General features: G+C 61.1%; 37 protein-coding genes and 2 riboswitches (2 of these 39 only partly in view). Of the genes, 23 read left to right on the top strand and 14 right to left on the bottom strand.

What is annotated here, in order from left to right; genetic code table 11:
* Positions 1 to 2,463, top strand: partial view of a dermonecrotic toxin domain-containing protein gene (locus AC1DVE_RS12130; protein WP_223460935.1) — the 3' portion only. 1,425 nt of this gene lie to the left of the window's left edge; only the last 2,463 of its 3,888 coding nucleotides appear in the window; its start codon lies off the left edge, out of view; it ends in the stop codon at positions 2,461 to 2,463.
* A gap of 51 nt (positions 2,464 to 2,514) precedes the next feature.
* On the opposite strand, the gene AC1DVE_RS12125 is transcribed toward AC1DVE_RS12130, so the two are convergent.
* The gene (locus AC1DVE_RS12125) at positions 2,515 to 3,009 is read right to left on the bottom strand and encodes a DUF934 domain-containing protein (RefSeq protein WP_150723618.1); all 495 of its coding nucleotides are present in this window, start codon (positions 3,007 to 3,009) and stop codon (positions 2,515 to 2,517) included.
* A complete protein-coding gene (locus AC1DVE_RS12120) occupies positions 2,993 to 4,651 on the bottom strand; it encodes a nitrite/sulfite reductase (protein ID WP_008050678.1) in 1,659 nt (552 codons plus the stop codon). The genes AC1DVE_RS12125 and AC1DVE_RS12120 overlap by 17 nt, the downstream gene beginning before the upstream one ends.
* A 524-nt stretch (positions 4,652 to 5,175) precedes the next feature.
* On the opposite strand from AC1DVE_RS12120, the gene AC1DVE_RS12115 reads away from it, so the two are divergent.
* A complete protein-coding gene (locus tag AC1DVE_RS12115; protein WP_223460937.1) occupies positions 5,176 to 6,261 on the top strand; it encodes an ABC transporter substrate-binding protein in 1,086 nt (361 codons plus the stop codon).
* 6 nt (positions 6,262 to 6,267) lie between these two features.
* Here the strand turns inward: AC1DVE_RS12115 and AC1DVE_RS12110 are convergent, their stop codons facing one another.
* On the bottom strand, positions 6,268 to 6,486 hold the full coding sequence (locus tag AC1DVE_RS12110) for a DUF2970 domain-containing protein (RefSeq protein ID WP_223460938.1): 219 nt from the start codon (positions 6,484 to 6,486) through the stop codon (positions 6,268 to 6,270).
* A gap of 263 nt (positions 6,487 to 6,749) precedes the next feature.
* Between AC1DVE_RS12110 and AC1DVE_RS12105 the strand changes: the two genes are divergently transcribed.
* Complete coding sequence (locus AC1DVE_RS12105) at positions 6,750 to 13,316, top strand: NEL-type E3 ubiquitin ligase domain-containing protein (protein ID WP_223534099.1); 6,567 nt, start codon at positions 6,750 to 6,752, stop codon at positions 13,314 to 13,316.
* A 145-nt stretch (positions 13,317 to 13,461) separates the two neighbouring features.
* Here the strand turns inward: AC1DVE_RS12105 and metH are convergent, their stop codons facing one another.
* Positions 13,462 to 17,172: a methionine synthase gene (metH, locus tag AC1DVE_RS12100; protein WP_223460942.1), complete on the bottom strand. Its 3,711-nt coding sequence runs from the start codon at positions 17,170 to 17,172 to the stop codon at positions 13,462 to 13,464.
* A 156-nt stretch (positions 17,173 to 17,328) separates the two neighbouring features.
* On the opposite strand from metH, the gene AC1DVE_RS12095 reads away from it, so the two are divergent.
* Entirely contained in the window at positions 17,329 to 19,626 is a 2,298-nt protein-coding gene (locus AC1DVE_RS12095) for a fatty acid cis/trans isomerase (protein ID WP_223532078.1), read from the top strand.
* A gap of 113 nt (positions 19,627 to 19,739) precedes the next feature.
* The gene (gene nfuA / locus AC1DVE_RS12090; protein WP_007912592.1) at positions 19,740 to 20,324 is read left to right on the top strand and encodes a Fe-S biogenesis protein NfuA; all 585 of its coding nucleotides are present in this window, start codon (positions 19,740 to 19,742) and stop codon (positions 20,322 to 20,324) included.
* 170 nt (positions 20,325 to 20,494) lie between these two features.
* On the opposite strand, the gene cobM is transcribed toward nfuA, so the two are convergent.
* From cobM to AC1DVE_RS12070, 4 genes are all read right to left on the bottom strand, one after another.
* Complete coding sequence (gene cobM, locus AC1DVE_RS12085) at positions 20,495 to 21,241, bottom strand: precorrin-4 C(11)-methyltransferase (protein ID WP_223460946.1); 747 nt, start codon at positions 21,239 to 21,241, stop codon at positions 20,495 to 20,497.
* Positions 21,242 to 21,325: 84 nt separating this feature from the next.
* Positions 21,326 to 21,739, bottom strand: coding sequence for a cobalamin biosynthesis protein (locus AC1DVE_RS12080; RefSeq protein ID WP_223460948.1), 414 nt, complete (start codon positions 21,737 to 21,739; stop codon positions 21,326 to 21,328).
* A complete protein-coding gene (locus AC1DVE_RS12075; RefSeq protein ID WP_223460949.1) occupies positions 21,736 to 22,443 on the bottom strand; it encodes a CbtA family protein in 708 nt (235 codons plus the stop codon). The genes AC1DVE_RS12080 and AC1DVE_RS12075 overlap by 4 nt, the downstream gene beginning before the upstream one ends.
* A gap of 11 nt (positions 22,444 to 22,454) precedes the next feature.
* Positions 22,455 to 22,646, bottom strand: coding sequence for a CbtB domain-containing protein (locus AC1DVE_RS12070; protein ID WP_218430808.1), 192 nt, complete (start codon positions 22,644 to 22,646; stop codon positions 22,455 to 22,457).
* Positions 22,647 to 22,767: 121 nt separating this feature from the next.
* Positions 22,768 to 22,993, bottom strand: a riboswitch (cobalamin riboswitch).
* Positions 22,994 to 23,230: 237 nt separating this feature from the next.
* Positions 23,231 to 23,443, top strand: a riboswitch (cobalamin riboswitch).
* Between the two features lie 103 nt (positions 23,444 to 23,546).
* On the opposite strand from AC1DVE_RS12070, the gene cobW reads away from it, so the two are divergent.
* From cobW to AC1DVE_RS12050, 4 genes are all read left to right on the top strand, one after another.
* Positions 23,547 to 24,617, top strand: coding sequence for a cobalamin biosynthesis protein CobW (gene cobW / locus AC1DVE_RS12065; RefSeq protein ID WP_317848677.1), 1,071 nt, complete (start codon positions 23,547 to 23,549; stop codon positions 24,615 to 24,617).
* 3 nt (positions 24,618 to 24,620) lie between these two features.
* On the top strand, positions 24,621 to 28,463 hold the full coding sequence (cobN, locus tag AC1DVE_RS12060) for a cobaltochelatase subunit CobN (RefSeq protein WP_223460951.1): 3,843 nt from the start codon (positions 24,621 to 24,623) through the stop codon (positions 28,461 to 28,463).
* 118 nt (positions 28,464 to 28,581) lie between these two features.
* Positions 28,582 to 29,589: a magnesium chelatase ATPase subunit I gene (locus AC1DVE_RS12055; protein ID WP_477783948.1), complete on the top strand. Its 1,008-nt coding sequence runs from the start codon at positions 28,582 to 28,584 to the stop codon at positions 29,587 to 29,589.
* A gap of 119 nt (positions 29,590 to 29,708) precedes the next feature.
* On the top strand, positions 29,709 to 30,254 hold the full coding sequence (locus AC1DVE_RS12050) for a vWA domain-containing protein (RefSeq protein ID WP_317848676.1): 546 nt from the start codon (positions 29,709 to 29,711) through the stop codon (positions 30,252 to 30,254).
* A 137-nt stretch (positions 30,255 to 30,391) separates the two neighbouring features.
* Here AC1DVE_RS12050 and AC1DVE_RS12045 read toward each other — a convergent pair whose 3' ends face one another.
* On the bottom strand, positions 30,392 to 31,615 hold the full coding sequence (locus AC1DVE_RS12045; protein ID WP_223460955.1) for an NADH:flavin oxidoreductase/NADH oxidase family protein: 1,224 nt from the start codon (positions 31,613 to 31,615) through the stop codon (positions 30,392 to 30,394).
* A gap of 76 nt (positions 31,616 to 31,691) precedes the next feature.
* On the opposite strand from AC1DVE_RS12045, the gene AC1DVE_RS12040 reads away from it, so the two are divergent.
* From AC1DVE_RS12040 to AC1DVE_RS12000, 9 genes are all read left to right on the top strand, one after another.
* Positions 31,692 to 32,096 carry a MerR family transcriptional regulator gene (locus AC1DVE_RS12040; protein WP_223532074.1) on the top strand — a complete coding sequence of 135 codons (405 nt, stop codon included), beginning with the start codon at positions 31,692 to 31,694 and terminating at the stop codon, positions 32,094 to 32,096.
* A 425-nt stretch (positions 32,097 to 32,521) separates the two neighbouring features.
* Positions 32,522 to 33,370: a transporter substrate-binding domain-containing protein gene (locus AC1DVE_RS12035; RefSeq protein ID WP_150753471.1), complete on the top strand. Its 849-nt coding sequence runs from the start codon at positions 32,522 to 32,524 to the stop codon at positions 33,368 to 33,370.
* A gap of 51 nt (positions 33,371 to 33,421) precedes the next feature.
* Entirely contained in the window at positions 33,422 to 34,084 is a 663-nt protein-coding gene (locus AC1DVE_RS12030) for an amino acid ABC transporter permease (RefSeq protein WP_032829783.1), read from the top strand.
* Between the two features lie 9 nt (positions 34,085 to 34,093).
* Positions 34,094 to 34,756 carry an amino acid ABC transporter permease gene (locus AC1DVE_RS12025; RefSeq protein ID WP_223460958.1) on the top strand — a complete coding sequence of 221 codons (663 nt, stop codon included), beginning with the start codon at positions 34,094 to 34,096 and terminating at the stop codon, positions 34,754 to 34,756.
* On the top strand, positions 34,753 to 35,547 hold the full coding sequence (locus AC1DVE_RS12020; protein WP_223460960.1) for an amino acid ABC transporter ATP-binding protein: 795 nt from the start codon (positions 34,753 to 34,755) through the stop codon (positions 35,545 to 35,547). Before AC1DVE_RS12025 ends, AC1DVE_RS12020 begins: the two co-directional genes overlap by 4 nt.
* A 28-nt stretch (positions 35,548 to 35,575) precedes the next feature.
* Complete coding sequence (locus tag AC1DVE_RS12015) at positions 35,576 to 35,965, top strand: RidA family protein (protein WP_046038467.1); 390 nt, start codon at positions 35,576 to 35,578, stop codon at positions 35,963 to 35,965.
* Positions 35,966 to 36,109: 144 nt separating this feature from the next.
* Positions 36,110 to 36,874 (top strand): IclR family transcriptional regulator, encoded by a 765-nt coding sequence (locus AC1DVE_RS12010; protein WP_223461251.1) that lies wholly within the window; start codon positions 36,110 to 36,112, stop codon positions 36,872 to 36,874.
* A 39-nt stretch (positions 36,875 to 36,913) separates the two neighbouring features.
* Positions 36,914 to 38,131 carry an amino acid deaminase gene (locus AC1DVE_RS12005; RefSeq protein ID WP_223460962.1) on the top strand — a complete coding sequence of 406 codons (1,218 nt, stop codon included), beginning with the start codon at positions 36,914 to 36,916 and terminating at the stop codon, positions 38,129 to 38,131.
* Positions 38,132 to 38,272: 141 nt separating this feature from the next.
* Positions 38,273 to 39,208, top strand: a complete 936-nt coding sequence (locus AC1DVE_RS12000; protein ID WP_223460964.1) for a sugar kinase — start codon at positions 38,273 to 38,275, stop codon at positions 39,206 to 39,208.
* A 74-nt stretch (positions 39,209 to 39,282) separates the two neighbouring features.
* On the opposite strand, the gene AC1DVE_RS11995 is transcribed toward AC1DVE_RS12000, so the two are convergent.
* Positions 39,283 to 39,558, bottom strand: coding sequence for a peptidylprolyl isomerase (locus AC1DVE_RS11995; protein WP_007898282.1), 276 nt, complete (start codon positions 39,556 to 39,558; stop codon positions 39,283 to 39,285).
* 66 nt (positions 39,559 to 39,624) lie between these two features.
* A complete protein-coding gene (locus AC1DVE_RS11990; protein ID WP_223460966.1) occupies positions 39,625 to 42,162 on the bottom strand; it encodes a PAS domain-containing hybrid sensor histidine kinase/response regulator in 2,538 nt (845 codons plus the stop codon).
* Positions 42,163 to 42,585: 423 nt separating this feature from the next.
* Between AC1DVE_RS11990 and AC1DVE_RS11985 the strand changes: the two genes are divergently transcribed.
* Together AC1DVE_RS11985 and AC1DVE_RS11980 are read left to right on the top strand one after the other, a co-directional pair.
* Positions 42,586 to 43,638: a WD40/YVTN/BNR-like repeat-containing protein gene (locus tag AC1DVE_RS11985; RefSeq protein ID WP_223460968.1), complete on the top strand. Its 1,053-nt coding sequence runs from the start codon at positions 42,586 to 42,588 to the stop codon at positions 43,636 to 43,638.
* 28 nt (positions 43,639 to 43,666) lie between these two features.
* On the top strand, positions 43,667 to 46,051 hold the full coding sequence (locus AC1DVE_RS11980; protein ID WP_223460969.1) for an efflux RND transporter permease subunit: 2,385 nt from the start codon (positions 43,667 to 43,669) through the stop codon (positions 46,049 to 46,051).
* 90 nt (positions 46,052 to 46,141) lie between these two features.
* On the opposite strand, the gene AC1DVE_RS11975 is transcribed toward AC1DVE_RS11980, so the two are convergent.
* From AC1DVE_RS11975 to AC1DVE_RS11965, 3 genes are all read right to left on the bottom strand, one after another.
* The gene (locus AC1DVE_RS11975) at positions 46,142 to 50,896 is read right to left on the bottom strand and encodes a dermonecrotic toxin domain-containing protein (protein ID WP_223460971.1); all 4,755 of its coding nucleotides are present in this window, start codon (positions 50,894 to 50,896) and stop codon (positions 46,142 to 46,144) included.
* A 277-nt stretch (positions 50,897 to 51,173) separates the two neighbouring features.
* Positions 51,174 to 51,893 carry a FadR/GntR family transcriptional regulator gene (locus AC1DVE_RS11970; RefSeq protein WP_191628001.1) on the bottom strand — a complete coding sequence of 240 codons (720 nt, stop codon included), beginning with the start codon at positions 51,891 to 51,893 and terminating at the stop codon, positions 51,174 to 51,176.
* A 252-nt stretch (positions 51,894 to 52,145) separates the two neighbouring features.
* Entirely contained in the window at positions 52,146 to 53,882 is a 1,737-nt protein-coding gene (locus tag AC1DVE_RS11965) for an IlvD/Edd family dehydratase (RefSeq protein WP_223460973.1), read from the bottom strand.
* A gap of 194 nt (positions 53,883 to 54,076) precedes the next feature.
* On the opposite strand from AC1DVE_RS11965, the gene AC1DVE_RS11960 reads away from it, so the two are divergent.
* The 3 genes from AC1DVE_RS11960 to AC1DVE_RS11950 all read left to right on the top strand — a co-directional run.
* Positions 54,077 to 55,399, top strand: coding sequence for an MFS transporter (locus tag AC1DVE_RS11960; protein ID WP_223460974.1), 1,323 nt, complete (start codon positions 54,077 to 54,079; stop codon positions 55,397 to 55,399).
* Between the two features lie 160 nt (positions 55,400 to 55,559).
* Entirely contained in the window at positions 55,560 to 56,552 is a 993-nt protein-coding gene (gene araD1 / locus AC1DVE_RS11955; protein ID WP_223460976.1) for an AraD1 family protein, read from the top strand.
* A gap of 10 nt (positions 56,553 to 56,562) precedes the next feature.
* Positions 56,563 to 57,671, top strand: the 5' portion of a protein-coding gene (locus AC1DVE_RS11950) for an aldehyde dehydrogenase (NADP(+)) (RefSeq protein ID WP_223460978.1). It continues 472 nt past the right edge of the window; 1,109 of the gene's 1,581 nt are visible here — the first part of the coding sequence; the start codon lies at positions 56,563 to 56,565; its stop codon lies beyond the right edge, outside the window.

Genomic DNA, 57,671 nt, shown 5'->3' with positions numbered 1-57,671 from the left:
GCGCTCCCGTTGGCCGGGGCGGTGGCGGTACTCAAGGGCGAAGAAAAAATCGCCGGAACGCTGCACGAGCCGGGGGAGCCCGGGAACGAGCCGCATCCCGGAGCGCCGGCCGAGCCCACACCCGGATCGGTTTCGGCACCGGTGTCGACACGTGTGGAGTTGATGCGTGGCGTTTGCGCACCGCTTGCTGCCTTCAGTGATGAGATATTGGCGCAGATCGCCCGGATCAGTACGGTCGACGACGATATGCTGCGTCTGATGCAGATCGGCCGCGCGCCGACGCCGTCGCTTGCCGACACCATCACTCGCTTCAAGCTCGATCAGGAACTCGAGGCCGTCGCCGATCCGCAAGCACGGGCCGGACTGTTCAATGCCCGCTATCAGGCGCTCCAACACTCGGACCAGGATTGGATTCGCCTGTTTCAGCGCGAATACCAGGGTTTGCCGAAAGGTGCCGTAGAGCAGATCCTCGACCGTTCGGGGGTCGACATCGATCGGCCCGTCGATGCTGACGAGGCGCTGCAACTGTTCAAGCGCCTGGACAACAAGGCACGCGAGTATCAGCAACATGTACGACTCAACCGGGCCTATGAGGGGCTGTACTTGCGTTCGGTCAGCCATCCCGATTCCGATGTGCTGGCGTTGCATTCCCTGGAGCGCCTGCCCGGTTGGCCGAAAGGCTTGCGCATCGAAGTGCTCGACGGGTCAATCAGTGGCCGGGGCCTGGACCGTTGCGGCCCGCTCGATTCGGTGGATTGCCGGCGCTTGATCAAGGTCGGTGATCGCTATCGGTATGCCACGGTGGCGGCTACCGACGGCGAGGGTTCGGATCTGTTTGCCGCGCTGGTCGATCTATTGTCAGGGGAGGAACGCGCGGCGATGTCGCTAAACTCGCCCGACACGGCCAGCCAGTTGCGCCTGCGTATTGGCGGGCACGCCTTGTCCCGCTCCGAACTGATACTCGGCCTGGATCGAATGGATTCGCGGTTGCCCTTCGACGCCAGGGGATTGCGCGGCGGCGGCTTTCCGAACACGCCACAGGCCGCAGCGCTGACTCACGGAGTCATGCGTCTGCAGGTCAAGGATCTGTATCCGGATTTCACCGAGGCCCAGGCGGATGAGTTGCTTATTAACGCGGGTGCCGGGGCGCAAGCGCTGGTGGATCGCCTGATTCTCGAGATGCAGCAATTGCATGCCGATCTGCGCCACTGGGTCGACCAGGCCGTGCTGGATGTCGATGACATGGACGTGGATTTTCTCGCTGTGGGCGATGATGATGCCGCGGGCATGAGTCCTCAGCAGGTGGCGGCGTACAATGTCGAACTGCTGCAAACCGTGATCGATTACGAGCGTGAAACGCGAATTGAACTGGGCGACGAGCTGATGAGCATCTGGCAAAAATGCCCGCCCCAGAGCAATAGAGTCATGTCTGGCGAGGTGTTCTGCGGTTACAGGCTGGACCTGGGGTACGAGGACTTCCATCGCTTGCCGACAATGAGCATTCGCTTCAATGAAGTCGTCGAGCTATCGATGCAGGGGCTGCACCTTATCGAGCGCGAGAGCCTTAACGATTTTCTCGAAAGCTTTCCCAATCTGCACTCCCTGAACCTGGAGCGTGTCGACCTGCGTCGGCTCAATGCAGACGATGTGCTGGAGGGGGTATTGCCTGCACCGGTTCGGCAAATGACTCGACTCACAACGCTCAACCTGAGTTCAACCTTTCTTCAGCTTCAGGAGAACACGGCTTCGCAATTTCGTGATCTGGTGAGCTTGCAAGCGCTGGATCTGAGTGACAACCCTTTGACTGTCCCGCCCGTGGTATTGGGGTTGGATGAGTTGCGTGTATTGAACCTGAGAAACACCGGGATCAGCCATTGCCCGATTGGCATAGCCGATCAGCCGTACCTCACCTCGCTCGATTTACGTGGCAACCGGATCAGCCGTGTTCCCTACGCGATACTGAGTCAGGCGGTCTCCCGGGACCGGGTGAAACTGTGGGGTAATCCGCTGACGGATGAAGAGACGTTATTGCGCCTGGTCGATCATCGAGAGCGCACCGGTATCAATCTGTGGCTGAGTGAGCCGGGTGCCGATTACGGCAGTGCGACGCCCTGGCTGGAGGAGGGCGAAGAAAGCGTGCGCGAGGCGCGGCAACAGATCTGGCAACGATTGGCCGTCAAGCCATCGGGCAGTACGTTGCTCCGGGTCATGGACGGATTGCGCCTGACGGCGGATTTTAAGGTTGGCTATCGGTCGCTACAGGCACGCGTTTGGCGCTTGCTCCACGAGGCGGATACGTCAGAAGAGTTGTGGGGTTGGTTGCGTCAGTGCGTCGAAACGCGGATGGCCGATGCGCAGAATCCGTTCCGGTTGTTCGTGGTGCTGGAGGATCGAGTCCGGTTGTACCGCGATTGGGTCGCCATGGGGCGGCCGATGCCGCTGGCCGATTATCCGGTGTTTTAGCGGGCAGGGTAAAACGCCTTGAACCCCGGGCCGGGGTTCAAGGCGTGACGGTCAGCGGCGACGGAACAACGGTAGCGGTTCGTCGGTAGCTGCCTGATAGGACACCGAGAAGTCCTTGAGGCCTTCAAGGGCTTCGTGCGGGTCTTTGTCGGCGCGAATGGCGAACGCGTCGAAACCACAGCGATGCATGTAGAACAACTGGTCACGCAGCACGTCGCCAATGGCCCGCAATTCGCCCTTGAAACCGTAACGGTCACGCAGCAGGCGGGCGTTGGAGTAGTTGCGGCCATCGGTGAATGCCGGGAAGTTCAGGGCGATGACCTGGAACTGCGCCACGTCTTCACCGATTTCCTCGGCTTCTTCATCGGCGTCCAGCCAGATGCCCAGGCCGCCATCACGGGCCAGGAGCATGCGGCTGTGTTCGCGCCACAGCTGCAACGGCACGATGAGGTCGTCGCAGTTGCTGATCTCGTCGATGTTGAAATCCTTGGGCAGCAGGTGCCAGGTCTCGTCGACGACCTCGTTGTTCTTAATGATTCGCTGCATAGACACGCTCCTTGAAGAGGTCGATGCCAATACGCTGATAGGTGTCGATGAAGCGCTCGTCTTCGGTACGTTGTTCGATGTACACGTCGATCAGCTTTTCGATCACGTCAGGCATGGCTTCCTGGGCAAAGGACGGGCCGAGGATCTTGCCCAGGCTGGCGTCACGGCTGGCGCTGCCGCCGAGGGAAACCTGATAGAACTCTTCGCCTTTCTTGTCCACCCCGAGGATGCCGATGTGGCCGACGTGGTGGTGACCACAGGCGTTCATGCAACCGGAGATGTTCAGGTCCAGTTCGCCGATGTCGAACAGGTAGTCCAGGTCGTCGAAACGGCGCTGGATCGATTCGGCGATCGGGATCGACTTGGCGTTGGCCAGGGAGCAGAAGTCGCCGCCCGGGCAGCAGATGATGTCGGTCAGCAGGCCGATATTCGGCGTGGCGAAGCCTTGCTCGCGCAGCTCGCCCCACATGGCGAACAGTTTGTCCTGCTCGACGTCGGCCAGGATGATGTTCTGCTCGTGGGAGGTGCGCAGTTGACCGAAGCTGTAACGGTCGGCCAGATCGGCCACGGCGTCGAGCTGTTTGTCAGTGATGTCGCCCGGTGCAACGCCGGTAGGCTTCAGGGACAAGGTCACGGCCACATAGCCCGGCTTCTTGTGGGCCAGGGTATTGCGTACGCGCCAACGGGCGAAGCCCGGATGCTGCTGGTCGAGCTCGGCCAGGGCGGCGGCCTGGTTTTCCAGGGCCTTGTAGTCCGGGTCGACGAAATGCTTGGCGACGCGCTGCACTTCGGCTTCGGTCAGCGTGGTCTGGCCACCGCGAAGGTGCTCCATTTCCGCATCGACTTTCTGCGCGAAGACTTCAGGCGTCAGCGCTTTGACCAGGATCTTGATCCGCGCCTTGTACTTGTTGTCGCGACGGCCATAGCGGTTGTAGACCCGCAGGATGGCGTCGAGGTAGCTCAACAGGTCTTGCCACGGCAGGAATTCATTGATGAATGCACCGACCACCGGCGTACGGCCCAGGCCACCGCCGACCAGGACACGGAAGCCCAGTTCGCCAGCGGCGTTGTGCACCGGCTCAAGGCCGATGTCATGGACTTCGATGGCGGCGCGGTCGGAAGTCGAACCGTTGACGGCGATCTTGAATTTGCGCGGCAGGTAGGCGAATTCCGGGTGGAACGTGGTCCACTGGCGGACGATCTCGCACCATGGGCGCGGGTCGATCAGCTCGTCGGCGGCGACACCGGCAAACTGGTCGGTGGTGACGTTGCGCAGGCAGTTGCCGCTGGTCTGGATCGCGTGCATCTGCACGGTGGCCAGCTCAGCGAGAATGTCCGGAATGTCTTCCACGGCCGGCCAGTTGAACTGCACGTTCTGCCGGGTACTGATGTGGGCGTAGCCCTTGTCGTAGTCGCGGGCAATTTTGGCCATCATTCGCATCTGGCGCGAAGTCAGTTGGCCGTAAGGCACGGCGACTCGCAACATCGGCGCGAAACGCTGGATATAAAGACCATTTTGCAGGCGCAGGGGGCGGAATTCTTCTTCGCTCAGCTCGCCTGCCAGATAGCGTCGGGTCTGATCACGGAACTGCTTGACGCGGTCCTCGATGATCCGCTGATCGTATTCGTCGTATACGTACATATAAGTCCTGTTCTCAGGCTTGGGCCGGTCGGAAACAGCGGCGTTTTTTTGGCTTGCTGGCGTCCGATAAAACCTCGGCAATTCTGCGCGCACGGCCGCGCACTCCCTACGGAGCCGGGGCAAGATACCAGTTTGCGTTTATGCGTAAAAGTGATGTTTGAGCATATGTAAAGAACCAAATCGCCTAATGAGAATCGTTGTTGCAAAGACCCTGTTTGTGATGCGGGCAATCGTCGTCTTTACTCTGCTCGAGTCTTTATGCAATCACCGATAAAACCGACAAGAGGCGATGCAATGAGCAACCCAACCAAAGCACGGAAAAGCGATAGCACCGTTGATGCATGGGCAATTTTGTTCCTGATCATTCTGGTCGTGGGGACGGCGGTTTTCTGGGTCAGTCATCAGTAAGCGACCCCGTCCGGGCCCGGTTCCGACGATTGTCTGACAAAAACCGGAAAAGTCGCCGTTTTACGGACGTTCGCTGGCTATAATGCACCGCGAATTTCCGGGGGCTCGGACGACCAATGTTGAAGTTTCTGTGTGGCGTATTACTGGCGCTTGGCATGGTCGTGGGACCCTGTGCCCAGGCGGCGTCAGTGCTGTTCCTGAACCCGGGAACCCCCACGGAAGCTTTTTGGGTGAGTTACTCGCAGTTCATGCAGGCCGCGGCGACCGACCTGGGGATGGACTTGCGCATCCAGTATTCCGACCGCGTCTCCGAAAACACCCTCCGCCAGGCTCGCGAAGCCCTTCAGGGCTACCATCGTCCCGACTACCTGGTCTTCGTCAACGAGCAATACATCGCCCCCGAAATCCTGCGGCTGGCCAAAGACAGTGGTGTGAAGCTGTTCATGGTCAACAATGCCCTGACCCCGGATCAGACGAAACTGATCGGTGCCCAACCTGACAAGTACCCCGATTTGCTCGGCAGCCTGGTGCCCAATGACGAGGAGGGCGGCTACCTGATGCTCAAGGAACTGATCCGACAGCACGGCCCGGTGGCCCCCGGCCAGACCATCGATTTGCTGGCTTTTTCCGGTTTGAAGATCACCCCGTCCGCGCAGTTTCGCGAGAAGGGCTTGCGGCGCGCCTTGGCCGAGCATCCGGAAGTGCGTTTGCGGCAGTTGGTGTACGGCGGCTGGACCCGGCAGCGTGCCTATGAGCAGGCCCGGTTGTTGTTCAAGCGCTACCCGCAGACGTCGCTGGTCTGGGCCGCGAATGACGAAATGGCGTTCGGTGTGATGCAGGCGTATGTCGAAGCGGGAGGTGTGCCAGGCAAAGGCGCGTTGTTCGGCGCGATCAACACTTCACCCGCCGCGTTGCAGGCACTGCTGGACCATCGCCTGAGTGTCTTGCTGGGCGGGCACTTCAGTCTGGGTGGTTGGGCGCTGGTGCAATTGCATGATTACGATGAAGGCGTGGACTTCAGTCAGTACGGCGGCCGTGACCAACAGATTCGGTCGTTGCAACTGATCGATCGGACACAGGCCAAACGACTGCTGGCGATGGGCACGGCGCAGGACTTCGGCGTGGACTTTCACAAACTCTCGGCCAAGGGACGTCCCGCGTCCTGGCGTTACCCGTTCACCCTGCAAACCCTGATGCACTGAGTCGCATCAAACCCCGGCCAGAAGCAGCACCAGCTTGACGATGCCGAACAGCATCAATGCAAACACCGCCGTGAACACAATCCCCAGAATCACGAAATGACTCGGCTTGCCGTGAGTGAAATCACGGGCCCGGTTCTTCCCGCTCTGCACCCCGAACGCCGCTGCCATGATGCTGTGCAGCATTTGCCAGAAGGTCGGTGGTTTGTTGTTGGCCGGATCGTCCATAAATCCCTCGCCTGAAGGTTAGTCCTCACAGCATAGCCAATCTGCCGATTCGTGCCGTGGCTGACTGAAACGCGTTGTCTCGCCTTTTTGAACTTGCGGTAACTATGTACCGCAGGTGTCCAGGCCTGGGGTGGTGTTCTGTCGCTCCATTTACCAGGAGAGACAGTATGAGTATTTCATCTCGCACTTCGCCCCCGACGTCGAAGGTGCAGTCGCCTATCGAAGGTTCAGAGTCGAAGCCGTTGCTGCCAGGGAAAAGCAGCATGCACAGTGAATCGCTTGAACGCATGACCCCCGACTGGTTGATCAACGCGACCTCCACAAGGCGCGCCGCAATCAAAGATAGCGCAACACGCCTGCCTGACTGGTACGTGCATGCATCCGGCGCGCAACAGCAGGCACTGAGGGCAAGTTTCAACGCCAGTTTTATTTCGCAGACCCGGCTGGACCAGACAATGTCCGCGCTGCACGACGCCGAAACATTCTCCGGGCCGATATTGGCCAAGGCTCTCAAGGACAGGTTCTCGATCGACGTCGACGTCAACAAGACCTGGGTGTGCTTGCGGCGCCCCCTGGAGGCTGGCGTGTTCGATATCGAAATCTCGTCTTTCGAGGTGTTGAAGCTTTCCTTGCTCCAGGCGGGATTGCACAACTTCGAGGCCTCGGAGTGTGAAGAAGGGGCCTTTCACCGTGGTTCAGGGTTCGTCGTCGAAACGCCGACCCCCGGTACGTTCAAGGATGTTGCGCTGGGCATGACGGTCAGGCAGTTCTTGTCGCTGTGCCGATCGCTGGACATCGGAGCGCAGTATCAAACCTTCGTGAGCGGTTTTTTCCAGCCAGCCGATACGCGGGCGGAAGCCAACCTGCGCGAGCAATTCATCGACAGCCAGAAAACCGCAATGAGGGCCGCAGCCGACCTGGCGTTGTTGAAAAAGGACATCGAACCGCAAGATTACACGATGATCCTTTCGATCATTGGCGGGGAAGTCCATCCCCGGATGGGCGACAGACAGGTCTGGTTTCGCGATCTCATCCTGATGAAGCGTCGGATGACCGGCTGCGTGGTGTTCAGCATCAGCGAGCAGTATCGCTACACCAGCGATTTCATCGTCTACATCCCCCATGATCCCGAACATCCGCTCAAGCGCTACACCTCGGCGCAGCTGCGTGACGAATTCAAGCGCCAGTTCACGGCCGGCAATTCACGGTCTGCAAGCGATGGCAGGCCGACCGCACACCAGCGCTTTTTCAGTCAGTTCGTGGCTTACGCCGACCGCCCTTACTACTTCAGCCAGTTCACCCGCAAGGCCGCGGATTCTCCGAGCGATCCGTTGCACTCCATCTGGGTCAAGGTCGCCCGGTACATTCCTCCGATCTCCACGTTCGTCGGTATCAAGGAGCTGCCCCCTGAAGCCCAGGGCAAGCGCGAACCGGTGGAAGATCCTTACCTCGACCCAATGGGTACGACGCGTAATGGCGTAGCCGGAATCTGGTCTGCCAACACCGATCTGTGGACTTATCTCTACGAGCAAAACTGCGCCAAGGTCATCGCCGATGCGCGCAGCCATGCCGTCCCGACTGCTGAGGTCGATGCGAAGGTTCGGGCGGCAAAGCTCAATCACCTGCTGGAAATCGGCATGCTGGGCTTGAACATGGTGTCGATGTTCGTACCGGTGCTGGGCGAGATCATGCTGACGGTAATGGCCGGGCAATTGCTGTACGAATCGTTCGAAGGGGTTATCGAATGGAGTGAGGGGGATCGCGTTGCTGCCAAGGCGCACCTGATCGATGTGGCAGAAAACCTGGCGTTGATCGCGGCGATGGCCGGGGCCGGCAAGGTGCTCGGCAAGATCGCGCCGGTTGCACCGGAGCCCGTGATCGAAGGGCTGGACGCCATCAAGCACCCCGATGGCGCGACACGGCTGTGGAAACCCGACCTGAAGGCCTATGAGTGCAACGTTGAACTGGGCGATGACATCGCCCCCAATGCTTTGGGCCAGTTTCGTGCGAACCGCAAGACTTACATCCGCCAGGCGAGCAAGGTGTATGAGATCACCTTTGATTCCTCGCTGAAGAAATGGCGCATCAAGCATCCGTCCGATGTCAGGGCCTGGCGGCCGATTCTCGAACACAACGGCCACGGTGCCTGGCGCCATACGCTGGAGCGTCCTCTTGAGTGGGATCGCCTGACCTTGTTGCGGCGCATGGGCCATGCGACCGAGGCCCTGACTGACGAACAACTGCTTACCATCGCCGATGCCAGCGGTACCCATGACAATGCCTTGCGCAAGATGCACCTCGATCGCCTGCCTCCACCTCCCGGGCTGGCTGAGTTGTTGGCGGCGTTCGAGGCTGGCCCGGGGAACACCGAGGTGGTCAAGGGGCCGGTGGCGATGCTGCAGCGAGCTTGCCCGGGGCTGAGTGAATCGGCTGCCAACAGGGTGTTGCTCGATGCCAATGCCGAGGAGCTGGAACGGTGGCAAACGACGCGGCGGATTCCCTTGAACATGCTTGAAGAGGGCCGCTGGTATGCACGGCAAGGGCGCGTCAACCAGGCCTTTGCCGGGTTGCTTCTGGAGCGTATGGCATCGGCGGACAGCCGATGGCTCGCCCTGCATTCCCTGGAAAAGCTGCCGGGCTGGTCCGACGGCGTGCGCCTGGAAGTGCGCGACGGTCACGTCGAGGGGCCGCTGATCGATGGCATTGGCAGTCAGGCTGCCGACACGCGCAAATATGTGGTCAAGAAAGGGCCGGCTTACCAGGCGTTCGATGAGCGCGGCGAGGAACTCAACGGTATCCCCCGAAGCAGTGACAATTTTTACCCGTCGATCATGCACGCCTTGCCCGACTCGGCGCGCCAGGCGCTGGGTGTTCCCCATGTGGCTCAGGGCGGCCAGTTGCGTATGGCAATCATCGATTATGCCGTCACCCATCGTGGCGAGCTGGCGAAAGGCCTGGAGACACACACCGGCAAGAAGGCGACGTTCAAGCCTCCGGTTCGGGTCAATGAACGGTTGGTGGGGTACTACGCCAGCGGGCGCGGGCAAGGGATCAATCCTTCGCTGGCGATACGGGTTCGGAATGTTTATCCGGCGCTGACCGACCAGCAGGCCAACGGATTTGTCCTGGCGCAGTTGCGGGCAGGAAAAACCGACGCGCAGATTTACGGTTTGTTGCAGACCCGCCTGCGGGAGTGGGAGACGCTTGAAGCGACGCTCGATCAATGGGTTGGCGAGCCATCGCCGAGCTCTGCCCTGGAGCGCATGCTGGGCGGTAAGGCCTCGGTCGCGCAGAGTCTCAAGGATAGCTGGCGCAACTCGCCGTTGGCCGCAGAGCAGGCGCGCTTCACATTGCTTGACCTGACCTGTGACGAAGCGCTTCCTTCGTTGTCGGCGGATTTCTCCCATGTGCGTGATCTGTACGTGCGGGGCAGGTGCATCACCGACGCCAATGCCGATGCGCTGTTGGTCAATTTTCCCAGGTTGAAAAGACTGCGGATCAACGCCACGGGCAACCAGTTCAGCAATGTGCCCGAGGCCATCGGCACGATGCCGGAGCTCACCGATCTGAGCCTGTATTCAGCTGCTCCCTACGCCGTCGACATGCCGTCGAGGCTGAGCGCGCTGACCAGGCTTGAGGACCTCACTGTCTATTGTTCGGGGTTCACGCCGATTGCGCTGGATGTCAGCCAATTGCGCAATCTGCGCCGGCTGGATGTGCTGGCACTTCCGATGTTTGAATGGCCCGCCGGGATTCTTGAACTGCCGCGCCTTGAGCGATTGAACCTCAAGGGCACCGGAATCAGAACCTTGCCCGAGGGCATTTTCAATGGACATGAAAAGCTCTGGTCCGGGCTGTCGCTGGACTGGTCGAATGTCCTTCGTGAAAATTTCAGGCCAGCGTATGAGTACGCCAAAAGGCAATCCCCACACCTTGTTGATCTCGAGGAAATGGTCAGGGATTACAGCAAGGGTGAGTTGAGACGCCTTGGCGAGGGCATCAACGAGAATCACGAGGCCTTGTTCAATCGGTTTGTCGAGCAGTGGCAGGACGCCGAGGCGAGGTACGGGGCGATCGAAGCCTTGAGTGAGCAACACCATGTACTCAATCGCAACCTCAATGACTGGTCCTATCGTGCGCTTAAACTGCCAACCGCGATCAACGAAGTGACAGGTCGGACATTAGCGGCAAACTCCCTGAGAGCCTGCTGGCGCAACGGCGTATTCAAGCGTTACGGCGCTACAGCCAATGCCTCAGTGCTCGACTTGCCCAATCTGGGGCTGAGTAGTTTTCCCGAGCTGCCGGCCGGCGCTTTCCCAGAGGTGAAAACGCTATATTTGAGGGGGAGTAAAGCGCCTGCAGCACAGATTCGCGGTTTTATCAGCGGGTTTTCCGAACTTCAAACACTCGACTTGCGTAGTTGCGGCTTGACCGAAATCCCCATCGGCCCCAACGATCTCGGAAAATTGACTCAGCTGGATCTCTCCAGTAACGCGATTGTTGTCGATTCAGGGGTTCAGCAAGGTATTGATGGGTTGCAGAAACTCGAATATTTGGACCTGAGCAGCAATCCCGTGAACACCTTGGACGTCAGCGCAATGACTCGCCTCAAGGCCTTGAATCTGCGCGCGACAGAGCTGCGGGAGTGGCCGGCAGGTGCCCAGGACTTGCCGGAGTTGACCTGGCTGGATTTGCGCGACAGCAAGATTTCCGAGCTGCCGGTGGCTGTGCTGGAAAATGAGGTATTGCTCAAAACCAATCTCGGCGGTTCGCCCTTCACACCTCAGGCTGGCGCAATGCTCAAGACCGCCTGGCAGCGGATAGAAGTTGCCAGAGTGCTGCCGGAGGGTGCCCTGGAGCGGTTCGCCATGGAGCCGATACCGCTTGGTTTCCCGCCGTCCGATAGTGGGTTTTCCATTGCGCAGCATTTGCTGGCGCTGCCTGAGGTTGCGGCGGGAGACGGCGCCGAGGTTCTCACAAAGCGCCTGCAACGTTTGAAGCCGACACTGGCGGATGATGAAGCCTTGCAAGCGCTGGAACAGATGCGCGAGCGCGGGGCGACCGAGGTGCAAATCAGCGAGCGCCTTGCCGGTTGGGAACAGACCTTCGAAGCGCTTACGCGTCAGTTGAACGGCTGGATCTTTACCCGGGGAGTGCGCGGCACAGGCTGGATGACGTCCTCAAGCATTCGCAGGCTGGGCGCCTTGCGCATCCTCGAATGCTGGCGCGAAGGCCTGACCGGCGTGGAGGGTGTTGCCAATGCAGTATTGGATCTGAGCGGCCTGCAACTGGGCGATCTCCCAGAGATGTCGGCAACACTCGAGCACGTCGGCAGGTTGAACCTGACCGGTGTAAAACTGACCCGGACAGGCTCCGACGGGTTCCTCGCCGCCTTTACCCGGCTCAAGACCCTGGAACTCAATGGCAATGGACTGGAGGCAATACCCGAGCCGGTCCAGCACATGGGGATGCTCGAGCGGCTGGAACTGTCTTCGAATCGGCTGGACGATGCCGAGCACCTCTACGCCTCGTTGAGCAATCTGGAACGCCTGAAGTGGCTTGACCTGGGCTACAACGAACTGGATTCCTTCGATCTCGACGTTTTCGATGCTCTGGTGACACTCGATCTGCGCAATAACAATCTGACGCAATGGCCGGGCGGTGTGCTGGATGCCGCCCACCTCAGAGTCCTGAATCTGAGTGGTAACGACATCACATCGGTTCCGGCGCAGGCACTGGACGGCAATCACAACGTCCTGATGATCGGCATCGATCTGAGCGACAACAACCTGGCGCTTGAGAGCCTCGAACGCTTGAGGGCTTACCGTGACTCGGGAGCACGCGACACCGTGCTGGGGCTCTCGCGCGCTGAACTCGACGAGTTACTTGATGATGCTCACGACGAAGGCGACAGTGACAGCGTCGAGTCGGATGAAGAACTCCCTGACGTTGAGCCTGATTCCGCGCAAAAGACCCCATGGCTAGCCAATATGCCCCCGGAGGAACTGGCCGGTAAAAGCGAAATCTGGAATCGGCTGGCGGCCGAGCCGGACAATGCTGCGTTCTTTCATTTGCTCTCGCGATTGCAGGACACCCGGGAGTTTCGGGTGGCCAATGCCGACTTGACGCGACGGGTCTGGACAGTGATGGAAGCCGCGGCCAGCAACAGCGAGCTTCGGGAAGTCCTGTTCGCCAGTTCGAGTACCCATGGCACCTGCGTCGACGGGCGAATCCTCACGTTCAGCGGGCTGGAAAGCAAAGTGTTCACCCACAATGCCGTGCTCGACATTCCGCCTGGAGGCCTGAGTGTGAAGGGCGAAGCACTGCTGAAACTGTCCAGGCAGCTGTTTCGACTGGACAAGATCGATGATCTGGCGACCAAGGCCGCGGCTCATTCCGGCGAGGATGAGGCCGAGGTGCGCCTGGGCTATCGAATCGGCCTGACGGAGGGCTGGGATGACGGCCTGATCCTGCCGGGTCAGCCGAAACACATGACGTATGCCTCGGGCGTCACGCGGCAACAACTGGCGAACGCGCGCGTGGAAGTCGTCAATGCGGAGCGGTCCGACGGGTTTTTCGAAGACTTGATCCAGCGCGACTATTGGGTGGGTTATCTCAAGGAGAAATACCCTGAAGTGTTCAGGGCACTTGATGAGATGGAGAGCCAGGGAGGGGAAGATGATGGGGTTGAGAGCGCCGATGATGCCGCATTCATGAGTCAGCTTTTCGAACTGGCGGCGGCGCGCAACGCGAAGATGATCGAGTTGTCCCGCAAGGAGGTCTCGGAGCTGGCAGGTGAAGAACCGCAGCTCTGGACATCGACAGTCTGACGGCTGCCTTGACCGGCTCAGCCGCCGGATTACTACTGTAGGAGCGAGCTTGCTCGCGATGGACTCAAGAGCGCTGTGTTTAATCAGTAAACACGCGTTATCGTTAACGACCATCGCGAGCAAGCTCGCTCCCACAGTGGGTCACTCAGTTGTCGTAACCCAGATTCGGCGCCAGCCAGCGTTCGGTCACGCTCAACTCCTGGCCTTTACGCGAGGTGTAGCTCTGCACCTGGTCCTTGTCGATCTTGCCCACGGCAAAGTATTGCGCCTGCGGGTGAGCGAAGTACCAGCCGCTGACCGCTGCCGCCGGGAACATCGCGTAGTGCTCGGTGAGGAACACGCCGCTGCGGCCTGCGCGCATTTCCTGGGCCTCTGGATCGAGCAGGGCGAACAGCTGGGCTTTCTCGGTGTGGTCCGGGCAGGCTGGGTAGCCCGGTGCCGGACGGATACCGCTGTACTGTTCCTTGATCAGTGCCGCGTTATCCAGCGCTTCATCCTTGGCATAACCCCAGTAGTCTTTACGCACCTGCTGGTGCAGCCACTCGGCGCAGGCCTCGGCCAGGCGGTCGGCCAGGGCCTTGACCATGATCGAGTTGTAATCGTCGCCGGCGTCCTGGTAAGCCCTGGCCACTTCTTCGGCGCCGATCCCTGCGGTGGTGATGAATCCACCCACGTAGTCAGTCACTTCACTGCCCTTGGGCGCGACGAAGTCGGCCAGGGAGAAGTTCGGCTTGCCGTCGGTCTTGATGATCTGCTGGCGCAAGTGATGCAGCTTGGCCATTGGCTTGCCGTCATCGCCATAGAGCTCGATATCGTCGTCATGCACCTGGTTGGCTGGCCAGAAACCGAACACCGCACGGGCGCTGATCAGCTTCTCGTCGATCAGTTTGCTGAGCATTTCCCGGGCATCGTTGTACAGCGAGGTGGCAGCTTCGCCGACCACTTCGTCCTGGAGGATGCGCGGGAACTTGCCGGCCAGGTCCCAGGAGATGAAGAACGGCGTCCAGTCGATGTACTCGGCCAGAACGTTGAGGTCGATGTTGTCCAGCACCCGGCTGCCGGTGAAAGTCGGTTTGACCGGCGTGTAGCTCGCCCAGTCGAATTGCGGCTTCTTGGCGATGGCCGCGCCATAGCTCAGGCGCTCGGTGCGGGCGCTGCGGTTAGCGGTGCGCTCGCGAACCTCGATGTAATCCTGGCGGGTTTTCTCGACGAAACCGGCCTTGAGCTCCTTGGACAGCAACTGCGTCGCCACGCCCACGGCGCGGGAGGCGTCGGTGACGTAGATCACCGCATCGTTGCTGTACTTGGGCTCGATCTTCACTGCCGTGTGCGCCTTGGAGGTGGTGGCGCCACCGATCATCAACGGCAGGTGGAAGTCCTGGCGCTGCATTTCGCGGGCAACGTGGACCATCTCGTCCAGCGACGGGGTGATCAGGCCGGACAGGCCGATGATGTCGCACTTCTGTTCCTTGGCCACCTGGAGGATTTTCTCCGCCGGCACCATCACGCCGAGGTCGACGATGTCATAGCCGTTGCAGCCCAGCACCACGCCAACGATGTTCTTGCCGATGTCGTGCACGTCGCCTTTGACGGTCGCCATCAGGATCTTGCCCTTGGCTTGCGGCTTGTCGCCTTTTTCCAGTTCGATGAACGGGATCAAGTGGGCCACGGCCTGCTTCATCACGCGGGCGGATTTCACCACTTGCGGCAGGAACATTTTGCCGGCACCGAACAGGTCGCCGACGATGTTCATGCCGGCCATCAGCGGACCTTCGATCACTTCGATCGGGCGAGCGAAGGACTGGCGCGATTCTTCGGTGTCTTCGACGATGTGGGTGGTGATGCCCTTGACCAGTGCGTGCTCCAGACGCTTGTTGACGTCCCAGTTGCGCCACTCTTCGGTCTCGGCTTCCTTGACGCTGCCGTCGCCCTTGTACTTGTCGGCGATGGCGAGGAGGGCGTCGGTGCCTTCCGGGGTGCGGTTGAGGATCACGTCTTCCACGGCATCGCGCAGCTCCACCGGGATCTGGTCGTAGATCTCCAGTTGCCCGGCGTTGACGATACCCATGGTCAGGCCGGCGCGGATTGCGTATAGCAGGAACACCGAGTGAATTGCCTCGCGCACCGGGTTGTTGCCACGGAACGAGAACGACACGTTGGACACGCCACCGGAGGTCAGCGCATACGGCAGTTCGTCGCGGATGTAGGCACAGGCATTGATGAAATCGACGGCGTAGTTGTTGTGTTCTTCGATACCGGTGGCGACGGCGAAGATGTTCGGGTCGAAGATGATGTCTTCCGGCGGGAAGTCCACTTCGTTGACCAGAATGTCGTAGGAACGTTTGCAGATTTCTTTCTTGCGCGCTTCGGTGTCGGCCTGGCCGGCTTCGTCGAAGGCCATCACCACCACCGCGGCGCCGTAGCGCTTGCACAGCTTGGCGTGATGGATGAACTGCTCGACGCCTTCTTTCATGCTGATCGAGTTGACGATGCCCTTGCCCTGGATGCACTTGAGGCCGGCTTCGATCACTTCCCACTTGGAGGAGTCGATCATGATCGGTACGCGGGAGATGTCCGGTTCGCCGGCAATCAGATTGAGGAAGGTCACCATGGCCTTCTTCGAATCGAGCATCCCTTCGTCCATGTTGATGTCGATTACCTGGGCACCGGCTTCGACCTGCTGCAGGGCGACTTCCAGGGCTTCGGTGTAGTTGTCTTCGCGGATCAGGCGGGCGAACTTGGCGGAACCGGTGATGTTGGTGCGCTCGCCGACGTTGACGAACAGCGAGTTGCGATCGATGGTGAACGGCTCAAGGCCCGAGAGGCGGCAGGCTTTCGGAATGTCCGGAATTTCCCGCGGTGCATAACCGGCCACGGCCTTGGCGATGGCTTCGATGTGGCCCGGTGTGGTGCCGCAGCAGCCGCCGACGATGTTGAGGAAGCCGCTTTGGGCGAATTCTTCGATGACCTTGGCGGTTTCCGACGGCAATTCGTCGTACTCGCCGAACTCGTTCGGCAGGCCGGCGTTCGGGTGCGCGGAAACGTGGGTGTTGGCCTTGTTCGACAGCTCTTCGAGGTACGGGCGCAATTCGCGGGCGCCGAGGGCGCAGTTCAGGCCGACGGAAATCGGTTTGGCGTGGGCCACGGAGTTCCAGAAGGCTTCAGTGGTCTGGCCCGACAGCGTGCGGCCCGAGGCGTCGGTGATGGTGCCGGAAATCATGATCGGCAGCTCGATCCCCAGTTCCTCGAACACGCCTTGGACGGCGAAGATCGCCGCCTTGGCGTTGAGGGTGTCGAAAATGGTTTCGATCAGGATCAGATCGGCGCCGCCTTCGATCAGGCCTTTGGTGGACTCGGTGTAGTTTTCCACCAGTTCATCGAAGGTCACGTTGCGGTAGCCGGGGTTGTTCACGTCCGGTGACAACGAGCAGGTGCGGCTGGTCGGGCCGAGCACGCCGGCAACGAAGCGCGGCTTGTCCGGGGTTTCCAGGGTCTTGGCGTCGGCGACCTTGCGCGCCAGGCGTGCGCCTTCTACGTTTAACTCATACGCCAGGCCCTGCATGCCGTAGTCAGCCAGGGAGATCTGGGTGGCGTTGAAGGTGTTGGTTTCCAGAATGTCGGCGCCGGCGTCCAGGTAGGCTTTTTCAATGCCGCCAATCACGTCCGGGCGAGTCAGTACCAACAGGTCGTTGTTGCCTTTGACATCGCTTGGCCAGTCAGCGAAGCGTTTGCCACGGTAATCCTGCTCTTCGAGCTTGTAGCTCTGGATCATCGTGCCCATACCGCCATCGAGAATCAGGATGCGCTCTTTGAGGGCGTGCTTGAGAGCTTGAAGGCGTACGCTGCGATCGGACATTTGGACTACTCGGTAAGACCATGACGAAGGGCCGGGATGATAGCAAACCTGTGCGCTTTTAGAGCATGACTCGATTTTGCATGAATATCGTTCATGTTGGTAAGGATGACAGACCGGTAGAATCGCGGCGTTTTTTCAGGATTCAGGACCAGGGACATGTCGTATCGCTTCGTCATCAGCACATTGTTGTTGTTTTTAAGCTGGGGCGCTCTGGCGCAAAGTCCGGCGATTTCCTCTGCCATTTCATACAGCCGCGACATTCAACCGATCTTCACTGAAAAGTGCGTGGCCTGCCACGCCTGCAACGACGCCGCCTGTCAGCTCAACCTGGGCAGCGGCGAGGGCGCGGCACGGGGCGCGACGAAAATCCCGGTCTACGACGGTGACCGCCGCCAGGCCGTTGCGCCGACCCGACTGTTCTATGACGCCTCCGGCAAACAGGCCTGGCAGCAAAAAGGCTTTTATTCGGTACTCGATGCCCAGGGCAGCCAGGCTGCACTGATGGCGCGGATGCTGGAGCTTGGCCACAAAACTCCGTTGCAACCCAACGCGAAGCTGCCGGAGGACATCGTCCTGGGCCTGAACCGGGAAAACATGTGCGCCATGCCCGGGGAGTTCGACGGCTACGCCGCCAAGCATCCGAAGGAGGGTATGCCGCTGGCAGTGACCGGCCTGACCGACCAGCAGTACCAGACGCTGCAACGCTGGCTGGCGGCAGGCGCGCCGATCGATCAGCAGGCGCTGGCGCCCAGCGCCAAGGAAACCTTGGAGGTGGTGCAATGGGAAAACCTGCTCAATTCGCCGGGCGCCCGGGAAAGTCTGGTGGGGCGCTGGCTGTTCGAGCACTGGTTCCTCGCCCATCTCTACTTCAAGGATGGCGAGCCTGGGCATTTCTTCCAGTGGGTGCGTTCGCGCACGCCCACCGGCCAGCCGATTGACCTGATCAACACCCGTCGCCCGAACGATGATCCGGGCACGCAGTTCTACTATCGCTTGTGGCCGGTGCAGGGCGTGATCGTGCACAAGACCCACATCACCTATCCACTGAGTCCGGCGAAGCTGGCGCGGGTCAAGAGCCTGTTCTACAGCGGCAATTGGCAGGTCGACGCGTTGCCGGGCTATGGGCCACAGAGCCGGGCCAATCCGTTTGCCACCTTCGAAGCGATTCCGGCCCAGGCGCGCTATCAGTTCATGCTCGATAACGCCGAGTACTTCGTGCGTACCTTTATCCGTGGGCCGGTGTGTCGTGGTCAGATCGCCACGGACGTGATCCGCGATAATTTCTGGGCGCTGTTCCAGGCGCCCGAGCACGACCTGTATGTCACCGATCCGAACTATCGCGGGCAGGCCACGCCGTTGCTGGCGATGCCGGGGCAAAACGATGATGTCGGCAGCGTCCTCAGCCTGTGGCACGACTACCGCGACAAGCGTAATGAATACGAAGCCTTGCGCCGGGACAGCTATGCCGACGAACCTGCACCGAGCTGGTCGACCCTGTGGGCCGGTAACGACAATGCGCTGCTGAGTATCTTCCGCCATTTCGACAGTGCTTCGGTGACCAAAGGCCTGATCGGCGAGGTGCCGCAAACGATATGGCTGTTCGACTATCCGCTGCTGGAGCGCACCTACTATCAACTGGCGGTGAACTTCGATGTGTTCGGCAACGTGTCCCACCAAGCCCAGACGCGCTTGTATTTCGACCTGATCCGCAACGGCGCCGAGCAGAACTTCCTGCGCCTGATGCCTGCCGATTCCCGGGATGGCTACCTTGACGACTGGTATCAGAATAGTGGCAAATTCAAGATGTGGCTCGACTACGAGACCATCGATGACGACACGCCGACCGCGCTGAAACTCAACCCGGCTGATCCCAAGCGTGACTTTGCCAATCAGTTACTGGCCCGATACGGCGACCTCAATGCCAGGCCCGACCCGATCAATCGCTGCGACGGCGCTTACTGTTCGCGGCCGAACATCGACCCGGACCTGCAAAATGCCGAGCAGGCGCTGAGCCGCCTGACTTCGCGTCCGGCTGCCGGGCTGAAGGTCATCGATCAGTTGCCGGAAGCCACCCTGCTGCGTATCGAAACCAGCAGCGGCAAGCGTGAGGTCTATAGCCTGTTGCGTAACCGTGCCCACAGCAACGTGGCGTTTTTGCTCGGTGAATCACTGCGCTATCAGCCGGGACTCGACACCCTGACGATTTTCCCGGGTGTACTCAGTAGCTACCCGAACTTCATGTTCAACATCCCGGCCGGGCAAGTGCCGGAGTTTGTGGATGCGATGGAAAGCGCCAAGGACACCGACAGCTTCGAGAAAATCGTCGAACGTTGGGGAGTACGTCGCAGTCATCCGCAATTCTGGGCTTATTTCCATGACCTGAGTCGCTACATCCAGGAAAACGATCCGGTGGAAGAGGGCGTGCTGGACATGAACCGCTACGAGAACCTCTGAAATACCACTGATCTCTTGTGGGAAATGTCAGGAATCTTTCCCGACAAAAATACTAGGACTTTGTCCGGCGCGTTGATTGGCGTAAACTGCGCCCAAGCCTGCGAGGAGTTTCCATGACCGCTATTACCATCACTGACGCCGCCCACGATTATCTGGCTGATCTGCTCTCCAAGCAGAACACCCCGGGCATCGGCATCCGCGTCTTCATCACCCAGCCTGGCACCCAGTACGCCGAAACCTGCATTGCCTACTGCAAGCCGGGCGAAGAAAAACCCGAAGACACCGCGCTGGGGCTCAAAAGCTTCACCGCGTACATCGACCACTTCAGCGAAGCCTTCCTGGACGATGCCGTTGTCGACTACGCCACCGACCGCATGGGCGGCCAGCTGACTATCAAGGCGCCAAACGCCAAAGTACCGATGGTCAACGCTGACAGCCCGGTCAACGAGCGCATCAACTACTATCTGCAAACCGAGATCAACCCGGGGCTGGCCAGCCACGGCGGTCAGGTCAGCCTGATCGACGTGGTCGAAGACGGCATCGCTGTCCTGCAGTTCGGCGGTGGTTGCCAGGGCTGCGGCCAGGCCGACGTGACGCTGAAGGAAGGCATCGAGCGTACCTTGCTCGAGCGCATCCCGGAGCTGAAAGGCGTTCGCGACGTGACCGACCACACGCAGAAAGAAAACGCCTATTACTAAGGTGTTCGCTGCGAAACGAAAAAACGGCGCTGTGGCGAGGGAGCTTGCTCCCGCTTGATGGCATAGCCATCACAAAATCAGTCAATGCATTTTCCCGTGATGAATGCGTTGGCTGATGTTGGGACCGCTTTGCGGTCCAGCGGGAGCAAGCTCCCTCGCCACAGGTGCTTTCAGGGTCTGTAGAGATGCGCATGCCCCGCGCGATACAGCGATGACTCGCTGAAGTGATCACTGCCCAGCACCCGACCCACCAGAATCAACGCCGTACGACGAAAGCCCTTGGCTTCAACCTTCCCGGCAATATCCTCGAGCGTGCCCACCACCCAATCCTGATCCGGCCAGCTCGCACGGTGAACCACCGCAATCGGGCAATCGGCGCCGTAATGGGGTAGCAGTTCTTCAACGATCTTCGCCAGGTGATTAACCCCCAAATGAATCGCCATGGTCGCGCCGTGCTGCGCCAGGCTGGAGAATTCCTCTCCGGGAGGCATGGCGGTCTTGTCGGCGAAGCGCGTCAGGATCACGCTCTGCGAAACGTCCGGCAGGGTCAGTTCCGCACCCAAAAGCGCTGCGCAAGCGGCTGTGGCCGTCACGCCGGGTACGATTTCGAACCCAATGCCCAACTCACGCAGATAGCGAATCTGCTCGCCAATGGCGCCATACAGGCTTGGATCGCCGGAGTGCACCCGAGCCACATCCTGACCTTTGGCGTGGGCGTTCTTGATCAGGTCGATGATCTGTTCCAGATGCAGTTCGGCGCTGTTGACCACCTGCTCGGCACAATGACCTTCCAGTACGGCGGCAGGCACCAGCGAACCGGCATAAATGATCACCGGACAACTGCGAATCAGCCGCTGGCCCTTGACGGTAATCAGTTCGGGGTCGCCGGGACCTGCGCCAATGAAGTAGACGGTCATCGTCGGTTCCTGTGGGGAAAAAAGGGGCTGAACAGGGCTTCAGATGAAGAATGTTCATGATCAAAGCGGGGGATTATCGGTTTTTTACGCAGCGCCAGCCAATGCCAGTGTTGCCTGGGCGTATTTTTGTCGTGGAATCAGCAGTTTTGCCGGGGCCTGGGCCAGTTGTTCCGCCAGGGCCAGTGCGGCGCTTTCCGCCACGCCGTAGCAACCGGTGCGTTCAAACGCTATTTGCGATTGATGACTGAGTTGCGGTTCATAAGCGGCCAGTTGTTCACTGCTGAAATACATCAATTCCAGGCCAAGCTGCTGAGCCAGTTCGATTAACGCGGGTTCGTCGCGCTTCGAATCGATGCTGGCCAGCGCCTTGATTTCATGACGAGCAATCTGGTGTGCCTCCAACGCCTGATCGAGCAGCGCCAGCAACGTGCTGACGGGGCAGCCCCGTTGGCAGCCCAGGCCGACCACCAGGGTCGGCGCTGTGCTGATGTCAGTCATGCGTGGTATTGGCCATCGCTTTTGCGACGGAACAACCAGGCGCTGATCAGGCCCAGGGCCAGCCAGAACGCCACGTTGGTCAGTTGCGAAGCGATTTTGAACTGGGCTTCCAGCGCCTCTGGAGCAAGCATCGAATGCACTTCCGGTTGCGGTGCGCCAATCACATGGGGAACGGCGATGATCGCCGCGCCGAGGACTTTCATCAGCCAGTGACGGCTGAACACGATCAGCGCGATACCGACGGCGGTGGAGGCGGCGGTACCGATCCACCACAGTTGCCGTTGTGCCAGGTCCGCTGCGGCAGTGCCGGGCAATTCAGGTGGCAGGCCGAGGGTCGGCGCGAGCACGAAGGTCGCATAACCGGCCAGGCCCCAGAGCAGGCCTTGCGAGGTTTTGGTCGGCGCACGCAAGGTGTACAGGCCGGCCAGCATCAGGGCGAAACCGACGGCCACCACCAGGTTACCGCCGGTGGTCGACAGCACGCGCTGCCAGCCGTCTTCCGGTTCCCAGGCTTGTGCATCGTGGGTGTGGGCAGCCATGGCGCCATCGGCGTGTTCATGCATTTCAACAGCGGCCGGTTCGGCTTTTTCGTAGGTTTCGGCCTGCAAAATCAGCGGGGCGACCCAGAAGCTTTGCAGCAGGGTCAGCAGCAGGGCGGCCAACAGCCCGGTGAAACCTGCGGTTTGCGCAATACGCTTGATCATGTCGACAGCTCTCAATGGCACGGGAATGCGGAGCTGTGACGGGTATCGTGGGCGGCATTGTGCACCGCTTCGATGTGCGAGAAACCGGCGAAATACACAAGGCACGCGCCCAGGATCGACGCGCAGACGGCGGCGGCCAGACGTTGGGTCAGGGTTGAGGTGGTGCTCGCGGATGTGTGTTCGGCGCTGCTGATGATCGACATGGCGTTTCCCTCTGGTCTGTCAGCGGGGAATAAGAGCGCATGCAAACCCCCGCACGACCTGGCGCGCAGAGGTTCAAACAGCGCCCGCCCACCGCGGGTTTGTTGGTTCAGTGATCGTACTCGTCACTTTGTGTTGCGGGCCGGTCTCCGGGCTCACGAGGGGCAAAGGCTTGCGCCTGAACCTGAAAACATCACCTTCCCATGCCGCAATGGCACAGTGGATCTGACGCTTCGCTCGCTTACCGTTGCGGGGGCAGCACCGGACTGACATGGCTTAAGAGTAAAGCACATGATTCACCGGTTTCCCGTTTCACCCTGTGAAGGGCACCCGTAACAAGGTGTGTAGGAGAGCATGGGCGGGGGTTGGGCGTCAATTGGCAAGGGTTCTCACTTGAAATTTACACAAGACTCTGTAGTGAGGGGGCTTGCCCCCGTTCGGCGGCGAAGCCGTCGCAAATCCGGAGTGCAGGCTTTGTCTGGATAAAAGTAAGAGGGGTCGCTTCGCACCCAACGGGACGGTGCGGCGATCCGACAAGCCCCCTCGCCACAGGGATCGCAAGCATTGACCCGCCCCAATACCATGCGTAGCCTTGCGCTTTCGAGGTTCTTCGGCGTTTGCCGAAGCTAAGAAGGGAACGCGGTCGATGCCGCGGCTGCCCCCGCAACTGTGAACGGTGATGTTCGTTGCCACGCCACTGCTGACTCAATCCATGAGGCCGGCGGGAAGGCGCAGCGAATGCCAGGCTCAAGGCCGGCACACCGTCAGCCAGGAGACCTGCCTCGTCACAGATTCTCACTTTCAACCGGGCGGGGTGATCCGGTGGCGAACTCCTCAGGCACGCGCCTCCGCGTTGCCGGTCGTCGTCCCGTATGCCCGCCACATTAGCCATAGGGCATCCGATGAAAACACTGGCCAAACTCCCCGTCACCATCGTCACCGGCTTTCTCGGCTCGGGCAAGACCACGCTGCTGCGGCACATGCTCGACAACGCCCAGGGTCGCCGCATTGCGGTGATCGTCAACGAATTTGGCGAGTTGGGCATCGACGGCGAAATCCTCAAGCAGTGCTCCATCGGTTGCACCGAAGAAGAAGCCAACGGCCGTGTCTATGAGCTGGCCAACGGCTGCCTGTGCTGCACCGTCCAGGAAGAATTCTTCCCGGTGATGCGCGAACTGGTGGCCCGTCGCGGCGATCTGGACCACATTCTCATCGAAACGTCCGGTCTGGCCCTGCCCAAGCCGCTGGTGCAGGCCTTCCAGTGGCCGGAAATCCGCAGCGCCTGCACGGTGGATGCGGTGATCACCGTGGTCGACAGCCCGGCCGTGGCCGCCGGCACCTTCGCCGCGTTCCCGGATCAGGTCGACGCCCAGCGCAAACTCGACCCGAACCTGGACCACGAATCGCCGCTGCACGAACTGTTCGCCGACCAACTGGCCAGCGCTGACCTGGTGATCCTCAACAAAACCGACCTGATCAACCCGGCGGACCTGGCCCGCGTGCGCCTGGAAGTCGCCGAAGAATTGCCGCCAGCGGTGAAAATCATCGAAGCCAGCAGCGGTCGCCTGCCGCTGGACGTGCTGATCGGCCTGGGTGCCGGCTCCGAAGAACACATCGACAGCCGTCACAGCCACCACGACCATCATCACGATGGCGACGACGATCATGATGACCACGATCACGACGCCTTCGACTCGATCTCCATCGAACTGCCGCAAGCCGACGAAAGCCTGCTGCTGGATGCGCTGACCCAACTGGTGGTCCAGCACGGCATCCTGCGGGTCAAGGGTTTTGCGGCGATCCCGAACAAGCCGATGCGGCTGCTGATCCAGGGCGTGGGCACGCGTTTCGACAAGCACTTCGACCGCCAGTGGGGCGCCGAAGAAGCACGCATCACCCGCCTGGTGCTGATCGGCCAGGAACTGGACACCACTGTTCTCGAAGCGCAATTGCGCGCCGCGCTCAGCGTGTAAGCCATGCACCTGCTCAGGACCCAGCCCGGCGGTTTCGTGTCGGATGACAACATTGCCGACCTTGGACAAACCCCCGCCGAGCTGGTGATCCTGTGCAGCGGCGACTCCAGCCTGGCGCTGCTCGCCGAAGCGGCGCAGCAGTTGCCCGACGATTACCCAAGCGTGCGCCTGGCCAACCCGATGCAGGTGCAGAACCATGCCTCGGTCGATTTGTATGTCGATGAAGTGCTGCGTCACGCCAGGGTGATCCTGATTTCGCTGCACGGCGGCATCGCCTATTGGCGTTACGGCATCGAGCGCCTGGTGGAGCTGTCGCAGCGCGGCGTGCAGGTGATTCTGGTGCCGGGCGATGATCGCCCGGACCCGGAACTCAGTGACCTGAGCACCGTCGGTACCGAGGATCGCGACCGGCTCTGGCAGTTTCTGCGCCAGGGCGGCATGGGTAACGCCCTGGATTTTTTCCGCTGTCTGGCCAACCGCTGGCTGGCGCGTGATTACAGCTGGGGCGAGCCGCAAACCCTGCCACGTACGGCGATTTACCATCCGCACAAACACTCCGCCGCACTGAGCGACTGGCAAGCCGACTGGCACGCCGATCAACCGGTGGCGGCGGTGCTGTTTTACCGCTCGCATTTGCAGGCGGCGAACACCGCTTTCATTGATATTTTTTGCCAGCGTTTGCAGGCGGCGGGGTTGAATCCGCTGCCGATTGCGCTGGCCAGCCTGAAAGAACCCGGTTGTCTTTTCGTGGTCGAGGACTGGCTGGATGAGGCCAGCGTCTCGGTGATCCTGAATACCACCGGCTTTGCCCAATCCAGTCCTGAAGCACCGCATCTGCGCCCGTTTCGCCGCAATATTCCGGTGATCCAGGCGATTTGCGCCCAGGACAACGAACCCGGTTGGCGCGCCAGCGAACAGGGCCTCGGCCCCCGTGACCTGGCGATGCACATTGCCTTGCCGGAACTGGACGGCCGAATAATCAGCCGCCCGATCAGTTTCAAGGACCTGGCGTGGCGCAGTGAGCGCAGTCAGTCGGATGTGGTCTGCTACCGGGCCCAACCGGAACGCATGGATTTCGTTGCCGAACTGGCGCGGCGCTGGGTCGATCTGGCGCGGGTGCCCAATGCGGAAAAACGCATTGCCTTGATTCTCGCCAATTACCCGACCCGCGACGGCCGCATCGGCAACGGCGTCGGCCTCGATACCCCGGCAGCGGCGCTGAATATCCTGCGGGCGCTGCATGCCGAAGGTTATCCATTGCCGGCTGAATTGCCAGGCAGTGGCACCGCGCTGATCCAGCAGTTGCTGGGCGGCGTCAGCAACGATCTCGAGACCCTCGACCTGCGTCCGTGCCAGCAAAGCCTGGGGATGGATGACTATCTGGCGATGTTCAACGCTCTGCCCGAAGCCAATCGTGCGGCGGTGCTCGAACGTTGGGGCGCGCCGGAAAACGACCCGATGTGCCGCAACGGGCGGATGATGATCGCCGGCCTGCGTTTTGGCCTGACCTTCGTCGGCATTCAGCCGGCGCGGGGTTATCAGGTCGACCCGAGCGCGGTGTATCACGACCCGGACCTGGTGCCGCCCCACGGCTACCTGGCGTTTTACTTCTGGCTGCGCAACACCTACGGCGCCCATGGCGTGATCCACGTCGGCAAACACGGCAACCTCGAATGGCTGCCGGGCAAAGGCGTCGGGCTCTCGGAAAACTGCTGGCCGGACGCACTGCTCGGGCCGCTGCCGAACATCTATCCGTTCATCGTCAACGACCCGGGCGAGGGCGCCCAGGCCAAGCGGCGTACCCAGGCCGTGATCATCGATCACTTGATGCCCCCGCTGACCCGCGCCGAAACCTACGGCCCGCTGCGCAACCTCGAACTGTTGGCCGACGAATACTACGAAGCGCAGCTGCTCGATCCGCGCCGCGCCCGAGAGTTGCAGCGCGACATCCTGCAACTGGTGCGTGACACCCACATCGACCGTGAATTGCAATTGGACGAACAGCTCGACAGTGATGCCGACGCAGCGATCTGGTTGCCGCGACTCGACACTTATCTGTGCGATTTGAAAGAGTCGCAGATCCGCGATGGCCTGCATGTGTTCGGCGAATCGCCCACCGGGCGCTTGCGCATCGATACCTTGCTGGCGTTGTTGCGCATACCACGGGGCGATGGCCGGGGTGCGCAGTCGAGTTTGCTGCGGGCACTGGCCAAGGCCTTCGTGTTGGGCTTCGACCCGCTCGATTGTGCGCTGGCCGAACCGTGGACTGGGCCGCGCCCCGAGGCTCTTGTGGACATCAGCGAAGATACCTGGCGCACGGCGGGCGATACCCGCGAACGCCTGGAACTATTTGCCGCGCAGTTGATTTCGGACGCGTTGAATAGCACCTGTGGGAGCGAGCCTGCTCGCGATGGTGTGTCAGCCACATTGATGTCAACTGATACACCATCGCGAGCAGGCTCGCTCCTACAGGAGGCGGACTGGATTGAGGTACAAGCCATTATCGAGGGTTTGCGTGACGTCATTGCCCCGCGTCTGGACGCCTGCGGTCCGGCGGAAATGCGCGGATTGCTCGATGCCCTGAGCGGTCGCTTCGTCCCGGCCGGTCCCAGCGGCGCGCCGAGTCGTGGTCGTCTGGACGTGCTGCCCACCGGTCGCAACTTCTATTCGGTGGACGTGCGCAACCTGCCGACCACCACGGCGTGGCGCATCGGGTTCCAGTCGGCCAACCTGATCCTCGAACGACACCTGCAAGACCATGGCGATCATTTGCGCCAGCTCGGCCTGTCGGTGTGGGGCACCGCGACCATGCGCACCGGCGGCGATGACATCGCCCAGGCCATGGCGCTGATGGGCGTGCGTCCGGTGTGGGCCACCGGCAGCCAGCGGGTCGATGATTTCGAGATTCTGCCGTTGAGTTTGCTCGACCGTCCGCGTGTCGACGTGACCTTGCGTGTGTCCGGTTTCTTCCGCGATGCCTTTGCCAATCTGATTCGCTTGTTCGACGCGGCGGTGCAAGCGGTGGCTGACCTCGATGAGCCAGACGACCTCAATCCGCTGGCGGCCAAGGTACGCGCCGAGCGCGCAGCCTTGCTTCAGGCGGGGCTCGACGAAGACGCTGCGCGACGCCAGGCCGGCTGGCGGATTTTCGGGGCCAAACCCGGTGCCTACGGCGCGGGTGTGCAGGGCGCCATCGATGGTCGCCTGTGGCAGAGCCGAGAGGACTTGGCCGAGGTTTACCTTAACTGGGGCGGCTACGCTTATGGCGGTTCCGACGAGGGCACCGCCGCCCGCGAACAGTTCAGCCAGCGCTTGAGCCAGGTACAGGCGGTGCTGCAAAACCAGGATAACCGCGAGCATGATTTGCTCGACTCCAACGATTACTACCAGTTCCAGGGCGGTATGCTCGCGGCGGTGGAAAGCCTGAAAGGCGAGGCGGCGGCCAGCTATCATGGCGACCACAGCCAGCCGGACCTGCCGAAGATTCGCACCTTGAAGGAAGAGCTGAACCGGGTGATCCGCTCCCGGGCGGCCAACCCGAAGTGGCTCGAAGGCGTTAAACGTCACGGCTACAAAGGTGCGTTCGAAATGGCCGCGACAGTCGACAATCTGTTTGCCTTCGATGCCACCACGCAGTTGATCGACGATCACCAGTACGCGTTGCTGGCCGATGCCTACTTGCTCGACCCGGACACCCGGGATTTTGTCCGTGAACACAATCCCCATGCCTTGCGCGACATGACCGAGCGCATGCTCGAGGCGCAACAACGGGGGATGTGGAAGGAGCCCGGCGAGTACCGCGAGGCGCTGGAGAATCTGTTGCTGGATATAGAAGAAGACGGCTGACACAGAAGCCCGGGGCCAACACTAACCTGTGGCGAGGGAGCTTGCTCCCTCGCCACAGAGATCAAGTTTGTCCTTTGGATTGTTGATCGACACAACCGACCATGATGAGACGCCTGACATGACCGACACCCCCCATTTCCCGCTCTCCGCCGTGGTCGGCGCCGACGATTTGAAACTGGCCCTGTACCTGACCGCCATCGACCCGAAGATCGGCGGCGTGCTGATCGAAGGCCCGCGGGGTATGGCCAAGTCGACCCTGGCCCGCGGTCTGGCGGACCTGCTGGCCAGCGGTCAGTTCGTCACCTTGCCGCTGGGTGCCACCGAAGAGCGTCTGGTCGGCACCCTCGATCTTGACGCGGCACTGGGCGAAGGTCGCGCACAGTTTTCCCCCGGTGTGCTGGCCAAGGCTGACGGTGGCGTGCTCTACGTCGACGAGGTCAATCTGTTGCCCGATCACCTCGTTGATCTGTTGCTCGATGTGGCCGCCAGMGGCACCAATCTGGTGGAGCGTGACGGCATTTCCCATCGGCATTCGGCGAAGTTCGTGCTGATTGGCACCATGAATCCGGAAGAGGGTGAACTGCGTCCGCAATTGCTTGACCGTTTCGGCTTGAATGTCGCCCTCGGTGGCCACACCGCGCCGGCCGAGCGCGGTCAGATCATCCGCCGTCGCCTGGATTTCGACAACGATCCGCAAGGTTTCTGCGCCGAATGGGAATCCGCGCAGGCGTCTCTGCGCGAACGTTGCCAGAACGCACGCAATGCACTGCCGAACATTCCCCTCGACGATCAAGCACTGGCGTATATCACCGAACGCTGCTTTGCCGCTGGCGTCGATGGTTTGCGCGCCGACCTGGTCTGGCTGCGCGCCGCCCGGGTGCACGCCGCCTGGCGCGGGGTGAACGCGATCGCCGAGGAAGATATCGACGCCGTTGCCGAGTTCGCCTTGCGCCATCGTCGTCGCGAGCATTGCGCACCGGCGCCTCAGCCATCCCAGGCTGCGCAACCTTCTGCGCCGCAGAACGCCAACCCGAGCGAAGGGCAGGGCCAGTGGGGCGAATTGCCTGCCCAAGCGCTGGCGGTCGGCGCACGACGTGAAGTGCCGAGCTGGCCAAAAAAGCTCTAGGCATTCGTCCTCGCTCCGACGCGGGGGCGAATGCCAGACCCCGCGCCGGGCGGCTGGACCACGGTAAACAGGGCAAGCGTCACACGGCACGCAGCGGCTCGGTCAACTGGCCGGGCACTTTGCTCAATGGCCGACCGCGTCAGCGCGACGACCTGTTGTTTCACCTGCGCACTCGCTCGCCCCATGAACTGTGGCTGGTGATCGTGGATGCCTCCGCTTCGACCCGCCGTCATCAGGCATTGAGCGATGCCAAAGGCTTGCTGGCGCAATTGTTCGACGATGCCTATCGCCAGCGTGCGCGACTGGCTCTGCTCACGGCCAGCGGTGCTGCACCCAGGTGGCAGGTGCAGGGATTGAAGGCTTCGACGGGGTTGCGCCATTGGCTCGATGACCTCGGCGCCGGTGGCGGCACGCCGTTGCTGGCAGCTTTGAACGAAGCGGGGCACTGGCTTGCCGTACGACAAAAGCGTTTTCCGGCAGAGCAGCAGCGGTTGTTGCTGGTGACCGATGGCCGGCTAAAGGACTGGCCGTTGTTGCCCGTGTTGGAGTGTCCGGGGTTGCTGATCGACATCGAGCGTGGGCCGATCCGGCTTGGGCGCAGCAGGGTGTTGGCGGCGCAGTTGCAGGCTGAATACCGGCATATCGACGAACTGCTTCCAGGCTGAACTCTCCTTTGCCCGGGCCGGCCTCTTCGCGAGCAAGCCCGCTCCCACAGGGGGGAACGCATTCCAAATGTGGGAGCGGCGGTGCGGCGATCCGACTTGCCCGCGAAAGCGGTGGGTCAGTCAACATCAATTCCGGATCACTTGCCCATCGCCTGCCGATACTGCCGGGTGCGCTTGCCAATGTATAACCGGTCGAGAATCAACGCCCACAACGCCGAGACTTCAGGCCGGGGCTTGCGCCCACGGCTCAAGCGATGCAGCTGGAACTTGACCACCGCCATGCTCGCCAGCGCCGCCAGGGGCTTGCGCTTCCAGCGGATCGGCGGCAGTTGCGGATGGCTGTCCTGGCCTTCGCGCCACTGCTTGACCAGGTGCGGTTCCACGGCCAGCGCGGTGCCAATGCCGGCCATGGCAAGGCCGCTGTCGAGCACCTGTTCGACGATCGCCAAACGCCGGATCCCGCCGGTCACCATCACTGGCATCCGCGCCACGCTGGCCAGTTCGCCGGCCATTTCCAGAAAGTACGCCTCCCGTGCCAGGGTCCGGCCGTCGCGCGCTTCGCCTTGCATGGCCGGTGCTTCGTAACTGCCGCCGGAGAGTTCCAGCAGGTCGATCGGTTGTTCGTTAAGCCACTGGATCACTTGCCGCGCATCATCGGCATCGAAACCACCGCGCTGGAAATCCGCCGAATTGAGTTTTACCGACACACAAAATTGCGGCGACACCGCTTGGCGAACCGCCTCGACGACGGACAACAGCAGGCGCGCACGATTTTCCAGGGAGCCGCCCCATTGATCGGTGCGCCGATTGGTGAGCGGCGAAAGGAACTGACTGATCAGGTAGCCGTGGGCGGCGTGGATCTGCACACCGGTAAAACCGGCTTTCTCCGCCAGTGCGGCGCTGGTGGCGAAGCGTCGGATCACCTCCTGGATATCGTCCTCGGTCATGGGCTTGGGTTCGGCGAACATCTTCGAGAACTGGCCGAGGTCCAGCGCAACTGCCGAAGGCGCCAGCGCTTGCTGGCCGAGGTTGGCCATGGTCTGGCGGCCAGGATGATTGAGCTGCACCCAGAAATGCGCACCGCCGGCCCGACCGACGCTGGCCCACTGGCGGAAGCGCTCCAGGTGGCGCTCGTCTTCCAGCGCTACACCGCCGGGGCCGGTCATGGCGCGGCGGTCGATCATCACATTGCCGGTCAGCAGCAAGCCGGCTTCACCCTTGGCCCAAGCCTGATACAGGCGAAGCAGCGCCTCATCGGGCACTTGATCGGTGTTGGCGAGATTCTCTTCCATCGCGGCTTTGGCAATGCGATTGCCGATGGTCTGGCCGTTGGGTAAATTCAATGTTTGGAAGGGCGACATGCTTGACTCCTCGTGATGATCAGCAGAGGCTAAGCTTAAAGTTAACTTTAATGTCAAGCAGGGAAATGAGGCCGCAATGAAGATTGGTGAATTGGCGCAGTTGAGCGGGTTGACCGCATCGCGCATCCGTTTTTACGAGTCTCAGGGCTTGATTCGGCAGGTCGAGCGCTCTGCCAACGGGTATCGGCGTTACTCGCAACAGGCGCTGCAGACCCTGCAAATCATCCAATGCGCACAACAAGCGGGTTTCAGCCTGGAAGAGCTCAAACAGTTACTGCCGGATAATGTGACGGGCGCGTTCAAGCACGATGAGTTGATGGCCGGCCTGCATCGCAAGATCGCGCAGATCGAAGAGATGCAACGACACCTGGCCCATAGCAAGGCGCAGTTGCTGGGCTGGATCGACACCATCCAGGCCCGGCCCGAAGGCATGAGCTGCGATGAAAATGCCGAGCGGGTGATGACGTCATTCAAGCACTAGGTCAGGACGGATTGATCATCAGCGTACCGGCCCTCCACATGCCCGGCAGTGCAGGCAACACTGGTCACACAAAGGTATTGCGGTGAACACATTTCTCACGGGATTTTTACGGTTGACCGGGCAATAAGGCAGTCGGATGGGAGTTGCCCAATGGGCTGCCCTGGCTCGCAGGTCTTGCTTCGAATGGGGTCATGTGCGCCCAATTGTGAACCAGATACCCGCCTCCCTGTAGCCAACGGTAGCGCCAGTCTGCCCGTGCGTTTGGTAACGTTTTTTCCTCCTCTCGCGCATCCCTCTGATTCAAAACAAATTTCAATCTCCCTCACATTCCCTCCACATCCTGTGGCACACTTTCTGCTGTCTATTCCGTTGTTACATACCATGTTCCGGTATAGCGGAATAAACATCACCCTGGAGTGCTTGCCATGCATCGCCGTCCTTCCTTGTTCAAAGCGTGTGTTTTTCTGTTCGCGGCTTCTGCCGCTGCCATGGGTGTAGCCCAGGCGGCGGACAGTAAGCTCGATAGCGTTCTGGCCCGCGGCAAACTGATTGTAGGCACCGGCAGCACCAACGCGCCGTGGCACTTCCAGGGCGCGGACGGCAAGTTGCAGGGTTTCGATATCGATATCGGGCACATGATCGCCAAGGGTTTGTTCAACGACCCGACCAAGGTTGAGTACGTGGTGCAGTCGTCCGATGCGCGGATTCCCAACCTGCTGACCGACAAGGTCGACATCAGTTGCCAGTTCATCACCGTGACGGCCAGCCGCGCGCAGCAAGTGGCGTTCACCCTGCCTTACTACCGCGAAGGTGTCGGCCTGCTGCTGCCGGCGAACAGCAAATACAAGGAAATCGATGACATGAAAGCCGCCGGTGACAGTCTCACCGTGGCGGTGCTGCAAAACGTCTATGCCGAAGAACTGGTGCATCAGGCGCTGCCCAAGGCCAAGGTCGATCAGTACGACAGCGTGGACCTGATGTACCAGGCCGTGAACTCCGGCCGCGCCGATGCGGCAGCCACCGACCAGTCTTCGGTGAAGTACCTGATGGTGCAGAACCCTGGCCGCTATCGCAGCCCGGCCTACGCCTGGAGCCCGCAGACCTATGCGTGCGCGGTCAAGCGCGGCGATCAGGACTGGCTGAACTTCGTCAACACCACTCTGCACGAAGCCATGACCGGCGTTGAGTTCCCGACTTACGCGGCGTCCTTCAAACAGTGGTTCGGTGTAGACCTGCCGACCCCGGCCATCGGTTTCCCAGTCGAATTCAAATGATCCCGTGAGAGCAGGGCGCCCAAATGCGCCCCGCTCAAGGTACTGCTGACCATGAACTATCAGTTGAACTTTGCCGCCGTCTGGCGCGATTTCGACACCTTGCTGGCGGGGCTCGGTATGGGTCTTGAACTGGCCCTGGTGTCGATCGCCATCGGCTGCGTGATCGGCCTGATGATGGCGTTTGCCTTGCTGTCCAAGCATCGCGCATTGCGGGTGCTGGCGTCGGTGTATGTCACGGTGATTCGTAACACGCCGATCCTGGTGTTGATCCTGTTGATCTACTTTGCGTTGCCAAGCCTGGGGATCCGCCTGGACAAGATCCCCTCGTTCATCATCACCCTGTCGCTGTATGCCGGGGCGTACCTGACTGAAGTGTTCCGCGGCGGTTTGCTGAGCATTCCCAAGGGTCTGCGTGAAGCAGGGTTGGCCATTGGCCTCGGTGAGTGGCAGGTCAAGGCCTACGTCACCGTGCCGGTGATGCTGCGCAATGTGTTGCCGGCGCTGTCGAACAACTTCATTTCGCTGTTCAAGGACACCTCGCTGGCGGCCGCGATTGCCGTACCTGAGCTGACCTATTACGCGCGCAAGATCAATGTCGAGAGCTACCGGGTGATTGAAACCTGGCTGGTGACCACGGCGCTGTATGTGGCGGCCTGTTACCTCATTGCCATGATGCTGCGTTACCTCGAACAGCGTCTGGCGATTCGCCGATAGGAGGCCCCCATGTACGAATCCCCCAGTTGGTTGCATGAGTTGTGGGTGGCGCGAGAGGTGCTGTGGCAGGGCTTTCTGACCAGTGTCCAGGTGTCGGTGCTGGCGATTGTGCTCGGCACGCTCGTTGGCGTCGTCACCGGGTTGGTGCTGACCTACGGCAAATTCTGGATGCGCGCGCCGTTTCGTTTTTATGTTGATGTGATTCGCGGTACGCCGGTGTTCGTGCTGGTGCTGGCGTGCTTCTACATGGCGCCGGCACTCGGCTGGCAGATCAGCGCGTTCCAGGCCGGTGCACTGGGTTTGACGCTGTTCTGCGGCTCCCATGTCGCCGAGATCGTGCGCGGTGCATTGCAGGCATTGCCGCTCGGGCAGATGGAGGCGAGCAAGGCCATCGGCCTGACGTTCTACCAGGCCCTCGGTTACGTGCTGTTGCCCCAGGCATTGCGGCAGATCCTGCCGACCTGGGTCAACTCGTCCACCGAGATCGTCAAGGCCTCGACCCTGTTGTCGGTGATCGGCGTGGCGGAATTGCTGCTCAGTACCCAGCAGATCATTGCCCGGACTTTCATGACCCTGGAGTTTTACCTGTTCGCCGGTTTCCTGTTCTTCGTCATCAACTACGGCATCGAGTTACTCGGCCGGCACATTGAAAAGCGGGTGGCTTTGCCATGACTCAGACTCCAACCAATGCACAAAACGGCCAACCGCTGCTGGACATTCGCGGCCTGCACAAGCGTTACGATCAGCTCGAAGTGCTCAAGGGCGTGGACCTGAGCATGCAGCGCGGCAACGTGGTGACGTTGATCGGCTCCAGCGGATCGGGCAAGACCACGCTGCTGCGCTGCGTGAACATGCTCGAAGAGTTCCAGGGCGGGCAGATTCTGCTCGACGGCGAATCCATCGGTTATGACGAGGTCAACGGCAAACGCATTCGCCACCCGGAAAGAGTCATTGCCCGCCATCGCGCCATGACCGGCATGGCGTTCCAGCAGTTCAACCTGTTTCCGCACCTGACTGCATTGCAGAACGTCACCCTGGGCCTGCTCAAGGTCAAGAAGCTGCACAAGGACGAGGCGGTGTCCCTGGCCGAGAAATGGCTGGAGCGCGTCGGCCTGCTGGAACGTCGCGATCACTTTCCCGGTCAGTTGTCCGGCGGTCAGCAGCAGCGCGTGGCGATCGCCCGGGCGATTGCGATGAACCCGAGCCTGATGCTGTTCGACGAAGTGACCTCGGCCCTCGATCCGGAACTGGTGGGCGAAGTGTTGAGCGTGATCAAAGGCCTGGCCGAAGACGGCATGACCATGCTGCTGGTGACCCACGAAATGCGCTTTGCGTTCGAGGTCTCGGACAAGATCGTTTTCATGAATCAGGGGCGTATCGAAGAGCAGGGGCCGCCCAAGGAACTGTTCGAACGCCCGCAGTCGCCACGACTGGCGGAATTTCTCAAAAGCACCCGTTTTTAACCTTCTATTTCAATCAGGAGAAACACCCATGAGCATTACTCGTTACGGCACCGGCAGCACCGCCGCTGGCGGTCAGCCTCGCCCTTTCGCCCGCGCCGTTGAAGCCGATGGCTGGTTGCACGTTTCCGGGCAGGTGCCGGCGGTGGACGGCGAGATCATTACTGGCGGCATTGTCGAACAGACCCACCAGACCATGAAGAACCTGATCGCGATTCTCGAAGAGGCAGGTTTCGGCCTGGAAGACGTGGTGCGTGCTGGCGTGTGGCTGGAGGATCCGCGGGATTTCACGAGTTTCAACAAGGTCTTCTCCGAGTACTTCAAGCCTGAACACGCCCCGGCGCGAGCCTGTGTACAGGCGAACATGATGGTCGACTGCAAGGTCGAGATCGACTGCATTGCTTACAAGAAAAAGGCTTGAACCGAGGTGGCTTCATCGCTAGCAGGCTCGCTCCCACAGGGAAACGCATTCCAATGTGGGAGCGAGCCTGCTCGCGAAGGCGGCCTAACGATCAACCCACCACTCTCGGTAAACTCCCGGCGACTATGAATGGGAACCACTGAAATGACCGAAGACACCATCAAGCGCCGGGCACGCGGTCTGGACCGGGCGTTCGATATCCTCGATTTCCTCAAGGAGATCGGCCAGCCCCTGCGCCCGAACGACATCGCCAACGGCATCGGCAGCCCCAAATCCACGGTCTACGAACTGGTGGCCTCGCTGCTGGAACGGCGCATCCTGGAGCCGGTAGGCAAGGACGGTCATGTCTACCTCGGTCGTCAGTTGTATTTTCTCGGGCAGGCACACCTGCGCCATTTCGACCTGACCCGCGAGGCCGATCACGCCTTGCAGGAAATCGTCAGCCAGACCCATGAAACGGCGCAGATGTGCCTGCTCAACGGGCGCAAGTACACCGTTGCGCTGATGAAGGAGGGGGAGCGGCATTTCCGCATTTCCTCGGACATCGGCGAAAACGCGCCCATTCCCTGGACCGCCTCCGGGCGCCTGTTGCTGGCGCACCTGAGCGACCAGGCAATCGTCGACCTGATCGACCGCGACGACTTCATCCTGCCCGATGGCGAACGCTTGCCTCTGGAGCAATTTCTCAAGGAAATCCGTCAGGCCGGTATCGATGGTTTCTTTTCCTTCGATAGCGTCGCCGACACCTTTACCCATTGCTTCGCCGCTCCGGTCAAAGACCCCGGCGGCGTGGCCATCGCGACCCTGTGCATCGTCGCCCCACGGGCCGATGCGAAGAAAAACTACAACGACTACCGCCGGGTGCTGATCGAAAGCGCCAACAGCCTGGCCCGTCGCATCAACGAATAACAGCGGCTGCCAGCGGCCGCGTGAACGAGGAGTTCGACCATGTCTTCTGCCCCCAATACTGCCACCGTGGAAAAAGGCACCGCGCCCATGGGCGCCAGCCTGGTGCGTGACGTCAGCCTGCCTGCGCTGGTACTGCACCGCGAGGCGCTGGAACACAATATTCGCTGGATGCAGGCGTTCGTCAGCGACAGCGGAGCCGAACTGGCGCCCCATGGCAAAACCAGCATGACCCCGGCGTTGTTCCGGCGCCAACTGGACGCCGGTGCCTGGGGCATTACCCTGGCCAGCGCCACGCAAACCCGTGCGGCCTACGCCCATGGTGTGCGCCGGGTGCTGATGGCCAACCAGTTGGTCGGCACGCCGAACATGGCGTTGATCGCCGACCTGCTGGCCGACCCGACGTTCGACTTCTATTGCATGGTCGATCACCCGGACAACGTCGCCGACCTCGGCGCCTATTTCGCCTCCCGCGGCGTGCGCCTGAATGTCATGATCGAATACGGCGTGGTCGGTGGTCGTTGCGGTTGCCGCAGCGAGCAGGAAGTACTCGATCTGGCCAAGGCCATCGCTGCGCAACCGGCGCTGGCCCTGACCGGGATCGAAGGCTACGAAGGCGTGATTCATGGCGATCACGCCGTGACCGGCATTCGCGATTTCGCCGCTTCACTGGTGCGCCTGGCGGTGCAATTGCAGGACAGCGGTGCGTTCGCCATTGCCAAACCGATCATCACTGCGTCGGGTTCGGCCTGGTATGACCTGATTGCCGAGTCCTTCGAAGCACAAAACGCCGCCGGGCGTTTCCTCAGCGTGCTGCGTCCCGGCAGTTACGTGGCCCACGATCATGGCATCTACAAGGAAGCGCAGTGCTGCGTACTCGACCGTCGCAGCGACCTGCACGAAGGCCTGCGTCCGGCGCTGGAAGTGTGGGCGCACGTGCAGTCGTTGCCGGAACCGGGGTTTGCGGTGATTGCCCTGGGTAAACGCGACGTGGCCTACGACGCCGGTTTGCCGGTGCCATTGCTGCGTTACAAGGCGGGCGTGGTGCCGGCCAAGGGCGATGATGTGAGCGCCTGCAAAGTGACCGCGGTGATGGACCAGCATGCGTTCATGACCGTGGCGCCGGGGGTTGATCTGCGGGTGGGTGACATCATTTCGTTCGGCACTTCGCACCCGTGCCTGACGTTCGACAAGTGGCGTGTCGGCTGTCTGGTGGATGAGCAACTGAACGTCATCGAGACCATGGAGACCTGTTTCTAAGACTGAAACCGCGGCGCGGCTTTCGCGAGCAAGCCCGCTCCCACAGGGTTTTGTGTACACCGAAGATCCAATGTGGGAACGGGCTTGCTCCGGGCGGCGATCCGACGAAGAGGCCCTACCAGACAAAAGAGAAATCCGCGTATGAACACCATCAACACTCTGGGCCCCAACACTCCACGCATCGCCCTGATCGGCGAGTGCATGATCGAGTTGCAGCATCGCGCCGACGGCAGCCTGCAACAAAGCTTCGGCGGCGACACCTTGAATACGGCCGTGTACCTGTCCCGGGAACTGGGAGAGGACGGCGCTGTGGATTACGTTACCGCCCTGGGCGATGACAGTTTCAGCGACGCGATGTGCCAGAGTTGGGCGGCGGAAAATATCGGGCTCGACATGGTTCAGCGCCTGCCCGGACGCCTGCCGGGTTTGTATTGCATCCAGACTGACGCCGCCGGTGAGCGACGCTTTCTGTACTGGCGCAACGAAGCGGCAGTCCGCGATTGCTTCACCACCCCGGCCGCCGCGCCGATCCTCGCGGCGCTGCCGGATTACGACGTGCTGTACTTCAGCGGCATCACCCTGGCGGTACTCGGCGTGCAAGGTCGGGAAAAACTGCTGGAAACCCTGATCGAAGCACGCCAGCGCGATGCGCGGATCGTGTTCGACAACAACTACCGGCCAAGGCTGTGGGCTTCGGTCGAGGATGCCCGGGCGGCGTATCGCCGTGTGCTACCGCAGGTTGATCTGGCGTTGCTGACGGTGGATGACGAACAGGCGTTGTTTGGTTATGCCGATTGTGACGCGGTGTTTGCCGCGTATGAGCAGATCGGTACGCCAGAAGTGGTGCTCAAGCGCGGCGCCCAAGCGTGCCTGATTCGTTGTGATGGAGAGTCATTCGAGGTGCCGGCGCAGAAGGTCGAGCGGGTGGTGGACACCACGGCGGCGGGGGATTCGTTCAGCGCGGCGTATCTGGCTTCGCGGCTCAAGGGCGGCAGCCCTTCGCAAGCTGCCGAGGCCGGGCATCGGTTGGCGAGCCGGGTGATTCAGGTGCCTGGGGCGCTGATTCCCAGAGATTGAATCCATTATCTGTGGCGAAGGAGCTTTTGTGGCGAGGGGGCTTGCCCCCTCGCCACAGGGGCCTGGCCAGCCACTCAATCCCGGTAAAACACCTGCACCAGGTGATACCCGAACTTGCTCTTGATCGGCCCATGCACCACCCGGAGCGGTTTCTTGAAGATCACCGCATCGATCACGCCGACCATCTGCCCCGGCCGCACTTCACCGAGATCGCCGCCGCGCTTGCCCGATGGGCAGGTCGAGTACTTCTTGGCCAGCACGTCGAACGCTTCGCCCTTGGCGATGCGTTGTTTGAGCTGCTCGGCTTCTTCCGAGGTTTTCACCAGAATATGGCGGGCTTGAGCTTTCATGTGGCGGTACCTTGCAACGGTGGTGGCTATGTGGGTGGCAGCGGGGGCGCGCGATTATGCCTCAACTCAGTCCGGTTGACTGATCATCGTGCGAATCTTGTTGGCCAGCAGGTCGATGGAAAACGGCTTGGCCACCATGTCCATGCCTTCTTCGAGGAAACCCTGGCGCTCGGCGGCGATCTCGGCGTAACCGGTCATGAACAGTACTTTCAATTCGGGACGATGCTGACGGGCGATTTCCGCCAGTTGGCGGCCGTTCATGCCCGGCAACCCGACGTCGGTCACCAGCAGGTCCACCCGCAGGTCCGACTCCAGCACCGGCAGTGCGCCCTTGGCATCTTCGGCTTCATGGGCGCGGTAACCGAGTTCCCTGAGCAGGTCCAGTACCAGCATGCGCACCGCCGCATCGTCCTCGACCAGCATCACGGTTTCGCCGGCAATCGCCGCCGGTGCCTCGCCAATGACGGGCGACAGGACTTTTTCCGGCTCGGTCGAATGCAGGCGCGGCAGGTACAAGCGCACGCTGGTGCCCCGTCCGGGCAGGCTGAACAGACTGACATGGCCCCCCGTTTGCTGGGCGAAACCGTAAATCATCGACAAGCCCAAACCGGTGCCCTGGCCGATGGGCTTGGTGGTGAAGAACGGGTCGAATGCCTTGGCCAGCACCGAGGGCGTCATGCCGGTGCCGTTGTCGCTGACGGCAATCATCACGTAGTCGCCGGCCTTGACCGGTTCCAGGGTCGTGATGTCGTTGCCGTCGAGGTACACATTGGCCGTTTCGATCTGCAACTCGCCGCCATCGGGCATGGCGTCCCGGGCATTGATCACCAGGTTGAGCAAGGCGTTTTCCAGCTGGCTGACATCGGTGCTGACCCGCCAGATGTTCTCGGCCAGTTGCAGGTTGAGCTCGATATGGTCGCCCTTGGTACGCCTGAACAAGTCCACGAGCGAGTGAATCAACTCGTTGGGGTTCAGCGGCTTGCGGTTGAGCGACTGACGCCGGGAGAACGCCAGCAAGCGATGGGTGAGGGCGGCGGCACGGTTGGCCGAGGACACGGCCGCTTCGGTAAACCTGCCTATCTCGCTGGCGCGGCCGTCGGCAATGTAGCGTTGCATCAGGTCGAGGCTGCCGATGATGCCGGTGAGCATGTTGTTGAAGTCATGGGCGATGCCGCCGGTAAGTTGGCCGACCGCATCCATTTTCTGCGCATGGCGCAAGGCGTCTTCGGCACGCTCACGCTCGAACATCTCGTTTTGCAGACGTTCGTTGGCCTCGGCCAGTTGACCGGTGCGGGCGGCAACCCGTTCCTCAAGGGTTTCGTTGAGGTTGCGCAGGGCTTCTTCGGTCTTTTTGCGTTCGGTTTCGTCGATCACGAAGATGTAGAAACCGTTCACCGCGCCATCCGCGCCGTGGCGTGGCAGGTAATTCATCAAGGCCTGGCGGATGCTGCCGTCGCGGTGTGGCGTGCTGATGCTGAAGCAGCAGGGCCGGCCGGACAGCGCCTCAGTGATGTGCGGGGCGCGCAGCGCATAGGCTTCTTCGCCGAGCACTTCAAGAATGGTTCGTCCGTAAAGCTCTTGCGGCGTCAGCCCGTACCAGTCGAGGTACGCCGCATTGTTCAGGCGAAAGCGTTCTTCGCGGTCGACGTAGCTGATCAGGATCGGCATGGCGTTGATGATCAGTTGCAGCTCGGTCTGGCTCTGGCGCAGGGCCTGTTCGGTGTGTTTGCGTTCGGTCAGGTCCAGGGCGGCGCCGAGGAAACGCATCGGCCGGCCGTGGTGATCCTTGTAGCAGCGACCTCGGGCAAACACCCAGCGCATCTGGCCGTCGGTTTGCAGCAGGCGATATTCCTCGGCGTATTCGCTGCCGTGGGTGATGCAATGCTTGATGCTGCGGGCGATTAGGGCGCGGTCTTCGGGGTGTACGCCGTGCAGGTACTCACTGATCGGCAATTGACTGGCCATGGCCGGGTCGATGCCGTGCAACTGGGCAAAATGCGCATCGGCGATGAAACGGTCCTCGCTGATGTCCCAGTCCCAGGTACCGACCGCATCGGTGGCGGCGAGGGCCAGTTGCAGGCGCTCCTCGGTTTCACGCTGGGCCTTGAGGCTGGCCGCCGAGCGCTGTTCGAGTTCGAGGGCGATGCGCCGGCGTTCGTTGGTTTCGATGGCGGTGACCAGGATCCCGGCCACCTCGGCACCCTCGTCGCGGATCGGGCTGTAGGTCAGGTCGAGCCAGAAGTCGGATTCCCGGTCCCCGCGTTGCAGGGTAAAGCGCTGCTCGCTGTAGGTTCGTACCTGACCTTGCAGGACGGCGCTGTAGATCGGGTCGGTAAAGTCTTTCAACTCTGGCCATATCAAGTGTGCCGGCTGTCCGAAAGCGTGTGGATGTTTGCTTCCGGCGAGCAGGGCGAAGCCGTCGTTATAGATCTGCGTCAGTTGTGGGCCCCATAGCAGCAGCATCGGCATCGGTGAGTGAATGACGATGTCCACGGCGGTTCGCAGGCTTTGTGGCCAAGTGCTGGCAGCGCCCAGCGGGCTGCTTGCCCAGTCGAATCGGGCGATCAAGGCCTGGGCATCGCTGGCGGTCGGTGTTGCGTTCATCTGGGAGTCCTGCGCCAATTCGCTATAGCTGTCGTCCATTCTTGCACAGGTGGTCGATTGTGGAGGACCCGTCAGGGTGAGCGGTTAAGCGACACAGAACCCTGTGGGAGCGAAAGCGTCAGCAGCCATTACCGCAGCAACGGATATGTACTCCGAACACTGAACACAACCACCCACCCCAAAACCGCAATCACCCCACCTGATACCCAATCATTCAGGACAAGCACGCATCCCCCCGGTTAACAAAAGATAACGTGGCGTCGATTGTCAGACATTAAAAAACACCGATAGGATAAGCCAGCTTCCGAAGGGGCTCTGGATTGCGGGTTTCAGGACTATGCTCTGAAACAGCCGGTCCAGACATGCACCCTTGCGGCGCCCAGAAAGGTTGAACGACCTAACAATAATAATGGGGGAAGGTCTATGAGTGAGCCTGTCATGGGTGTGGGTATCTGCCGCCCGCCGGCATTACGCAAATTCGCGTTGCTGGCCACAGCGCTCTCGCTGTTGGGCTCTGCCATGCTGTCGGCACCCGCGCTGGCCGCGGCGGCGCCAGCATCCGACGTTGTTTATTCCATTGAATCTGCCAAGGCTGCCAAAAGCCTGATGCTCGATGTCGTCCACGCCGGCAAGCGCCTGGTGGCGGTCGGGGATCGTGGGCACATCCTGTATTCCGATGACCAGGGCGCTACCTGGACCCAGGCCAAGGTCCCGACCAGGGCCCTGCTGACGTCGGTGTTTTTCGTCGACGACAAGCACGGCTGGGCCGTCGGCCATGACGCGCAGATCCTCGCCAGCGAGGACGGCGGCGCGACCTGGACCAAGCAATTCGAAGATCTGAAACGCGAATCGCCGTTGCTCGATGTCTGGTTCAAGGACGTCGACAGCGGCTTTGCCGTGGGCGCTTACGGCTCGCTGATGGAAACCACCGATGGTGGCAAGCATTGGGAAGACGCCAGCGACCGCCTCGATAACGAAGACCAGTACCACCTGAACGCGATTGCCGCGGTCAAGGACGCCGGGCTGTTCATCGTCGGCGAGCAGGGCAGCATGTTCCGCTCCGCGGACTGGGGCCAGACCTGGGAGAAACTCGAAGGTCCGTACGAAGGCTCGCTGTTCGGCGTGATCGGCACGGCGCAGCCCAATACGCTGCTGGCCTACGGACTGCGCGGCAACCTTTACCGTTCCACGGATTTCGGCACCACCTGGGAGCAAGTCGAGCTCAAGGCTGAACGTGGCGACCTGGAGTTCGGGCTGTCCGGCGGCACGCTGCTCGACGATGGTTCCATCGTGATCGTCGGCAACGGCGGCTCGGTGATTCGCAGCAGCGACAATGGCGAAACCTTCAAGGTGGTCAACCGTCCGGACCGTATTTCGGTCTCGGCAGTGACTGCGGCAGGCAATGGCAATTTGGTTCTGGCCGGGCAGGGCGGCGTTCGCGTCACTTCGCCGAACGGTACCGAGTCGGGTAAATGAGCCGAGTTAATAATAAGAAGGCGGAGCTATGACTTCCTTGAGTACTCATCACCAGGACAAGGCGACGTTCCTCGAGCGCCTGATCTTCAATAACCGTCCGGCAGTGATCTTCATCTGCCTGATGGTCAGCATTTTCCTGTTCTGGCAGGCCACGCTGATCCGTCCGTCCACCAGTTTCGAAAAAATGATCCCGCTGGAGCATCCCTTCATCCAGAAGATGATGGAGCACCGCAACGATCTGGCGAACCTGGGCAACACCGTGCGGATCTCGGTGGAAGCCACCGATGGCGACATCTTCTCCAAGGAGTACATGGAGACCCTGCGTCAGATCAACGACGAGGTGTTCTACATCTCCGGTGTCGACCGTTCCGGCCTCAAGTCGCTGTGGAGCCCGAGCGTTCGCTGGACCGAAGTGACGGAAGAGGGCTTCGCCGGCGGTGAAGTGATTCCGCAGAGCTACAACGGTTCCCAGGCCAGCCTCGATTTGTTGCGCAACAACGTGCTCAAGTCCGGTCAGGTCGGGCGGTTGGTGTCCAACGATTTCAAGTCGAGCATCGTCGACATTCCGTTGCTGGAGTCCTACCCGGACCCGCAAGACCAGGGCAAGCTGCTGGCGTTGGACTATCGCCAGTTCTCCCACGAGCTTGAAGACAAGATCCGCACCAAGTTCGAAGCGCAGAACCCGAATGTGAAGATCCACATCGTCGGTTTCGCCAAGAAAGTCGGTGACCTGATCGATGGCCTGGTGATGGTGGTGATGTTCTTCGGAGTCGCCTTCGTCATCACCCTGATCCTCTTGCTGTGGTTCACCAACTGCCTGCGCAGTACCGTCGCCGTGTTGAGCACGACTTTGGTGGCAGTGGTCTGGCAACTGGGCTTGATGCACTTCTTCGGCTTCGGGCTCGACCCCTATTCGATGCTGGTGCCGTTCCTGATCTTCGCCATCGGTATTTCCCACGGCGTACAGAAGATCAACGGGATCGCCCTGCAATCGAGTGAAGCGGACAACGCCCTGACGGCGGCGCGCCGTACGTTCCGTCAATTGTTCCTGCCGGGGATGATCGCGATCCTCGCCGATGCCGTGGGTTTCATCACACTGCTGATCATCGATATCGGTGTGATCCGTGAACTGGCCATCGGCGCGTCCATCGGCGTGGCGGTGATCGTGTTCACCAACCTGATCCTGCTGCCGGTGGCGATTTCCTATGTCGGCATCAGCAAGCGTGCTGTCGAGCGCAGCAAGAAAGATGCGGTGCGCGAACACCCGTTCTGGCGCCTGCTGGCGAATTTCGCCAGCGCCAAAGTTGCACCGGTTTCCATTCTGCTGGCGCTGATCGCCTTTGGCGGCGGCCTCTGGTACAGCCAGAACCTGAAAATCGGCGACCTCGACCAGGGTGCCCCGGAGCTGCGTCCGGACTCGCGCTACAACAAGGACAACAACTTCATCATCAACAATTACTCCACCAGTTCCGACGTATTGGTGGTGATGGTCAAGACCAAGTCCGAAGGCTGCTCGCGCTACGAAGCCATGGCGCCGATCGACGAGCTGATGTGGAAGATGCAGAACACCGAGGGCGTGCAGTCGGCGATTTCCCTGGTGACCGTGTCCAAGCAGATGATCAAGGGCATGAACGAGGGCAACCTGAAATGGGAAACCCTATCGCGTAACCCTGACGTACTGAACAACTCCATTGCCCGCGCTGACGGCCTGTACAACAACAGCTGTTCCCTGGCGCCGGTGCTGGTGTTCCTCAACGATCACAAGGCCGAGACCCTGGATCGCGCGGTGCATGCGGTGCAGGAGTTCGCCAAGGAAAACAACAAGGAAGGCCTGGAGTTCATCCTCGCGGCCGGTAACGCCGGGATCGAGGCGGCCACCAACGAGGTGATCAAGAAGTCCGAACTGACCATCCTGGTCCTGGTGTACATCTGTGTGGCGGTCATGTGCATGATCACATTCCGTTCGTGGGCGGCGACCTTGTGCATCGTGCTGCCCCTGGTGCTGACCTCGGTACTCGGCAACGCCCTGATGGCCTTCATGGGCATCGGCGTGAAAGTGGCGACCCTGCCGGTCGTGGCGCTCGGGGTGGGGATTGGCGTGGACTACGGCATCTACATCTACAGCCGCCTGGAAAGCTTCCTGCGTGCCGGCCTGCCGCTGCAAGAGGCGTACTACCAGACGCTGAAGTCCACCGGTAAGGCGGTGCTGTTCACCGGTCTGTGCCTGGCCATCGGTGTGTGCACCTGGATCTTCTCGGCCATCAAGTTCCAGGCCGACATGGGGCTGATGCTGACCTTCATGCTGTTGTGGAACATGTTCGGTGCACTGTGGCTGTTGCCGGCACTGGCGCGGTTCCTGATCAAGCCGGAGAAACTGGCGGGGCAGAAGGGCAATTCGTTGTTCGCCCACTGACCGTTTCGTTGCCCTGACACCGAAAGCCGCGACCTGAAAAGGCGCGGCTTTCGACGTTTCTGGCGGCTTGCTTCGCAGTTGGCGACTCGACTACCGAACAGGCAACAGGTCCAGAAACAGCCTTTGATCCCGTGGTGGGGTAACGGGGCTGTAGAGGTCGCGGATGATCACCTTGTTGTCCGGCCCAGCTTGGGCAATCAGATCCTTGAGGGTCATGAAGCGATGTTCGGGACGTTTGAGGTGGGCGATGGTGTAGGTCGAGGGCGCGCTGTTCGCCTGGGCGTAGTGGAAATGCGCGTACCACAGCACCGTGTCCGAGTTTTTCTCCCGAATGGCGAATTCCGTCAGATAGTCTTTGGCGGCCGTCCGCTTGAGTGCCTGTACCAGCCCGATGTCCACCGCCTGGCGATCGCGAAGGTACTCGATACTTTCCTGTCGGGGACGTTGTGCCTTGTATCCCTCGATGCAATGTTGCTGGCCTTTGAGCCGGGTTTCGCTGGCGGTGTTGCGCAATGATTCAAGCACGTTGCTGATTTGCGGGTTGTCTGGCTGGGCGTGCTCCAGTTCGCTGGCCAGCATTTCGATCCGTTCGGCCTGGTGTTCCAGCATATCGCTCCAGTCGCGGGGGTTGAGTTCATCCCGTCGTTGCGGATCACTGAGCTTTCTTTTCTGAAATTCGATTGAACGCTCAATGGCCGGGATTTCGTCGATCAGTCGCTGCCCCTCCGTGCGCAGCGCGGCAACAGTACGCGGTTGCGCGGCGTGCACAGGCCGCACCGGCGCGGCTTCGACAACTTCGACCCATCCCTCATTGGGGTGCTCCATGAACCGTCCACTGACCTGGAGGGTGACCGGGTTTCGGGTGACGATTGTCGGAAACGGCATACCTGCGCTCGCCGGTTCCAGCTCTCCCACCAAGGCGCCGTTATCCCGTGACTTGAACACCCGTTTGGTCTTCGACGGTGTTTTGACGGGTTTGAAGGCGACGGGCAATACCGGCAGAAATTCGTCCTCGCGCAACAGATCGGCCAGTTCGGTCTCGGCATTGTCCCGTGCGATCTCCAGACGCTCCATCAGCAGCGACATATAGCGGGGGCGGATCAAGGGGGACTCAAGCTCCAGCAGTGAGGTGTTGATTTGCAGGCGTCTTCTGTAGTGCCTGACCAGGTTGATCAAGACGTCCTTGCGCTCCTGGGAGGTGAAACCATCCGTGCTCAGCAGCTCCAGATGGGAGTCTTCGAGCGCTGACATGGCGCCCAGACGGTCTTCATGAACCTTGAGAAAGTACTGCTCCTGCGGGGTTTTCGCTTCGACGGTGGTATCAATGCTCAAGATGTTAAGTATGTCGAGCGATTCGAGGATGGCGGTGACTCGGTTGGAAAACCTTCGGTCAGGATGGCTTTTGAGGTATTTCAGGCGTTGTGCCGGCCCGGTCTTGAAGTCCTGCGCAAGCTCCGTCAGAACCCCATCCTGTGTGATGATTGCCTGGGTATGTCGCTCGGAGGCGGCAAAAAGGGATTGCAGAAGGTCGTACATGCGCTGGGCGGTTTCGATGTCATTGCTGTTGCGTTGCAACTCGATCAGCGACTCGCCTTGCTCGGAAACGAAGCTGGCCAGGTAGAGGGTCGCCAGCCGATAGATCCTCAGTCCGTAGGAGGACAGGATCGCCGTGTACTCGCCGGTCGCTTTTGCCTCGTATTCGAAGCGCATGTCAACGTCCTTGAGTTGTCGATAGGCCTGGATCAAATCGCGACGGGCCTGGATCAACTGATCGACAATGACCTGGTCTCTTTCCTGCAATACCTGGAAATCCAGCCGACTGCGCGATCGCGCAATGGCCTTGAGCCGATGGTCGCCCTGGAGGGCCTGATCCTCGGGCGATGCGCGAAGACGTATACCGGCGGTTTTCAGTTCGTTGTCGGCGCTGGCGTACACGATTCTTGCGGCTTCCAGTTGCCGGTCCATATCCTTTGCCTGTGTTGCCAGCGTCGATACGGTCCCACCGATTCGGTTGGCCTCAACGGTGGCTTGCTCACGTTTCTTGTCTATTTCCGCCAGTTTGGCTTTGAGTCGATTTTTGGGGCCTCCGCCCTGCAGCTTCAGACCCGTGTCCAGCGACCATCTGCCTTGTCCGTCGGTCTTGAGCTTGAAGCCGGGATGGAGCGGCTTTTCGGGGTGAATGATGTAAACGTCGCCGAACCCTGGAACGATACTGACCTTGAACAGCAATCCTCCCAGTGAGGCATGCCATTGATGGTCGATACGGTACAGCCCCTTGAACATGCCGATTTCAACGGGGGCGGGAACCGGGACGGGCCAGGCGACCTTGAGCTCGAGTAATGCATTCAACAGGCGCTGGCTTGAGGAATCCCTGGCGGTGGAGTGAATGAAATCGATCCGGGTGTGATCAGCGGCCGGAGGTTCTGCGGGCAAGCCGACCACGCCTTGCTCGATGTCGGCGGTCGCAGGAGCGACATCCTGGGGTGGACGACGCAGGCGGGCGAGGCGCGGTGGCGGCTCCGCCGGCCGGGGTGCCGGTGTCGAAAGCCCGGGCCGATGGGGTTGGGGAGAAACATGCAACAGGATCAACCCGACATTGAGCAGCAGATCGACCCAGGCCAGTTCCCTGGCTGTCGGGTCGTTGCTGTGCAGCGCCGTCACATCGCTTTTCAGGGCGACGGCCAGCTGCAGCATCCAGCCGGCCAGCATCGCAGGGCCACGAAGCACTGGCAGGAGTAAGGCGTTGAACAGCAACCAGCCGCCCTCGCGCACGATGGCCCAGCGGTTTTCGGCGTTGGAAACCGATTCTCTGTCAGCCAGGTCGATGAGCGCCCGTGCGTTGCTGGCGTAGAGGTACTGCGTCAGATTCCCGGTGGCCAGCGCCTGTACCAGCGAACCAGATACTTCTTCGGTGCTGGAGCCCTGAGCCAACTGTGCCGGCTCCGGTTTTTCCCAACGGACGGTGTCGTCTCCCGGGCCGAAACGAAGGATGTGGGGGCTGTTGAACCCGTCATTGCTGTAGATCGGCCGGGCCCTGTCCGGCAGCCAGCTCAGTACGCTGTCTTGCAGGGGACCGGCTTGTGCAATGGCGTTGAACAATGCTTCACGGCTGGAGAATTGCTGCAAGGCGTCCTGGTATACGGGCCGATACAGGATGTGCGGGCCGATGCCGGTGTCCCGCGGTTCAATGATGAACATGTTGTCGACGACATCGGCGACCGCACCGGCCTTGCGGGTAAAGGCAAGCGCACGGACGACGATGTCCTGGCCGTCGACGACGCGCTCGGGTGCTTGGATGTGCAAGACGGCCTTTATAAGTCGGTATCCCTGGAAGCTCAGCCCGTGCTCGCCGCGGATTGTGTGTTCCAGCGCCTGAAGCGGCAGGTGTACCTTGAGCGCCTGGCCAAACCGGATTTCGCGACGTTGCGATTGGCTGTTGTCATCGAGCAGCAGGGCTTTGAGGGTGTGCGGGTAACGTTCGCCGATGTTCACCCGACTGATCAGCCCTTCGGTGCTGCTAAACAGACCTTTTTCACCGAGGATGTAGTCGGCGGTCAGCCACGACGGGACGGCTTTGCCGGTCTTGTCCGTGATGGCCATGCTGCCCGAGGGCGTGGCGCTGAGGTTCTGGATGGCCAGTTCGGTCAGCGTCATGGGGACGCGGGTGATGAAGCCGCTGCCCAGATCACCGGCCGCCACCCGGAAATTGAGCACCAGATCGCCAGGTTCGCAATCGGAATCGGGATGGTCCAGGTGTATCTGATCACGCAAGGCGTTGTTGGTGAAATCATGCAGGTTTTCGATGCCGTCGAGGAAGGACTTGCCGCCGGTCTGTCGTTGCAACTGCGCCTGCTCGACCAGCAATTGACGATATTCGGTACGCTCGCTGTCGCTGGCGTCCTTGAGCCATTGGGGCAGGGTCGCGCGTATCTTTTCGACAGGTTGCTGGCCAGGTGCCGGAGCATGGCTGAAGTAAGGGGCCGGGTCGGTACTGGCCGCGAAGCGTTCTTCCAGGGCGCGAACCCCCTGGTCGGCGGGAAGCCGGATGGCGTCCAGATTCTCCAACTGACGCTCCAGCAGCAACGCGGCCTGAGTATCGAAGATATTTCCATCGGGCTCGGAACGCTTGATGACGATTTTGTCGGCGTTGAACTGGCACTCCACCTCACGGCCCCAGGCCTGATTGAGCGCTTCCATGCTGGGGTACGACTGCAGACGGCCTGAAACACGGTACAAAAAGATCCGGCTTCCTTGCACCACGAGCAGGTCCGGCGTGGTGAAGGACGTGCTTTCGCCGTTGCGGATCAAGCAGGTTTCCAGGCAATAGGCATGCACAAAACCGTCAGGGTGGGGGATGGCCAGGCGCTCACGACGGTCGGGGTGTCGAGCCAGTTCGTAGAGTGCGGCCCTGTCATCTTTTTGAGCCGTGGGAAGAAGGCTTGCCGCACTGTTCAGACCGCTTGCCAACAGGTCACCCAGCCATTGCCAGTGGCTGACCTTCGTGTCGTGCGCCTGGTTCCAGTAGGCCGTCAGGGCATCCTGAAACCGGGTGCCCAGGGTCAAGGTCAATGACTGGATTTTTTCCTGGATAACGCCCATGTCGGGACGTTTTGGCCCTTGCGCGTCATAAGTCAGGTGCGAGGGCGCGCGGTTGGTGAGGAAGTGTACGCGTCCGTCAATTTCTGCCGTGAGATTCAGGGATGTGTTGTTGCCCAGATAGTCCAGGGCCACGTCGATCAATAGCTTGAGGTCCCATCCCCCCGTCCGGTTGGGTATGGCCAGCCGGGTGACATCCAGGTCCAGGGCCAGAGGCGGGTAGTGCTCCAGGATACTGGCGTGAAGCATTTGTCCGGCGACCTGGCGCAATGTCGGTCGGCTGGCGAATCGACGGGCGACCGCTTGAGCGGGAGCGTCGCTGGTAGCGGGGCGTGTGGGTTGCCCCTGAGTTGCGTCTGGTGGGACGGCGGATTGATTCTGCATATCGGATACCGTTCTGTAGCGAAAGAAGTGTGGTTTCGCTGCCAGAATGGCGAGTTTGTCGCAGGCGAGTGCGGTATCCCGCTACCACCTGGGTACTCGAGAATTGTGTCGGATCGTGCCTGGCGATCGGCCGATGTGTCGCTCAGGACAGCTCGGAGCCGAGTACGACATTCAGCGCGCTGCGGGCATCGTCCAGTTGCACCAGCGTCGCATGCCGCGCGCCGAGGGCATCGCGGTTTTCGATGGCGGTCAGGATCGCCTTGTGCCGGGGCAGTGCCAGCTCATGCAGGTTCGGCCGCTGGTTCGAATGCTTCAAGGCTTCGGCAATGGCCACCGAGAGCATGTTGCACAAATTGGCCAGCAAGTCGTTGTGCGTTGCATCGGCGATGCGACTGTGGAAGTCCAGGTCCGGCTGCAACAGGGCCTCCGGCGTCGGCGCGGCTTCCATGCGCTGGTAGGCCTCGCCGATGGAGGCAATGTCCGCTTCCGTGGCGAATTGCGCGGCGAGGGCGGCAGCGGCCGGTTCGATGATGCTGCGCACGCTGGTCAGCAGGTCAAAGAACTGATTCTGCGGACTGCTCTGCATCAACCAGTGCAGCACGTCCGGATCGAGCATGTGCCAGTCCTTGCGCGGCTTGACCACGGTCCCGACCCGCGGGCGGGAATACACCAGGCCCTTGGCGACCAGGACCCGGGTGGCTTCACGCAGCACCGGCCGGCTGACCGCATACTCTTCGCACAACAGCGCTTCGGCGGGCAGCTTGTCGTCCGGCAGGAAACGTCCCGAGACGATCTGCATGCCCAGTTCCTGGACGATGCGCGAGTGCATGCTTTTGCGGTCGGAGGGTTTGCGGTAATCCATGGGGAACGGCGCGGTCCTGTGCGAATAGGTGTCGCGCATGATAGCAGGCGCGGGAGGTAATCATCAGGCCTGAGGATAGGGATTACTTTGTGGCGAGGGAGCTTGCTCCCGCTCGGCTGCGCAGCAGTCGAAAAATCGGTGAATGCGGTATTTCTGGAAAAGCGCATGTTCCGGTTTTGGGGCCGCTTCGCAGCCCAGCGGGAGCAAGCTCCCTCGCCACAGTAGTTGATTCACACCTTCACGAGGGTGGTGTCAGTGGGAGTGACGCGGTACCTCAGCCCCGCGGCAACCGACCAGGAAGTCGAAGTCACAACCCTGGTCCGCTTGCAGCACGTGGTCGATGTACAACTGGCGATAGCCACCCACCAACAATTGCTGTGGCGGTTGCAGATCGGCCATGCGCGCGGCCAGTTCGGCGTCCGGAATATCCAGGTGCAAACGGCCGCTAGCGCAATCGAGTTCGATCCAGTCGCCTTCTTTCACTGCGGCCAGCGGTCCGCCGGCAGCGGCTTCCGGGGCGACGTGCAGCACAACGGTGCCGTACGCGGTGCCGCTCATGCGTGCATCGGAAATACGCACCATGTCCGTCACACCTTGGGCCAGCAGCTTGGCTGGCAGGCCCATGTTGCCCACTTCAGCCATGCCCGGATAACCCTTCGGCCCGCAGTTCTTCATCACCAGGATCGAGTTGGCATCCACGTCCAGTTCCGGATCGTTGATCCGCGCCTTGTACATGTCGAAGTTCTCGAACACCACCGCGCGGCCGCGATGCTGCATCAATTCGGGCGTGGCGGCGGACGGCTTGAGCACGGCGCCCAGCGGTGCCAGGTTGCCGCGCAAAACACAGATGCCGCCATCGGCGCGGATCGGGTTGTCGAGGGTGCGGATCACTTCGTCCTCGCCATAGATCGGCGCGTCCTTGGTGTTCTCGCCGATGGACTTGCCGTTGACGGTCAAGGCATTCGGGTTCGGGATCAGGTTGGCTGCACCGAGGCGACGCAGCACGGCCGGCAAGCCACCGGCGTAATAGAACTCTTCCATCAGGAAGCGCCCGGACGGTTGCAGGTCGACGATGGTCGGCATGCCGCGGCCGATACGGGTCCAGTCATCCAGGTCCAGCTCCACGCCAATGCGTCCGGCGATGGCCTTGAGGTGGATCACGGCGTTGGTCGAACCGCCGATGGCGGCATTGACGCGAATGGCGTTTTCGAAGGCTTCCTTGGTGAGGATCTTCGACAGTTTCAAGTCTTCGCGCACCATTTCCACGGCTCGCATGCCGGACATGTGCGCCAGCACATAACGGCGCGCATCCACGGCCGGAATTGCCGCGTTGTGGGGCAGGGAAGTGCCCAGCGCTTCGGCCATGCAGGCCATGGTCGAGGCGGTGCCCATGGTGTTGCAGGTGCCGGCCGAGCGGGACATGCCGCCCTCGGCCGCGAGGAAATCGTCGATGCTGATGGTGCCGGCCTTGACCTGTTCGCTGAGCTGCCAGACCACGGTGCCGGAGCCGATGTCCTTGCCCTTGTGCTTGCCGTTGAGCATCGGCCCGCCGGTGACGACGATGGCCGGTACGTCGCAACTGGCGGCGCCCATCAGCAAGGCCGGGGTGGTTTTGTCGCAACCGGTCAGCAGCACCACGCCATCGATCGGGTTGCCGCGAATGGCTTCTTCGACATCCATGCTCGCCAGGTTGCGGGTGAGCATGGCGGTAGGGCGCAGGTTCGATTCGCCGTTGGAGAACACCGGAAACTCCACTGGAAAGCCCCCGGCCTCGATCACCCCGCGTTTGACGTGCTCGGCAATCTGGCGGAAATGCGCGTTGCACGGGGTCAGTTCCGACCAGGTGTTGCAGATGCCGATGATCGGCTTGCCATGGAACTGATGGTCGGCGATGCCCTGATTCTTCATCCAGCTGCGGTACATGAAGCCGTTCTTGTCGGCGGTGCCAAACCATTGGGCGGAGCGCAGGGTGGGTTTCTTATCAGACATGATCGGTTCTCTTATTGTATGACTATATTGTTCGAGCTGAGGCGTAACATAGGCTCAAATTGAGCACTTTGGAAGTGTTGTTGAGTAAATAGTATTACTATATAGTCTGCTCAAACGGAGGGATGGCCCTGGCGAATTTTTCGCGAGAGGCGTCCCCCGAGGTTCTATAACAACAACAATCGGAGACCGATCTCATGAGCCAGGAACTGCGGCTTATCCGTCGCATCACGCTGAAACTGATTCCCTTCCTGATCCTGCTGTACCTGATCGCCTATGTGGACCGCTCCGCGGTGGGCTTCGCCAAATTGCACATGGGCGCAGACATCGGCCTGGGCGATGCCGCCTACGGTCTTGGCGCCGGGCTGTTCTTCATCGGCTACTTCCTGCTGGAAATCCCCAGCAACCTGATGCTCGACCGCTTCGGCGCACGGCGCTGGTTCGCGCGGATCATGGTCACCTGGGGCGCCATCACCATCGGCATGGCCTTCGTCCAGGGGCCGAACAGCTTCTATGTGATGCGCTTTCTGCTCGGCGCCGCCGAAGCCGGGTTCTTCCCGGGCGTTCTGTACTACATCACCCAATGGTTCCCGGTGCGCCATCGCGGCAAGATCCTCGGGTTGTTCATCCTGTCGCAACCCATCGCAATGATGATCACCGGCCCGGTGTCCGGTGGCTTGCTGGGCATGGATGGCGTGTTGGGGCTGCACGGCTGGCAGTGGTTGTTCATCGTCATCGGCTGCCCGGCGATCCTGCTGACCTGGCCGGTGCTGCGCTACCTGCCGGACGGCCCGCAGCAAGTGAAGTGGATGGATCAGGCGGAAAAGGACTGGCTGAGCGGCGAGCTGAAAAAGGATCTGGATGCCTACGGCCAGACCCGTCACGGCAACCCGTTGCACGCCCTCAAGGACAAGCGCGTCCTGCTGCTGGCGCTGTTCTACCTGCCGGTGACCCTGAGCATCTATGGCCTGGGCTTGTGGCTGCCGACCCTGATCAAGCAGTTCGGCGGCAGCGACCTGGTGACCGGTTTTGTCTCGGCGGTGCCGTACGTCTTCGGGATCATCGGCCTGCTGATCATTCCGCGCAGTTCCGACCGCTTGAACGACCGCTACGGCCACCTCGCCGTGCTTTACGTGCTGGGTGCGATCGGCCTGTTCCTCAGCGCCTGGCTGTCGGTGCCGGTGCTGCAACTGGCGGCGCTGTGCCTGGTGGCGTTCGCATTGTTCTCCTGCACGGCGGTGTTCTGGACCTTGCCGGGCCGCTTCTTCGCCGGCGCCAGTGCGGCGGCGGGGATCGCCTTGATCAACTCGGTGGGCAACCTCGGCGGCTACCTCGGTCCATTCGTGATCGGCGCGTTGAAGGAATACACCGGCAACCTGGCTTCGGGCCTGTACTTTCTGTCGGGGGTGATGGTGTTCGGGCTGGTGTTGACCGGTGTGGTGTATCGCTTGCTGGAACGCAAGCACGTGTTGCCGGCCGATGAGTTTGCGGCCAGTGCACGTGGGGCTTCCCGTACCTGAATCTTGGGATCAGCCCCGATCAACTGTGGGAGCGAGCCTGCTCGCGATGAGGTCGTCACATCCGACATTGATGTCGACTGATGCACCGCTTTCGCGAGCAGGCTCGCTCCCACAGGGGGACTGCGTTGTTTTGAAGTGTTGGGTTAACAGGAGAAAATTCATGCGTTTGGTTCAGTTCGAATTGAGTAACGGCGAACGCCGTGTCGGTGTTGTCGAGGCAGGCCTGGTCCGTGAAGTACAGGACGCGCGCACCGTTCGCGATCTGGCGCTGGCGGCGATCGAGGCGGGCGCAAGCCTTGAGCAACAGGTGCAAAGTATGGGGCTGGGCATCAGCCATGACTATGCCGAACTGCTGACGCAGCGGCGCATCCTGTCGCCGCTGGACCATGTGGATCCGGCGCACCTGCTGGTCAGCGGCACGGGCCTGACCCATCTGGGCAGCGCGTCGGCCCGGGACAAGATGCACCAGCAAAGTGGCGACGAAACCGCGATGACCGACACCATGCGCATCTTCAAGTGGGGCGTGGAGGGCGGTAAGCCGGCGGCGGATGAAGCCGGTGTGCAACCGGAATGGTTCTACAAAGGCGATGGCAGCATCGTCGTCAGGCCGGGCCTGCCGTTTCCCCTGCCGCCGTTTGCCGAAGATGCCGGTGAGGAGCCCGAGATCGCTGGCCTGTACGTGATCGGTCACGACGCCAAGCCGTATCGCCTGGGCTTTGCCGTGGGCAACGAGTTCTCCGACCACGTCATGGAACGCAAGAACTACCTGTATCTGGCCCACTCGAAACTGCGCAGCTGCAGCTATGGCCCGGAACTGCGGGTCGGCGAACTGCCGCAGCATCTGGCGGGCACCAGCCGCATCCTGCGCGGCGGCGAAGTGCTGTGGCAGAACGATTTTCTCAGTGGCGAGGCGAACATGTGCCACAGCCTCGCCAACCTCGAATTCCATCATTTCAAGTACAGCCAGTTCCTGCGCCCGGGGGATGTGCACATTCACTTCTTCGGCACCGCGACCCTGTCCTTTGCCGACGGCATTCGCACGCAGCCGGGTGACGTGTTCGAGATCACCCAGGCCGAATTCGGCGCGCCATTGGTCAATGGCATCGCACCGGTCGCAGCGGCTTTCGCGCCCGGCACCGTCGGCACACTTTGAGGACTTACCCATGACCCGGATTCTTGGTCACAACTACATCGGCGGCCAACGCAGCGCCGCTGGTAGCGTCAAGTTGCAGAGTGTCGATGCGACGACGGGCGAGGCCTTGCCCGACGATTTTTATCAGGCGACCCCGCAGGAAGTCGATGCGGCGGCCAGTGCGGCGGCGGCCGCGTACCCGGCCTATCGCAGCCTGAGCGCGGAGCGGCGGGCGCAGTTTCTCGAGGCCATTGCCGATGAACTGGATGCCCTCGGTGATGATTTTGTCGCTGTGGTCTGCCGCGAAACGGCGTTGCCCGCAGGCCGAATTCAAGGCGAGCGTGGGCGTACTTGCGGGCAGATGCGCCTGTTTGCCAAAGTCTTGCGTCGCGGTGATTTCTACGGCGCACGGATCGACCGGGCATTGCCGGAGCGTCAACCGTTGCCGCGTCCGGACCTGCGTCAATACCGTATCGGCCTCGGGCCGGTGGCGGTGTTCGGTGCCAGCAACTTTCCGCTGGCGTTCTCCACCGCCGGCGGCGATACCGCCTCGGCGCTGGCCGCCGGTTGCCCGGTGGTGTTCAAGGCCCACAGCGGTCACATGGCCACGGCTGAACGGGTGGCGGATGCGATCATTCGCGCCGCCGAGAAAACCGGCATGCCGGCGGGCGTGTTCAACATGATCTACGGCGGGGGCGTCGGCGAGGCACTGGTCAAGCATCCGGCGATTCAGGCCGTGGGCTTCACCGGTTCGCTCAAGGGCGGTCGAGCCTTGTGCGACATGGCGGCGGCCCGTGCGCAACCGATTCCGGTGTTCGCCGAGATGTCCAGCATCAACCCGGTGATCGTGTTGCCCCAGGCGTTGCAGGCGCGGGCCGACACGGTCGCCCGGGACCTCACGGCGTCGGTGGTCCAGGGCTGCGGCCAGTTCTGCACCAATCCCGGTCTGGTGATCGGCATTCGTTCCGCGTCATTCAGTGCCTTTGTGCAGCAAGTGGCCGGGTTGATGGGCGACCAGCCGGCGCAAACCATGCTCAATGCCGGAACCCTGAGCAGCTATGGCCAAGGGTTGCAAAAGCTCCTCGTGCATCCGGGGATCGAGCATCTGGCCGGCAATCCGCAACAGGGCAAGCAGGCACA

This window comes from Pseudomonas sp. P4_B4 (genome assembly GCF_056402255.1).
Note: the sequence above shows the minus strand (reverse complement) of the source record. Positions and strands in the feature narration are given on the sequence as shown.

What these genes read in the sequence shown, in the direction of transcription:
- cobN (WP_223460951.1), top strand. Translation starts at nt 24,621, where the DNA reads ATGCACCTGCTCAGGACCCAGCCCGGCGGTTTCGTGTCGGATGACAAC.
- AC1DVE_RS12005 (WP_223460962.1), top strand. Translation starts at nt 36,914, where the DNA reads ATGTCTTCTGCCCCCAATACTGCCACCGTGGAAAAAGGCACCGCGCCC.
- AC1DVE_RS11960 (WP_223460974.1), top strand. Translation starts at nt 54,077, where the DNA reads ATGAGCCAGGAACTGCGGCTTATCCGTCGCATCACGCTGAAACTGATT.
- AC1DVE_RS12125 (WP_150723618.1), bottom strand. Translation starts at nt 3,009, where the DNA reads ATGCAGCGAATCATTAAGAACAACGAGGTCGTCGACGAGACCTGGCAC.
- AC1DVE_RS12105 (WP_223534099.1), top strand. Translation starts at nt 6,750, where the DNA reads ATGCACAGTGAATCGCTTGAACGCATGACCCCCGACTGGTTGATCAAC.
- AC1DVE_RS11965 (WP_223460973.1), bottom strand. Translation starts at nt 53,882, where the DNA reads ATGTCTGATAAGAAACCCACCCTGCGCTCCGCCCAATGGTTTGGCACC.
- cobM (WP_223460946.1), bottom strand. Translation starts at nt 21,241, where the DNA reads ATGACCGTCTACTTCATTGGCGCAGGTCCCGGCGACCCCGAACTGATT.
- AC1DVE_RS11995 (WP_007898282.1), bottom strand. Translation starts at nt 39,558, where the DNA reads ATGAAAGCTCAAGCCCGCCATATTCTGGTGAAAACCTCGGAAGAAGCC.
- AC1DVE_RS12010 (WP_223461251.1), top strand. Translation starts at nt 36,110, where the DNA reads ATGACCGAAGACACCATCAAGCGCCGGGCACGCGGTCTGGACCGGGCG.
- AC1DVE_RS12045 (WP_223460955.1), bottom strand. Translation starts at nt 31,615, where the DNA reads ATGTCGCCCTTCCAAACATTGAATTTACCCAACGGCCAGACCATCGGC.
- AC1DVE_RS12080 (WP_223460948.1), bottom strand. Translation starts at nt 21,739, where the DNA reads ATGACTGACATCAGCACAGCGCCGACCCTGGTGGTCGGCCTGGGCTGC.
- cobW (WP_317848677.1), top strand. Translation starts at nt 23,547, where the DNA reads ATGAAAACACTGGCCAAACTCCCCGTCACCATCGTCACCGGCTTTCTC.
- metH (WP_223460942.1), bottom strand. Translation starts at nt 17,172, where the DNA reads ATGTCCGATCGCAGCGTACGCCTTCAAGCTCTCAAGCACGCCCTCAAA.
- AC1DVE_RS12020 (WP_223460960.1), top strand. Translation starts at nt 34,753, where the DNA reads ATGACTCAGACTCCAACCAATGCACAAAACGGCCAACCGCTGCTGGAC.
- araD1 (WP_223460976.1), top strand. Translation starts at nt 55,560, where the DNA reads ATGCGTTTGGTTCAGTTCGAATTGAGTAACGGCGAACGCCGTGTCGGT.
- AC1DVE_RS12015 (WP_046038467.1), top strand. Translation starts at nt 35,576, where the DNA reads ATGAGCATTACTCGTTACGGCACCGGCAGCACCGCCGCTGGCGGTCAG.
- AC1DVE_RS11990 (WP_223460966.1), bottom strand. Translation starts at nt 42,162, where the DNA reads ATGAACGCAACACCGACCGCCAGCGATGCCCAGGCCTTGATCGCCCGA.
- AC1DVE_RS12000 (WP_223460964.1), top strand. Translation starts at nt 38,273, where the DNA reads ATGAACACCATCAACACTCTGGGCCCCAACACTCCACGCATCGCCCTG.
- AC1DVE_RS12075 (WP_223460949.1), bottom strand. Translation starts at nt 22,443, where the DNA reads ATGATCAAGCGTATTGCGCAAACCGCAGGTTTCACCGGGCTGTTGGCC.
- AC1DVE_RS12040 (WP_223532074.1), top strand. Translation starts at nt 31,692, where the DNA reads ATGAAGATTGGTGAATTGGCGCAGTTGAGCGGGTTGACCGCATCGCGC.
- AC1DVE_RS11970 (WP_191628001.1), bottom strand. Translation starts at nt 51,893, where the DNA reads ATGGATTACCGCAAACCCTCCGACCGCAAAAGCATGCACTCGCGCATC.
- AC1DVE_RS12120 (WP_008050678.1), bottom strand. Translation starts at nt 4,651, where the DNA reads ATGTACGTATACGACGAATACGATCAGCGGATCATCGAGGACCGCGTC.
- AC1DVE_RS12035 (WP_150753471.1), top strand. Translation starts at nt 32,522, where the DNA reads ATGCATCGCCGTCCTTCCTTGTTCAAAGCGTGTGTTTTTCTGTTCGCG.
- AC1DVE_RS11975 (WP_223460971.1), bottom strand. Translation starts at nt 50,896, where the DNA reads ATGCTTCACGCCAGTATCCTGGAGCACTACCCGCCTCTGGCCCTGGAC.
- AC1DVE_RS12115 (WP_223460937.1), top strand. Translation starts at nt 5,176, where the DNA reads ATGTTGAAGTTTCTGTGTGGCGTATTACTGGCGCTTGGCATGGTCGTG.
- AC1DVE_RS11980 (WP_223460969.1), top strand. Translation starts at nt 43,667, where the DNA reads ATGACTTCCTTGAGTACTCATCACCAGGACAAGGCGACGTTCCTCGAG.
- AC1DVE_RS11985 (WP_223460968.1), top strand. Translation starts at nt 42,586, where the DNA reads ATGAGTGAGCCTGTCATGGGTGTGGGTATCTGCCGCCCGCCGGCATTA.
- nfuA (WP_007912592.1), top strand. Translation starts at nt 19,740, where the DNA reads ATGACCGCTATTACCATCACTGACGCCGCCCACGATTATCTGGCTGAT.
- AC1DVE_RS12095 (WP_223532078.1), top strand. Translation starts at nt 17,329, where the DNA reads ATGTCGTATCGCTTCGTCATCAGCACATTGTTGTTGTTTTTAAGCTGG.
- AC1DVE_RS12025 (WP_223460958.1), top strand. Translation starts at nt 34,094, where the DNA reads ATGTACGAATCCCCCAGTTGGTTGCATGAGTTGTGGGTGGCGCGAGAG.
- AC1DVE_RS12070 (WP_218430808.1), bottom strand. Translation starts at nt 22,646, where the DNA reads ATGTCGATCATCAGCAGCGCCGAACACACATCCGCGAGCACCACCTCA.
- AC1DVE_RS12110 (WP_223460938.1), bottom strand. Translation starts at nt 6,486, where the DNA reads ATGGACGATCCGGCCAACAACAAACCACCGACCTTCTGGCAAATGCTG.
- AC1DVE_RS12030 (WP_032829783.1), top strand. Translation starts at nt 33,422, where the DNA reads ATGAACTATCAGTTGAACTTTGCCGCCGTCTGGCGCGATTTCGACACC.